Source organism: Pseudomonas brassicacearum (genome assembly GCF_003732175.1).
In the GTDB taxonomy this organism is placed as follows: domain Bacteria; phylum Pseudomonadota; class Gammaproteobacteria; order Pseudomonadales; family Pseudomonadaceae; genus Aquipseudomonas; species Aquipseudomonas brassicacearum_G.
Map to the genome: position 1 here is coordinate 295236 of NZ_MOBI01000009.1, position 43209 is coordinate 338444.

General features: G+C 53.8%; 46 protein-coding genes and 2 tRNA genes (1 of these 48 cut by a window edge). 32 read left to right on the forward strand and 16 right to left on the reverse strand.

The genetic code is table 11. From position 1 onward, the window contains the following. The 9 genes from BK658_RS09330 to BK658_RS09380 all read left to right on the forward strand — a co-directional run. Positions 1-1158: the 3' portion of an AsmA family protein gene (locus tag BK658_RS09330; RefSeq protein WP_123582060.1), read on the forward strand. The gene continues 1074 nt to the left of window position 1, outside the view; only the last 1158 of its 2232 coding nucleotides appear in the window; its start codon lies beyond the left edge, outside the window; its stop codon occupies positions 1156-1158. Then, positions 1155-2222 carry an A/G-specific adenine glycosylase gene (gene mutY, locus BK658_RS09335; RefSeq protein ID WP_103319677.1) on the forward strand — a complete coding sequence of 356 codons (1068 nt, stop codon included), beginning with the start codon at positions 1155-1157 and terminating at the stop codon, positions 2220-2222. Before BK658_RS09330 ends, mutY begins: the two co-directional genes overlap by 4 nt. Then, on the forward strand, positions 2219-2491 hold the full coding sequence (locus tag BK658_RS09340) for an oxidative damage protection protein (RefSeq protein WP_019691289.1): 273 nt from the start codon (positions 2219-2221) through the stop codon (positions 2489-2491). The genes mutY and BK658_RS09340 overlap by 4 nt, the downstream gene beginning before the upstream one ends. 103 nt (positions 2492-2594) lie before the next feature. Beyond that, positions 2595-2670: transfer RNA gene (locus tag BK658_RS09345), tRNA-Phe, on the forward strand. 706 nt (positions 2671-3376) lie between these two features. Then, positions 3377-4309: an LAPAL motif-containing putative phage structural protein gene (locus BK658_RS09350; protein WP_123582061.1), complete on the forward strand. Its 933-nt coding sequence runs from the start codon at positions 3377-3379 to the stop codon at positions 4307-4309. A 251-nt stretch (positions 4310-4560) separates the two neighbouring features. Further along, positions 4561-4953, forward strand: a complete 393-nt coding sequence (locus BK658_RS09360; protein WP_123582063.1) for a hypothetical protein — start codon at positions 4561-4563, stop codon at positions 4951-4953. A 116-nt stretch (positions 4954-5069) separates the two neighbouring features. Beyond that, on the forward strand, positions 5070-5579 hold the full coding sequence (locus tag BK658_RS09365; protein ID WP_148049708.1) for a hypothetical protein: 510 nt from the start codon (positions 5070-5072) through the stop codon (positions 5577-5579). 379 nt (positions 5580-5958) lie between these two features. Beyond that, positions 5959-6825 (forward strand): LysR family transcriptional regulator, encoded by an 867-nt coding sequence (locus BK658_RS09375; RefSeq protein WP_123582066.1) that lies wholly within the window; start codon positions 5959-5961, stop codon positions 6823-6825. Between the two features lie 105 nt (positions 6826-6930). Continuing rightward, positions 6931-8139, forward strand: a complete 1209-nt coding sequence (locus BK658_RS09380; protein ID WP_123582067.1) for an MFS transporter — start codon at positions 6931-6933, stop codon at positions 8137-8139. On the opposite strand, the gene tnpC is transcribed toward BK658_RS09380, so the two are convergent. The 3 genes from tnpC to tnpA form a co-directional block, all read right to left on the reverse strand. Further along, positions 8136-9680, reverse strand: a complete 1545-nt coding sequence (tnpC, locus tag BK658_RS09385; RefSeq protein ID WP_123582068.1) for an IS66 family transposase — start codon at positions 9678-9680, stop codon at positions 8136-8138. The two genes, BK658_RS09380 and tnpC, sit on opposite strands and share 4 nt — an antisense overlap. Before the next feature lie 61 nt (positions 9681-9741). Continuing rightward, positions 9742-10077, reverse strand: a complete 336-nt coding sequence (gene tnpB, locus BK658_RS30300) for an IS66 family insertion sequence element accessory protein TnpB (RefSeq protein ID WP_148049709.1) — start codon at positions 10075-10077, stop codon at positions 9742-9744. Further along, a complete protein-coding gene (tnpA, locus tag BK658_RS09395) occupies positions 10074-10391 on the reverse strand; it encodes an IS66-like element accessory protein TnpA (protein WP_123582069.1) in 318 nt (105 codons plus the stop codon). Before tnpA ends, tnpB begins: the two co-directional genes overlap by 4 nt. 413 nt (positions 10392-10804) lie before the next feature. Here tnpA and BK658_RS09400 point away from each other — a divergent pair, with 413 nt between their 5' ends. After that, the gene (locus BK658_RS09400; protein ID WP_123582070.1) at positions 10805-12310 is read left to right on the forward strand and encodes an Eco57I restriction-modification methylase domain-containing protein; all 1506 of its coding nucleotides are present in this window, start codon (positions 10805-10807) and stop codon (positions 12308-12310) included. 95 nt (positions 12311-12405) lie between these two features. Next, entirely contained in the window at positions 12406-13461 is a 1056-nt protein-coding gene (locus BK658_RS09405) for a BsuBI/PstI family type II restriction endonuclease (protein WP_185019805.1), read from the forward strand. A gap of 171 nt (positions 13462-13632) precedes the next feature. Here BK658_RS09405 and BK658_RS09410 read toward each other — a convergent pair whose 3' ends face one another. Beyond that, positions 13633-13986 (reverse strand): hypothetical protein, encoded by a 354-nt coding sequence (locus tag BK658_RS09410; protein ID WP_123582072.1) that lies wholly within the window; start codon positions 13984-13986, stop codon positions 13633-13635. A gap of 619 nt (positions 13987-14605) precedes the next feature. On the opposite strand from BK658_RS09410, the gene BK658_RS09415 reads away from it, so the two are divergent. The 5 genes from BK658_RS09415 to BK658_RS09435 all read left to right on the forward strand — a co-directional run bounded on the left by BK658_RS09415 (position 14606) and on the right by BK658_RS09435 (position 18407). After that, positions 14606-15160 (forward strand): hypothetical protein, encoded by a 555-nt coding sequence (locus BK658_RS09415; protein ID WP_123582073.1) that lies wholly within the window; start codon positions 14606-14608, stop codon positions 15158-15160. Then, entirely contained in the window at positions 15138-15506 is a 369-nt protein-coding gene (locus BK658_RS09420) for a hypothetical protein (RefSeq protein ID WP_123582074.1), read from the forward strand. Before BK658_RS09415 ends, BK658_RS09420 begins: the two co-directional genes overlap by 23 nt. Positions 15507-15676: 170 nt before the next feature. Continuing rightward, positions 15677-16831 carry a tyrosine-type recombinase/integrase gene (locus BK658_RS09425; RefSeq protein WP_123582075.1) on the forward strand — a complete coding sequence of 385 codons (1155 nt, stop codon included), beginning with the start codon at positions 15677-15679 and terminating at the stop codon, positions 16829-16831. A gap of 80 nt (positions 16832-16911) precedes the next feature. Next, complete coding sequence (locus BK658_RS09430) at positions 16912-17262, forward strand: hypothetical protein (RefSeq protein WP_123582076.1); 351 nt, start codon at positions 16912-16914, stop codon at positions 17260-17262. A gap of 263 nt (positions 17263-17525) precedes the next feature. Continuing rightward, positions 17526-18407, forward strand: coding sequence for a helix-turn-helix transcriptional regulator (locus BK658_RS09435; protein WP_123582077.1), 882 nt, complete (start codon positions 17526-17528; stop codon positions 18405-18407). 321 nt (positions 18408-18728) lie between these two features. Here the strand turns inward: BK658_RS09435 and BK658_RS09440 are convergent, their stop codons facing one another. Then, positions 18729-20930, reverse strand: a complete 2202-nt coding sequence (locus BK658_RS09440; RefSeq protein WP_123582078.1) for a DUF927 domain-containing protein — start codon at positions 20928-20930, stop codon at positions 18729-18731. Beyond that, complete coding sequence (locus tag BK658_RS09445; RefSeq protein WP_123582079.1) at positions 20927-22036, reverse strand: tyrosine-type recombinase/integrase; 1110 nt, start codon at positions 22034-22036, stop codon at positions 20927-20929. The genes BK658_RS09440 and BK658_RS09445 overlap by 4 nt, the downstream gene beginning before the upstream one ends. A gap of 603 nt (positions 22037-22639) precedes the next feature. On the opposite strand from BK658_RS09445, the gene BK658_RS09450 reads away from it, so the two are divergent. The 4 genes from BK658_RS09450 to BK658_RS09465 all read left to right on the forward strand — a co-directional run bounded on the left by BK658_RS09450 (position 22640) and on the right by BK658_RS09465 (position 26144). After that, positions 22640-23638 (forward strand): PD-(D/E)XK nuclease family protein, encoded by a 999-nt coding sequence (locus tag BK658_RS09450; RefSeq protein WP_148049711.1) that lies wholly within the window; start codon positions 22640-22642, stop codon positions 23636-23638. 437 nt (positions 23639-24075) lie between these two features. After that, entirely contained in the window at positions 24076-24909 is an 834-nt protein-coding gene (locus BK658_RS09455) for a ParA family protein (protein ID WP_123582081.1), read from the forward strand. After that, positions 24902-25432 (forward strand): hypothetical protein, encoded by a 531-nt coding sequence (locus tag BK658_RS09460; RefSeq protein WP_123582082.1) that lies wholly within the window; start codon positions 24902-24904, stop codon positions 25430-25432. The genes BK658_RS09455 and BK658_RS09460 overlap by 8 nt, the downstream gene beginning before the upstream one ends. Then, positions 25425-26144 (forward strand): hypothetical protein, encoded by a 720-nt coding sequence (locus tag BK658_RS09465; RefSeq protein WP_123582083.1) that lies wholly within the window; start codon positions 25425-25427, stop codon positions 26142-26144. Before BK658_RS09460 ends, BK658_RS09465 begins: the two co-directional genes overlap by 8 nt. A gap of 253 nt (positions 26145-26397) precedes the next feature. On the opposite strand, the gene BK658_RS09470 is transcribed toward BK658_RS09465, so the two are convergent. Together BK658_RS09470 and BK658_RS09475 are read right to left on the reverse strand one after the other, a co-directional pair. After that, a complete protein-coding gene (locus tag BK658_RS09470; protein WP_123582084.1) occupies positions 26398-26769 on the reverse strand; it encodes a hypothetical protein in 372 nt (123 codons plus the stop codon). A gap of 466 nt (positions 26770-27235) precedes the next feature. Next, positions 27236-27691, reverse strand: coding sequence for a carboxypeptidase regulatory-like domain-containing protein (locus BK658_RS09475; RefSeq protein WP_123582085.1), 456 nt, complete (start codon positions 27689-27691; stop codon positions 27236-27238). Between the two features lie 245 nt (positions 27692-27936). Between BK658_RS09475 and BK658_RS09480 the strand changes: the two genes are divergently transcribed. The 3 genes from BK658_RS09480 to BK658_RS09490 are packed head-to-tail and all read left to right on the forward strand — an operon-like array spanning position 27937 to position 29815. Continuing rightward, a complete protein-coding gene (locus tag BK658_RS09480; RefSeq protein WP_123582086.1) occupies positions 27937-28902 on the forward strand; it encodes an alpha/beta hydrolase family protein in 966 nt (321 codons plus the stop codon). A 37-nt stretch (positions 28903-28939) separates the two neighbouring features. Beyond that, positions 28940-29356, forward strand: a complete 417-nt coding sequence (locus tag BK658_RS09485) for a hypothetical protein (protein ID WP_123582087.1) — start codon at positions 28940-28942, stop codon at positions 29354-29356. A gap of 6 nt (positions 29357-29362) precedes the next feature. Next, a complete protein-coding gene (locus BK658_RS09490) occupies positions 29363-29815 on the forward strand; it encodes a hypothetical protein (RefSeq protein ID WP_123582088.1) in 453 nt (150 codons plus the stop codon). Between the two features lie 79 nt (positions 29816-29894). Here BK658_RS09490 and gabP read toward each other — a convergent pair whose 3' ends face one another. After that, complete coding sequence (gene gabP, locus BK658_RS09495; RefSeq protein ID WP_123582089.1) at positions 29895-31286, reverse strand: GABA permease; 1392 nt, start codon at positions 31284-31286, stop codon at positions 29895-29897. 554 nt (positions 31287-31840) lie between these two features. Between gabP and BK658_RS09500 the strand changes: the two genes are divergently transcribed. The 8 genes from BK658_RS09500 (at position 31841) to BK658_RS09535 (ending at position 37992) form a co-directional block, all read left to right on the forward strand. Then, positions 31841-32614 (forward strand): ABC transporter ATP-binding protein, encoded by a 774-nt coding sequence (locus BK658_RS09500; protein ID WP_123582090.1) that lies wholly within the window; start codon positions 31841-31843, stop codon positions 32612-32614. A 13-nt stretch (positions 32615-32627) separates the two neighbouring features. Beyond that, a complete protein-coding gene (locus tag BK658_RS09505; RefSeq protein WP_123582091.1) occupies positions 32628-33383 on the forward strand; it encodes an ABC transporter substrate-binding protein in 756 nt (251 codons plus the stop codon). A 78-nt stretch (positions 33384-33461) separates the two neighbouring features. Next, complete coding sequence (locus tag BK658_RS09510) at positions 33462-34157, forward strand: ABC transporter permease (protein WP_123582092.1); 696 nt, start codon at positions 33462-33464, stop codon at positions 34155-34157. After that, positions 34154-34843 (forward strand): ABC transporter permease, encoded by a 690-nt coding sequence (locus tag BK658_RS09515; protein ID WP_071552393.1) that lies wholly within the window; start codon positions 34154-34156, stop codon positions 34841-34843. The genes BK658_RS09510 and BK658_RS09515 overlap by 4 nt, the downstream gene beginning before the upstream one ends. After that, the gene (locus BK658_RS09520; RefSeq protein ID WP_123582093.1) at positions 34824-36053 is read left to right on the forward strand and encodes a methyltransferase; all 1230 of its coding nucleotides are present in this window, start codon (positions 34824-34826) and stop codon (positions 36051-36053) included. Before BK658_RS09515 ends, BK658_RS09520 begins: the two co-directional genes overlap by 20 nt. 342 nt (positions 36054-36395) lie before the next feature. Beyond that, positions 36396-37217: an FkbM family methyltransferase gene (locus BK658_RS09525; protein ID WP_123582094.1), complete on the forward strand. Its 822-nt coding sequence runs from the start codon at positions 36396-36398 to the stop codon at positions 37215-37217. A gap of 34 nt (positions 37218-37251) precedes the next feature. Continuing rightward, complete coding sequence (locus BK658_RS09530; RefSeq protein ID WP_123582095.1) at positions 37252-37779, forward strand: serine acetyltransferase; 528 nt, start codon at positions 37252-37254, stop codon at positions 37777-37779. A 137-nt stretch (positions 37780-37916) separates the two neighbouring features. Further along, positions 37917-37992, forward strand: a tRNA-Thr gene (locus BK658_RS09535). Between the two features lie 72 nt (positions 37993-38064). Here the strand turns inward: BK658_RS09535 and BK658_RS09540 are convergent. The 7 genes from BK658_RS09540 to BK658_RS09570 form a co-directional block, all read right to left on the reverse strand. Further along, positions 38065-38388 (reverse strand): hypothetical protein, encoded by a 324-nt coding sequence (locus BK658_RS09540; protein WP_259740072.1) that lies wholly within the window; start codon positions 38386-38388, stop codon positions 38065-38067. Continuing rightward, the gene (locus tag BK658_RS09545; protein WP_123582097.1) at positions 38354-38752 is read right to left on the reverse strand and encodes a carboxymuconolactone decarboxylase family protein; all 399 of its coding nucleotides are present in this window, start codon (positions 38750-38752) and stop codon (positions 38354-38356) included. The genes BK658_RS09540 and BK658_RS09545 overlap by 35 nt, the downstream gene beginning before the upstream one ends. A 247-nt stretch (positions 38753-38999) precedes the next feature. After that, a complete protein-coding gene (locus tag BK658_RS09550) occupies positions 39000-39710 on the reverse strand; it encodes an SDR family NAD(P)-dependent oxidoreductase (protein WP_123582098.1) in 711 nt (236 codons plus the stop codon). A 41-nt stretch (positions 39711-39751) separates the two neighbouring features. Next, on the reverse strand, positions 39752-40408 hold the full coding sequence (locus BK658_RS09555; protein ID WP_123582099.1) for a DsbA family oxidoreductase: 657 nt from the start codon (positions 40406-40408) through the stop codon (positions 39752-39754). Beyond that, positions 40405-40620, reverse strand: coding sequence for a tautomerase family protein (locus BK658_RS09560; RefSeq protein ID WP_123582100.1), 216 nt, complete (start codon positions 40618-40620; stop codon positions 40405-40407). The genes BK658_RS09555 and BK658_RS09560 overlap by 4 nt, the downstream gene beginning before the upstream one ends. Positions 40621-41036: 416 nt before the next feature. Further along, positions 41037-41321, reverse strand: a complete 285-nt coding sequence (locus BK658_RS09565) for a helix-turn-helix domain-containing protein (RefSeq protein ID WP_178098747.1) — start codon at positions 41319-41321, stop codon at positions 41037-41039. Further along, positions 41311-41628, reverse strand: a complete 318-nt coding sequence (locus BK658_RS09570; protein ID WP_123582101.1) for a transcriptional regulator — start codon at positions 41626-41628, stop codon at positions 41311-41313. Before BK658_RS09570 ends, BK658_RS09565 begins: the two co-directional genes overlap by 11 nt. A gap of 629 nt (positions 41629-42257) precedes the next feature. Between BK658_RS09570 and BK658_RS09575 the strand changes: the two genes are divergently transcribed. Continuing rightward, complete coding sequence (locus BK658_RS09575) at positions 42258-42539, forward strand: DUF3077 domain-containing protein (protein ID WP_123582102.1); 282 nt, start codon at positions 42258-42260, stop codon at positions 42537-42539. Positions 42540-43209: the final 670 nt, after the last annotated feature.

A 43209-nucleotide genomic window follows, 5' to 3' on the forward strand; every position in this document is an offset into this window, starting at 1 on the left:
CTGGACGATCTCAACCTGAAAGTCGACGACAGCAGCTTCAGCGGGCGTATCGCCGTCGAAGATTTCGCCAAGCAATCATTGCGCGTGCAGCTCAAGGGCGACACCTTCAACGCTGATCGCTACCTGCCGCCAAAATCCGCCGAAGCCAACAGCGCTGCAGTGGCTCGTCAGTCGGAAGTCAGCAGCACCGAGACCAACGCACTGGCCGGCGCTGGCAGCACACCACTGCCGAACGCTCCGACCAAAGGCGCCTGGAGCAGCGACAAACTGATTCCGTCGGAACGCCTGAGCAAGCTTGATCTGGACGCCGACCTGACCTTCGGCCAACTGACCCTCGACAAGCTGTCGATCCAGAACGCCGCGCTGAAAGCCACTGGCCAGGGCGGCCTGCTGACCCTGGAAAACCTGCATGGCGATCTCTACAACGGCAACTTCGCTGCCAAGGGCACGCTCGATGTTCGTCAGCCCGTGCCGTTGCTGAGCATGCAAACGCAGATCAGCAAAGTCCCGGTGGAGAACATTCTCGAAAGCCAAGGGAAAAAACCGCCAGTCAAAGGTCTGGTCACGCTCAACAGCAACCTGACCGCCAGCGGCAACAGCCAGAAAGCACTGATCGACAGCCTCAACGGCACGGCCAGTTTCGTGCTCAATAACGGCGTGTTGCTCAACGCCAACCTTGAACAACAGTTGTGCAAAGGCATCGCCACCCTGAACCACAAAACCCTCAGCGGCGAACCTCATGGCAAGGACACACCGTTCCAGGAACTCAAGGGCAACCTGACGTTGCGCAATGGCGTGGCCAGCAATCCAGACCTGAAAGTCCGCATCCCGGGCATGACCGTCAACGGCAACGGTGACGTCGACTTGCGGGTGCTGGGCATGGATTACCGCATCGGCATTACCGTCGAAGGTGACAAGAGCGACATGCCGGACCCGGCCTGCCAGGTCAACGAACGCTATGCAAATATCGAGTGGCCATTGCGCTGCCGTGGCCCGCTGGAGCTCGGCGCCAAGGCCTGCCGCCTGGACAGCGAGCGTCTCGGCCAGGTCGCGGGCAAGCTGGCGGGTGACAAGCTCGGCGACAAAATCGATGAGAAACTCGGCGACAAAGTCAGTCCAGAACTGAAAAACGCCCTCAAGGGGTTGTTCAAGCGATGAAAGCCGAGCAGTTTTCAACCGCGGTACTGGACTGGTACGACCGTCATGGTCGCCACGACCTGCCCTGGCAACAGGGCATCACCCCGTATCGGGTGTGGGTCTCGGAAATCATGTTGCAGCAGACCCAGGTCAGCACCGTGCTGAACTACTTCGACCGGTTCATGGCGTCGCTGCCAACGGTCGAAGCCCTGGCCGCCGCGCCGGAAGATGAAGTGCTGCACTTGTGGACCGGGCTGGGTTACTACACCCGTGCGCGCAACCTGCAAAAAACCGCGAAGATCGTCGTTGCCGAGTACGGCGGCGAGTTTCCTCGGGATGTCGAAAAACTCACTGACTTGCCGGGCATCGGCTTGTCCACTGCGGGCGCCATCGCCAGCCTGAGCATGGGCCTGCGCGCGCCGATCCTCGACGGCAACGTCAAACGGGTGCTGGCGCGCTTTACCGCGCAAGAGGGCTACCCCGGCGAACCGAAGGTTGCCAAACAGCTGTGGGCCAACGCTGAGCGCTTCACACCTTACGATCGGGTCAACGCCTACACCCAGGCGATGATGGACCTGGGCGCTACGCTCTGCACCCGCAGCAAGCCGAGTTGCCTGCTGTGCCCGCTGGAAAAGGGCTGCGAAGCGCACATGCTCGGCCTGGAGACCCGCTACCCGATCCCCAAACCGCGTAAAACCGTGCCACAGAAGCGCACGCTGATGCCGATGCTCGCCAACCGCGACGGCGCCATTCTGCTTTATCGGCGCCCTTCCACGGGCTTGTGGGGCGGTTTGTGGAGCCTGCCGGAACTCGACGACCTCGGCGACCTGGAACATCTGGCACTGCAACATTCGCTGGAACTGGGCAAGCACGTTGAACTGCCGAGCCTGGTCCATACCTTCAGCCATTTCCAACTGGCTATCGAACCCTGGCTGGTCCAGGTCCAGGAGGCCGGCCATCACGTGGCCGAGGCCGACTGGCTCTGGTATAACCTCGCCACCCCGCCGCGCCTGGGCCTTGCCGCCCCGGTGAAAAAACTGCTGAAGCGCGCGGCCGATGTATTGAACGCAGGAGAGTCGTCATGACCCGCACCATCATGTGCCGCAAGTACAAAGAACAATTGCCAGGCCTGGAGCGCGCCCCGTTCCCGGGTGCCAAAGGTCAGGACATTTTTGACCATGTCTCGGCCAAGGCCTGGGCCGACTGGCAAAAACACCAGACCCTGTTGATCAACGAAAAACGCCTGAACATGATGAACGCCGAAGACCGCAAATATCTTCAGGGCGAGATGGACAAGTACTTCTCCGGCGAGGAATACGCCAAGGCCGAAGGCTACGTTCCACCTGCCGAGTAATCCCGTGAAAATGGGGGTTGGATCGTAAGCGACGGTAATAATTAAATATTTTTTGAAAACTTGCTTGACGACCCCCTGAAAAACCCGTTTAATGCGCCCCGTTGCCCAGATAGCTCAGTCGGTAGAGCAGGGGATTGAAAATCCCCGTGTCGGCGGTTCGATTCCGTCTCTGGGCACCAAAATACCGAGAAACCCCAAGGAACAATGTGTCCTTGGGGTTTTTTATTGCCTGCGATTTAATAGCTGCTGGACCATTTCTGGACCAAGCCACTTCGCACCTTTCTTTGACTACCCCTCCAACCACGTCCTAGGCCATCTCCCCAAAAGTAAATGCTTTAAGGCAGTTTCGAAGATACAACAGAGGGCCCACCTAAGCTCGCCCGGGCGAGTGGCAACACAGTCCGCCCCAGCACCACCCTCTCGCCTCCCAAACCGCGCCACAGGGGCTCTCAGCACCTGCGCCAGAGCGCTCGTTTCGACACCAACAAAAGTCACGCGGTACGCGCGCCGTCACGGCAAAACGCTCCATCGCAGCCCTCCATGTGCAAGATGTAAAGAAAACGGGCCCCTATCCGAATCCAGGGGAAATACATAGGATGAAGTGGGCATGATTAGCTTTGTTGTGACATGAAACGACGGCTTGGAAACGCGCCCAGTAACAGACGGAAAAAATCCAAATACCTAGATCTAGACACACCGTTGCAAACCAAATTTTGCCCGTACCCAAGCCGTAGAAAAAATTGCGGAACGGCTTTCGCTGGTGATAGACCCTCGCAGGATTGTCAAGGAGGGGATTTGATAGCATTCTTGCCGGCGGGGAAATACCGTAAAGAATTTAAAGTCTGAAAACGGACATTAGATATTAGCTTTAAGAATGGAGCGGAAATGACAAACGAGCAAAATGGCAATCTGACCGAGAAAAATGAAGAAAAAAAACTTGCCGAGTATAAGTTTGTCATTTCTTATGACGCAAAAGACAAATCACTATCCCATCACGAAATAAATGCTAAGGAGTTGGGAGAGGCTATCCTTGGCATGAATAACTTGATTGAGGAAACAGCCAAGGCAATTGGCTCAAGTATCGAAAAGGTCCAGCTAAAGGTAACTACTCCTGTCAAGGAAGGCTCTGTCGAGGTAGTGTTCGCATTACTGGCAGACCCAGGCGTAGCTTTAAAGGTTTTAGCGACACTAGGATTTGCAGCACAAGGAGCGGCAATCGCCAAAGCCGCACTGGTTGAAATGGTGCAAAAAATCGGAAACAAAAAAATCACGAACATAGCGATTGATGGCGATAGCGAGGAAGCTAAAGTAACAACTGATGACGGTACATTTGTAATGGACAAAACCGTGGCTAAATTAATAGCCAACAAACGGGCACGAGAGTCTTTGCACAAAATCATTCAAGCACCGCTCATCGGAAAGCCCAATGCCGTTTTTAAAGTTTTAGATAAAAATGAACTACCAGTCTGGACTGCACAGGAAGAGGAAATTAACGACTACAAGCCTTTACCTGCTGGAACACTAGAAGAAATTTCGATAGATCGAGAAAAGATTAACGTTAGCTTTTCCCAGATAAATTTTGACTCAAGCAAAGGATGGCGAATCAAAAACAAAGACCATGAAGAATATCCAGTGACGATGAAGGATAAAACATTCCTGGAAAAAGTCAGACAAAACCAGCAAGCGTTCAAAAAAGATGACTTATACGAAATAGATCTAGAAGTAACAACGACCTCAAGGCCCACGAGATCTACAATTGATCGTGTAGTTGTTGAGGTGACACGCCACTGGGCAAGCGGTGACAGACGCCAGGTTTGACATTGATATGTGGACTGAAAAAGACATCGCATGGGCGGCTTTATACCTGAGCCTAATATTACTGGCACCAGCCACGTACAAATTCGCTCGTGTTTTTTTTAGATATATATTCAATCGTTTCATATCTGACGAAGACGTCATTGTGATCTACGCCCAGAATGGAGTAATGACATCCAAAATAAAAATCAGCAAATACTCTGATGGTAGAATTGTAAAAACTCTTTTGAGTTTAGATTCGGAGACACATAAGGATGAGTGAGCAAAGCAACTCTGGGCTGACTCAACCGGGGCTTACCGCAACCGTTAGTATCGCTCTCATATCTGTATTTACAATCTGCTCACCTGAAAGTATCTCTTCAGATATGCGGCAAGCAGCTTCCGCACTAATCGCGGTCATTAGCCCATTCATCGTTGTTCTACTTATGAGAGCATTCCATAAGTTGAATATCGACCCCGACCTTATCAGAACAGTGTCGTACCTTGAACGAGACCTTGAGTTCCAGAATGATCAACTCAAGGGCAAAAATCTCCCAGACGAAACTAGAAAAATAATTGAAGCGAACCAACGCTCAACTCTTGAGAAGCTATCGACAGCACATCAAGATTTTTATAGCGGAAAACTGAAAGCCAGAAAGGTACGCTAACATACTAAGAGCCCAGCCGATCGCTGGGCTCTCATATATGAAGCTTTTTGTTTTTGGGGGTTCGAAAACTAATGCCTAGCAGATTCCTGACTCGACAGATCAGCGAGATCAAATCTATGAAGCTTCCCAGAAGCCTTTATGGTTATATTTATCTCGTCGGCATGGATCGCCAAAATTTCTCCGACTACAGTGAGTGGCAGCAATTTTGTGTACTTTACAAGGCCATGCTAGGCCTCCAAGGACAGGAAGAGTTCGAAATATTAGCCGCCCGACTCATTGGCTTCATAGAGAGGTACAGGCCAAAATCTGGAGACACCACTCTAAATCCAAGCAAGGCACTGGCAAAAAAAGAGCGACGCCGTTTGAGCCGGGAAGGCCCCAGTAAAGCAGAACGCCACCTAGCAAAAGAGTTGCGTAAAGCGAAGCCATCATCAAGCAAAACGATTGAGGACTGGAACGCATCACCACGAATTGGTCTCGGTATCCAAAGCTCCCTACCCCCATCCCCCAAAACTAGACGCGACCAAGTGAAAATAGATGCGCACACCACCCCTTCCAATCAGACCGACACGTCTCATATCTTGTACGTCGCCGGATGGACAATGGCATTTGATGAGGAATGGTAAGCGTCCGTCCAATACACCTTGCGCAACGAAACTGACTTGCACCGGGCTAGAATCCTAACCGCAGCCGCGTCGGGGATGCTGGAAGCGATGCGTTAGGTGCAAATGGAAGTGCGCGTAGTGAGCAGTGGAGCCGAAGTCGGAGCGCCGATGGAAGGACAAGGGCCCCCTGATATCACCCGCGATTTTGCCCGTTACTCTACAGGCCCCGGGGGGACTGAATATTCCATGCCCGTCGTGATCGCTGTAATCGCCAAGCGGTTCTTGCGGGGCGGAGAACGTGGGGACGAAATTAAGTCCAAGCTTTATGCGGCAGCGCCACCTGATTTATCGGTAAGCTACGCTTTTAGCTCGCTGTAAATCCACTCCTAACCACACCCTGATGACCAATATGCTTGACTGGGACAGCCTCCGTTTTTTCTTTGCCTTTGTTCATGAGGGCTCCTTAGCCGCTGCGGCTCGCTCGCTGGGGGTGGAGCACGCGACTGTGGCTCGCCGAATAGCTGCCCTTGAAGCCTCTTTGGACATGAAGCTGGTAGATCGTAGGGGCCGTGTCTACCAACTGACCGAGGATGGTGTGAGGGTAGGTGAATATGCAGCGCAGATGGAGTCTGCGTCACTTGCGCTCAGGCGATTCGCTGACGGGGGAGAAAGCCGTATTGAGGGTGCGGTGATCTTGTCTGCACCTCCTGCATACCTCGGAACGTTGGTAGCTCGGCGACTTGGGGTATTGCGCGAGCGTTATCCCCGGTTGCAGCTGACGCTCGTCGGAGCCAAGTCCATTGCGTCGTTGGCAAGGAAAGAAACCGATATTGCCATTACCTTCAGCAGGCCGGATGAACAGAGTGTCGTCGCCAAAAGTCTCGGCTCCTTGCATTTTTACCCTCATGCTAGCGAGGACTACATTAGTCAACGTGAACCTGAAGAGTTCGAGTTCATAGGCTACGACCGTAGCATGGACGATTCGGTACAGCAGCAATGGCTCCTGGATCGGCTGGAAGGAAGACCGCTTTCCGTCACCAGCAACGACCTGCGCATCCAGGCATTAGCTGCCGTAGGCAATGCTGGCATAGTTTTCCTTCCGGATTTTTTAGGCAAAGAATATGGGCTGGCAAGGGTTGATATGGATCACACACCGCTGGAACTACCCATCTGGCTCGCGTTTCATGAAGATTTACGCAGCTCTCTAAAAATCCGGGCAGTGCTTGATTTCCTCATGGAGGGATTAGTGCAGGCACAGGAGCTGTGAATTTTTTCACATCCGGTTTGTGACTTTGATGAATGGGCCATCACGAAACATTTCTCTACTCTGGGCTCCGAATTGAATTCCTGCCCACTGAGAGGCCCTTCACCAATGAGCAGTTCCCATCCCATAAAAAGCTCAATGGCTGTGTACCGTACAGCGTGGGTCGTGACCGCGATTTTTATACTTTCAAATGCCGCTACGCCACTCTACAGCTTTTGGCAGCAGTCCCTCGGCTTCGCGTCGGGGGTGCTAACCGTAATTTTTGCCTGCTACATCATCGGTCTTCTTCTAACTCTCACCGTCGCTGGGCAGCTGTCCGACCACTACGGGCGCAAAGCCTTGCTTCTACCCTGTGTGGGGCTCGCTATCATTGCAGCGATTCTGTTCGACCAAGCGCACAGCATCGGCGTCTTGATGCTCGCACGCTTCCTCACCGGCGTTTCGGTGGGCCTCGTTGTATCTGGGGGTATGGCGAATGTCGTCGAGCATGCTCAGCCTCATCGCAAGCATTTTGCTTCGCTAATGGCATCTGTCGCGATGGTGGCCGGAGCGGGCACCGGGCCGCTATTGGCAGGGATCGTTGCGCAATATCTTCCGAACCCGATCCACACAGTCTTCCGAGTGGAAATCGCGATTTTGTGCGTGGCGCTCCTAGCGTTACTCAATCAAAAGAACCAGAAGCTTGGGGGCGGTACGTTTAAACCGCGCTTGCCCACCGTCGCTAAGGAAAACCTTGGCATCGTGCTATTGGGGATAGCGTTCTTCGGCCCTGGAATAACTTCGACATCATTCATCCTATCGCTCGGCCCCAAGCTGATAGCGACTTTTCTAGGCGTGAATAGTCCCCTTGTCACGGGTTGTATGGCCTTTTCAATGTTCCTCGTCGCCGTGGGCGTGCAGTTTGCGGCGAAGCGATACAGCAGCCGTACCGTGTTTTCGCTTAGCGGGATCGGTACTGTCTTCTCAATGATTTTCGTGTGGATCGCGCTGGAAACCGGTTCCGCTCCATGGCTGATCGTTTCCGCTCTGTTGGCAGGCGCCGGTCAAGGCTTGGGCCAGTTAGGTGGACTGACCCTTATTGCTGACCGCGTGCCTGCGCAGCGCAGAGCCGAAGCCAACGCAGTGTTCAACATGGGGGGGTATGTGCCCGCTGGGGCGATCCCGGTGTTAACAGGTTACTTGATCGACTTTTGGGGGCTGAGCATTGGAATAAGCTCACTTGCGCTCATTATTGCGAGTCTTGCTTCTTTGGCGCTCATGCAGCTTTGGAGGCACGTCCCTAAGCAAAGTCAAACTCGTACACACGGCGAGGCTTAACGAGCCCACTTATGTGGCAGCAGATCGATAATCTGACTGGCGCGCTGGGTTGGCAAGCGCGTGAGGACGTCTTTCAGATAGGCGTATGGATCGTGCCCGTTCATGCGCGCAGCCTGGATCAGGCTCATGATTGCCGCCGCCCGTTTACCGCTGCGTAGCGATCCGGCAAACAACCAGTTCGAGCGTCCAAGTGCCCACGGCCTTATCTGATTTTCGACCGCGTTATTATCGATGGGCACAGCGCCGTCCTCGAGATATCGCGTCAGTGCCGTCCAGCGCTTGAGGCTGTAATCCAGAGCTTTGGCGATAGCCGATCCTTCGGGCACAAGGTCACGCTGGGCCAACATCCAGATGTGTAATGCGTCGATAATGGGCGCCGCTTTTTCCTGGCGTATTCGCCAGCGATCTTCGCCGGTCATACCCCGCGCTTGCCGCTCGATCTCGTACAACCCGCCAATTGAGTGCAGCGCCTGTTCGGCCAGTTGGCTTTTGTTCGTCGCGTGCAGATCGAAGAACTTGCGGCGGGCGTGGGCCATGCAGCCGATTTCAGTGATGCCTTGCTGGAAGCTTGCTTTGTAGCCGGCAAAATCGTCGCAAACCAGCTTGCCATTCCACTGACCTAGGAAGTTGCGTGCATGCTCGCCCGCACGGCTCGGACTGAAGTCGTAAACCACTGCCTTGAGCGCTGAAAAAGGCGTGGTGCAGTAGGCCCAGACGTAAGCACGGTGGGTTTTCTTCTCTCCCGGCGCGAGCATCTGTACCGGCGTTTCGTCAGCGTGGATCACACCTTGAGCAAGCACTGTTTCGCGCAGCGCATCGACCAAGGGCTGGAGCTGCACACCGGTTTGGCCGACCCATTGCGCCAGGGTCGAGCGGGCGATAGTCAGGCCGGCGCGGCCAAAGATTTTCTCCTGTCGATACAGCGGCAAATGATCGGCGAATTTGGCCACCATCACGTGAGCCAGCAGCCCTGCGGTCGGGATGCCCTTGTCGATTACCTGGGACGGAACCGGTGCCTGAGTCAGTGTTTCGCACTCGCGACAGACCCACTTCCCGCGCACATGTTGCTCGACGGTGAACACGCCGGGGGTGTAATCCAGCTTCTCGCTGACGTCTTCTCCGATGCGCTGGAGCTGGCAGCCACAGGGGCACTGAGTGTGGTCGGGTTCGTGATAAATCACAGTACGCGGAAACTGCGCAGGCAAGTAAACACGCTTGGGCAGCTTGCGTGGTTCGGCCAGCGCAGCCGGCGGATTCAACGCCTTCAGCTCGGCTTCAATGGCCGCGATGTCGGTGTCGAGCAGGTCATCGAGCAGGCTGCCTTGGGCAGGGCTCAGTTGCTCACTGCGCTTGGCAAACTTATTACGTTTGAACCAGGCGATTTCGTGGGTGAGCTGCTCGATGATGGTTTGGTCGCGGTCGTTCTTCTTGCCCATCCGGTCGACTTGCTGCCCGAGAGAATCAACCTGAGACAGCAACTGCGCCGCTAGGGCACGCAGTTGGTCTGGGGTCATCTGGTCGAGATTGGGCGAGGAAGTCATGCGGCGAATTTTGCCAGAGCAGGCCGTTCGCGGCGATAGACCAATGGGCTAATGGCGGGCGTTAAAGCAGTGTGATTGCACCGCCAGCCCCAACGCGTTGCCACGGGAGGCCGAGCACCAACGCTTGAAGTTGCTCAGGATCCAGCTCCATCTCGGAGCCACGCTGAATGCCTGGCCAGTGAAACTTGCCTTGGTTCAATCGACGAGCAGCCAGCCAGACGCCAATCCCGTCATGCACCAGCACTTTCATACGAGTGGCGCGGCGATTGGCGAACAGATAAGCGCAGTGCGGCTGCGCCGCACCGAACACCGCGATCACCCTGGCCAGCGCAGTTTCAGTGCCGGCCCGCATGTCCATGGGCTCGGTGGCGAGCCAAATGGCGTCGATGCGAATCATTGAGTAAGTCCACGGACAAAGCGGGCGCAGCCTTCAGGATCGGACGCTGGCCATTTCACGGTGATCAATTGCTCGCCAAGCGGCAGCTCAATGGTCGCCAACGCTTCCGCCTGCCTTTTAGGTGTAGCTTTCAACGGAACGAAAGCCGGCAACGCCGCCGGTAGCTGATCTCGATAAAGGGGTAGCCACTTGCGGATAACGTTGGCATTGATGCCGTGGCTGATGGCAACGCTGGATAGGGTTGCGCCCGGTTGCAGACATTCCTGAACAACCTGGGCCTTGAAGGGTTTCGGGTAAGAGTTTCGTTGGCGCATGGAAATCCTGACGTTAAGGGTGATCGCGTCCGCTTAAATACGCGGACACCATCGCCCTTAATGCTGGAGTTCGGAAGGTGTGTTGGCTGGACGCTTACGAGGAATGACGCGATGTGGGTGTAAATACGTCATTGAATATCATCTCAACAATCACTTGATATCCTCCTGTTGCCGCTGACCGAAACTGAGCCAGCGCAGCTCTCTCGTCTCCCTTGGCACGCAACGGGACCTCTGAGCGCCCTCTACCACCTCGCACTCCAGACGCTTAGAAGTCACGCGGTGTGCGCGGATTGCCAGACGCCCGGTCTTAAAAATGCGAAAACTTTCCCTGAGAGAGGGTGAAAGAAGGCAAAATTCCGTTGCGACTTAGAAGCCGACTAGTAGCTGACCACTCTCTTTTTACGTAGAAACCGATGCCAATCACCCAGTTTGCACACCAAAATGGAAAAGCCTTTGTCTCGTCTCTTAGCAAAGATGAGCAGAAGAGCCTGGGGCAGTTCATGACCCCCCCTCCTATAGCTACGTTCATGGCGCAGCGGGCAACTACCGGGATATTCTCTGATGTCGTTAGCATCCTAGAGCCATCAGCAGGAGCGGGAATACTCGCTGCCGCCGTCGTGCAAGAGCTTCTAAGGCGCGAGGAACGCCCTTCTCGTATAGAGCTGACACTTTACGAGATAGATACACGACTCAAGCCTTATCTGAGGCGCTTGGCTGACCGTCTACGGCGAGCCGCAAAAGACTCGGGCGTGACGCTTTCGTGCCACATCGTAATTGGGGACTTTCTGCTATCTGCTTTAGCGCAATCCGCTAGGCCGGAGTTCGATGTCTGCATAGCTAACCCTCCCTATTTTAAGCTGAACAAGGCGGATCCCAGAGCCAAGGCTCATACCTACGCGGTCTATGGCCAACCAAATATCTACGGGTTGTTCCAAGCAGCTTGCGCCAGCCTAATCAAACCAACAGGGCGCTGGTGTTTCATTACCCCGCGATCCTGGCTCAACGGCTCCTATTTCGCTGCTGTGAGAAGGCATCTACTTCACTACCTTCACATCGATGCCTTGCATCTTTTTGAGAGCCGCCAAGCGCACTTCTACGAGGACACCATCCTACAAGAGGCCGTAATAGCTTGGGCTACGGCTCAACCGTTACGCGCTGGAGAAATTGCCTTCAGTACGAGCCAAGGAGTCTTGGACCTACGTGACGCCGAGCTCTTCGCGATTCCAACCACCGAGGTGATCGCCAACGATGACCAAATGACAATCGCTATTCCGGTGGCAGCGGGGGCAAATCATGCTGGAAATGATTTTGAGGAGTGGCACGACACCTTGGCCACACTCGGACTCAAGGTATCGACTGGTCCAGTAGTCCCATTTCGCTCCAAAGAATTCATTTTGGAATCCTTTGCCAGAGGAGCTGTTCCGTTGCTATGGATGCAGCACGTAAAACATACGGGCATAAGGTGGCCAATACAGAAAAAACGCGAGCACATACTCTCCAATGCGGCTAGCGCTTGGATGCTCCTAAGAAACACCAACTACGTGGTCATGCGACGCTTCAGCCCCAAAGAGGATATCAGGCGGGTGACAGCAGCTCCGTACCTTGCTGGAAGCTTGCCTGGCGAGTTCATTGGCCTAGAAAATCATCTGAATTACATCTACCGCCCCGGAGGAGAGCTCACTCGTTCGGAGACCATAGGACTCGCAGCCTTTCTCAACAGCACCGTAGTAGACGCCCATTTCCGAGCGGTTTCCGGTAGCACGCAAGTGAATGCAACCGAGCTTCGGAAGCTCCGTCTACCACCACTTGAATCGCTTATTGCTATCGGAAATCTGCTACCTGACACGCCGACGCTAGCTGAGGCAGATCACGCCGTTACGGTGACGCTACAGATAAGACACCTCCTAGCTGCGGTATAGAAAAAATAACTCCAGAACTGAAGTGGATTTATTTTAGTTGCAGCAATGAGAGCGCATTGATAGGATTCATCTCACCCCCAATGAGGAGAATCCGTATGTCCAGCCTACCGCCGTTTGCCCCCCTCAAATTTGTACAAGATCGCCTCGCCTTGGTTTTCCCTGAGACCTTTCCAGACCGCGCAATATTGGTCGGCGACATGGCAGCAAAAATGGTTTTTGTATGCTTGTATGGCGCCTTTACTGAAGGCATGGAGCGTTACTTTCGCCCCTCAACGGTGATTCGGTTTGGGTATCCCCAGTCAGAGAAGGACTCCGATGAGGAACGGCTCCTGTGGATCTCGACTTGCCACACACCAGGGTACAAAGCGGTAGATCAATGGTATGCCGACAACACCCGAGAGCCGCTTCGAGACGACTTAATCAGAAACAGGGCAATACCCATTGGCCTGATCGTAAAACGTGAAGGGGTACCAACGACCTCTCCTGCGCCGATTTACTGCTTAGCAGAGAGCTTTGCAGCACTTTTTGATCCGTCACTTGATGACGCAAGTCTGACCGAACTCATTGGGCGCTGGCAGGAACAGAACCTAGACCCCATGATTCTCAAAAGAATGCGCCTTCTCAGAAGAACTGGAGCCAAAGAAGGTCAAATAGCAGTCACGCTGCCGACCACCGGCACTACTTTACGTTTACCACCCGGTGAGGCTTCTGTAATCACACGCGACGTTTGCGAAGAGCTACTGAAGCAGATCATGATTGAACCTGTAGTTGTTCATATAAGTACATCGGAAAGGAAAACATTCCGGGAGCTTTCTGGTGAGGCGGAGGATATTGATTTGCATATTTCCTCGTCTGCGGAACTACCTGATATTGTGGCTGCTGATACTGGTCACAAAGATGGACTTCGGCTGATATTCATCGAAGTTGTGCACAGCGACGGCCCCATTACTGAGCTGCGCAAAGAGTCTCTACTAAAAATTGCTGCTGATGCAGGAATTCCGGAGAGCCATGTCCGAATGATCACTGCATTTGAAGACCGAAACGCCTCCCCCTTCAAAAAAAGGATCAGTGAAATTGCACGAGGTTCAGACATATGGTTCAGAAGTGAACCAGAACTTCTTGTGAGACTCGAAATCTTAAGCAAACCCTGAAATAAGTTAAAGTCAGCTCACCCAATCGTGACGCCTCATTATTTTTTGATGAAGCCCGCTAACGCTCGACTTTAATTCACTTTCGGGCTGCAACTTTAAAGCGCTAAAACTGCCGCAAAAGCTCAAAAGCTTTTGCGGCGGTTGTTCACTCAGCAGTAGGTATTAAAAATCTCAAACATCATCATAGTAGTTTTTACACACCTCCAACCTTTTCTTTCCCCTTACCCTGCGAAAAAGCTGACTGCTGGCTGCGCCTTCTTTTGATCCATAGTGCTTCATTGCCTCTTGGCATAAACCAGGCATTTTACTAGCCAATGCCCGACCAAGCCTTCTAAGCCTCGCAGAACGATCGTTCCCCACATCGGGCGGCAGGGAAATTGCGTAAAACCTCTTAAAAACCACTATTTCTTTCGATTCCGGGAAAGCGTAAGCGGCACATTGAGTAATATTAAGTTCTTGGGTTCTTAAATCGACTTCTTTCCTAGCCGAAGTGCTTACCAGTTCATAAAACAATACACAGTTCATTTGAATCTCCATAGCTCAGCATTAGCGGCCAAGCGGTTAATAATTTTAAAAACTCGATTCACCTTGAAACACAGCAAAAAACGCGCTCCTAGGGGAGCTCGGCGCCGATCATTCGAAGCGAGAGGATTTGTAAGTCCCCTATAGTATTGTTCAAAAAAAATCTCTCAAAACTGAAAGCCCTGAATATCCAGGACAAAATAGATCCATCCACTTTCGCCCTGTAAGTTCTGAGCAAACCGTATTTACGCAAATTTCACGCAGATATATTTCTATGATCCCAACACTCTGTCGGGTGAGTATTCAGGAGAGATCTATGTGCACATGTAAAAACCCTTGGATTTCCAGCGCCGTTGACACAGGCCGAAACATCCCGGACCCGCGCGTTCAAGTCGCCATCAGTATCTACGATCTGCTCTGCACGTTTTGCCGCGAAAAGTAGGCGTTTAAACCGTATTCACACTAAAGCCCATGTCGCACAGGCTTCATAGCTTTAGCCTCGTTAATACCCCCTTATCTAAGCGATTGGAGGGTATTCAAAATAGACTAATCAACGTGACCACGCCGTCAACCCGCCTGAGCGGACACTGAGCCCGTCACGTCGACACACTTCGGAAATAATATGAGCAGAACCAAAGCCGTCGAACCCAGCTTTATGGATCTCATCGCGGTAAAAGAAGCCCAAGCATCAAAACTGAGCTCCGGTGCCGAAGGAAAGATCACCTATCAACTCGCCCTTTCAACCGACAGAAAACAGGTGTTCATTGCGTTGATCGACAGTGGCAGTCAAGGCTACTTCAGCCGAGAGTGGATCAATACCGATGCCATCCTCGAAATACTGGAAAGCCTAGGTCAACGGGCAGAAGCGTTCCCCAGCAAAGTACTCCTACCAGTCTTTACAGGACGCTCCAGCAATAACGCTCCGTTCCTTGCTGCCGCCCTACTGGCTGAAAAGCTACTGGGCAGAGATGGGAAGCTTGAATCCAAATTGCGTGTGCTTGACGACGCTAGCAGCTGGAAAAAAGCTGTGCTGGCACTCAAAGGTAAGCTCATGCGGGTTCGGCTCGATGGTAAACCGATCCTGTCGACATCGCAGGCGAGCAACTCATCGTCGGAGCCAAACATCGAGCAAGGGAAAACCCAGGAGACAGAGCATGCTGCTGATTCGTCAGAGTGAAGCTGCTGCCCAAATCCTCGACACTGATATGCGCCAATGGGTGGAGAACCAGTTCCGGGTTTTACAAGGTTACGGCACACAGTGGCAACCCGATGAACTCGGCTGGTTTGCCGTCTGGGGTGAAGGCGATGATCCCTACGACAAAGGGCTATTCCTTGGCGTTAGAAGCTTCCTGCACAGTCCCTACGATCCGGCAGCCTCATTTGAAATCGTCGAGGACCACGGTCACTTCTATACCGCCGTCATCCTCCTGTCTGACCTGCTCTCGGTGGAAGTACTGATTCCGAAAGGACTCAATCTCCAATCAGAGATGAACACACAACTTACACAATGGAGTTCGCATTGACCGGCCCCACCACCGAAAGCACCGGAAATGGACCGGAGCGACGGGAGCAATCAACAGTCTCTCGTTAACCACCTCATCAACCCAACCATACCGACCACTGATGACTGCCCTGGCTCAGCTTTCTGAGCTGACTCAGGGATAGTCCAAACGCGTGTCAAAAAAGGTGCCCTATGAGCAAGCTCATCCGCCTTTCCAAGCGTGTGATTGACGCACTTCCCCCACAACCAAGCGATGCCAAAGCCAGAGAGAGCGAGTATTCCGACACCGAGGTTTCAGGACTAAAACTGCTGATCAACAAGCAAGGACGTAAATTCTTCTATCTGCGTTACCGACATGCCGGGCGACAGCGAAGCATGAAGCTGGGGAATTATGGAGAGCTAGAAATTGGCGATGCCCGGTTACTAGCGCTCAAACACAGGGCTCAACTTTCAAATGGCATTGATCCACAAGAAACGCTCGTCGTATCAGGGATGACCTTTCGCCGCTTCATCGATGACCACTACCTACCCCACGCCTACGCCAGCAAGCGCAGTGCGAACAGCGATGATTCAAAGTTCAAAACCCACCTCTTCGAGATGTTCGGTGCTCGACCGCTCGCCTCCATCAACCGACAGGAGATCCAACGCTACCACGACGAACTCATCAGCCGCAGAGCTCCCGCTACCGCCAATCGACATCTGGCCCTGCTGAAGCGGAGCTTCAACCTCGCCATCCTATGGGGCTACCTCGATACCAACCCGGCGACTGGTATTCGCATGCACACCGAGAATAATCAATCTCAGCGCTTCCTTAGCATCGACGAGGCCAAGCGGTTGTGGACGGTCCTTAGCACGGAACAAAACCAGATCGCCGCCAAAGCCATCAAGCTGATGCTGCTCACCGGTGTAAGGCGCGAAGAAGCGTTACAGGCCCGATGGGAAGACATCGATCAAGAGCGGTTGCTTTGGAACCTGCCGATCACCAAGAGCGGGCGCCAACGCTTTGTGATGCTCAGCGAACCGGCATTGGCCGTCATCAACGAATTGCCGGGCAAAGCTAGCGGTCATTATCTTTTCCCCGGCGCCAAACCCGGCAAGCCACTCAACAACGCTCGTAAATGCTTTCAGCGCGCTTTAAAAGTCGCCGGACTCGTTCACCTACGAATTCACGACCTACGCCACACCTTCGCCTCATTGGCCATCAACAACGGGGCCAGCCTGTACGAAGTCCAGCACCTACTGGGTCATGCCAGTAACAAAACCACCCAGCGCTATGCCCACCTCGCTTCCGAGAACCTGCGGGTGGCCTCCAATCGCGTCAGCGACCTCGTGACAGCAACCTCTTAGCCAATGCCCGACACCCCCTGTCGGGCAGCCTTGGCATCCTTTCAAGACCGCGACACTCAACATTCCATCAGGAGTTCACCATGCGAAAAATCGTCCTTGCTGCCGCCGTCACCACCTCGCTGCTGTCGATCAGCGTTCAGTCCCACGCCAGTAGCCTGGTGTCACTTTCAGGCATGCAGTACTTCGCCAAGAATTGTGAAAAGCGAGGTGGCACAAGCTACGTCAGCAACGACCAAGGCCGATCGATGCAGCCTTATAGTTACCGAGATATCGCCTCCACCTTGAAACACTCAAAAACCACCGCACTATTGGAAGCGAGCATGAGTGGGCAACGTGCAACCGAAGCGGACTTGGATAAATACTTGGCGAAAAACGAGCTAGCGGAAGCCAACAAAATGGAAAGCACCGGCACGCTGCGATGCCAGCGCTAAAGTCTTCAAGAACATGACGTCATAGGAGGTACTAAAGGCTCAGCGATTGGCTGGGCTTTTTATTTTTGATTCAGAAGTCACGCAGTGCACGCGGTATTGCCCTCCATTGGAAAACTATCTTTTTTTCGCCGCAATGTCAGTACCGCACTCGCAATAACAACAGTGCTTACCTCGTCCGTTCGATGTCTTGAAAATCGGGCTCGACACGCCCTGTCGGGTACTGGCGGGACAATGATTCTCCGACGACAATGACCCGTTCCTAAATGGCCGAGCACGATACGTTAGCCCAGCGCTTGGGCATCATCCTGACCAAGTTCAACAACGGACAGCGCTTATCCATCAGCAGCTTGGCGGAAGAATTCAACGTCTCCGAGCGCACCATTCAACGGGATTTAAACGTCCGATTGGCTTATCTGCCGTTGCAGCGAGAAGGGCAACATTACTCACTTGACCCGACCTATTTTGGTCGCTCGAACACCTTGGCATTATTTCGCCTGTGTGAGCAGGTAGGTGCCACGGCGTTGTTCCCTGACAATCACCCAGCGCTGCTCAGTCAATGGCTGGCTCCATCAGGCTCGCCGGTATTCCTTCTCTCAGGTTTTAACCTGGACAGTGAAAACCTGCACCATCAACACTTAAAACCGCTGTCCAAAGCGATCACCAATCGTTGCCTCACCAGCATTCAACGACAAGGAAGCCTCGCGACGGTAGTCATTGCGCCCTACCTGCTCATCAATCACAAAGGTCATTGGCACCTTGCCGGGATCAGCAACGACGCACTGATCATTGAGCCGATTGCCAATGTGACTCACGTCGAACAATTGGCAGTGACGTTCACGCAGCAAGAAGGCGTTATCGCACAGCTAAAACGCATGGTCGCGGATGAGTCGATGCCGTTGACCGAGGTGATTCTCAAGGCGGCCGCCTGCATCGCCCACAACTTCCTGCACCGCGTCGTTCTACCCCAACAGGTCATGCTTAAGGAACTCGATGACGGCAGTTTATTGCTTTCAAGCCATGTGATTGATGTGGTTCAGTTACTTCCTACGATAAAAGCCTACCTGCCCCACCTGATGGTGATCAGCCCCCCCACGTTGCAAGCTCAACTAAAGCGCGATGTAAAAAACTTGCTCAGCCAGCTATGAACAACAGATGCACGCGCGATCACACCCCACGCATTAATGATCAAATCGCCACGAAGCGTTCGTTTTTTCTGGCGACCGTCGATCTCAAAAAAGGGGGGATGAAGTGCGATGCGGTATCCTAAGCGCCGTTTGCCCGGTGCCGATACACAACCAGCGCAGGGGCGGGTCAGTACCGGGCGAACACTTCATTTAGCAACGAGCCTTTAAAAACACAAAAGCCCCACGCCTTCCTAGAGGACGTAGGGCTTATTGCGTAGAAAGTTAACGCTCACAGGAAGCAGGGTGACGATTCAGATCGAAACAATAAGCCCAGGAAGACACTCACATCTCAGGTAATTCAATAGCCTCGAAGCGCTCCCGCTCCTCAGACCATTCGATCTGATGTTCCAGCAACCATTCGGTTTTGAGGTGGTAGTACGGCTCCTTGCCTACCGTATGACGCCCAGGATCAGAACGAACAATAAGATTATCTTCCTTGAACCGCTTACTGATCGTTTCAACTTGATTGCGCCCCGGAAAAATTTCTTCCATAAAATCTTTGGCAATCATTAACGTGGGCATGCCGCCGCTCTGAGCTTTGTGACGATAAAGCACTAGCCCGGACTTTGGTGTGGAGTACGGAATGCGCTTTTGCGAACATAGAGCATCGGCCAGAACATACAGATGATTCCAGCGAGTGGTGACCCAGCGATGAGCACACACCAGCACCCCGTTAAAGAGGTCATCCGAATCCACATACTGTTCGCTGAATACGCCATTTCGCAAAGCCACCTCCCCCGCCAGCGCTGCCAACGCAAATCGCCATAAAACCCGATCTGGGCCAACCTGGCTGACGTAGCGAGGCAATGCGTCAGCTAGTTCCCAGTGCCTGTTGGCAAGCTCAAGCTCCCAGCTTTGGCTTTTCATTTCAGCTAAAAGAGCTCGGACAAACGCCGGGGCCACCGTACCGTACTGATGCGGAATAGCTGCAGAAAGCGCTTTTTTGATGTCGTCCTGCAGGAAAGCGAAGTCGTCGGTATCTTCCCCTTCAAAGCTGACATCGCCACCCCCCACATTGATATCCACACCACGATCAAAAATGCCCTGCTTGGCGTTACGGCTGACCAACGACATGATGGATACTTCACCGGTCGTCAGGACGAACAACGTTTTGGATGGCGACTCTAGTACATCCCCGTTGCCGCTAAGCTTCGTACGGCCACTGCCGTTACCCGTGTCATAGACGTAATTGTCGAGGTCGCCGTAGGTGTTGCTACCAATTTCATCAATCAAAAATGGGCCGACCGACGTTTGTTGGCCTTTTGCCTGAAGTGCTCGTTGTGTTGAACCAAAAGTCTCAATCATAGGCTTGCCCACCTGACCGGGTTTACTTTGCCCCGGTGCACCGGTATTGCCATACAGGCTAGCCACTGTAGATAACAACAAGGTCTTGCCCCGACCTGCTCCGCCGAAGAAGTTGATTACGGAGGATGACACTCCGGGCACCAGATCGACCATCAGCCCTGCCATTCCGAGTTGTATCGCCCCAAGGAGCGTAAAGTTCCGACTGACAGGGGCCAGAACAGCATCATTCCAGCCACCGAGTGTTCCGATCTGCGCAAGCCTCGGTGCGACGATATCCATGTGAAACCGATCAGGGTCAACCCCCGGAGCCAGCAGCAGCTCCTGACCACAAGCACAGCCTTCGATTGCCCCGTCCTCACCTCGAATCCATCCCTCAGTTCGTATCCAAACCTGAGCGTCTAGTTGAGTAAAAGCGTGTCGAAGGAGTTCTTTAACGAAAGCTCCCAATAACTTACGGTCAACGACACTCGGAGTCCTGGATAGCACCCATTCCGTTAGCTTCTTGGAATCTTGAAGGTCGGTATTGGGGATAACGGACGATATCACTCCATATTTCATCCCCGAGCGACTCAGAATGTTGATCCGCATAAAGTAGATCTCAGTAGCTGGATCCAATAATACCCTATCGATCCAAATACATGGCGCAACATCCTCGACGTCTTGTTTCTTACGTAACCGAACCATTTCTAACGAGAACTCAAAGCCCTTTAGCTGACTATGCCCGTACATCGACTCAATCAAACCCATGTCGCAAGATTCGATGAGTCTCAGAAAATCAAAGGGATGAGCATGCGGTTCTACGCCGCTCTCAGGCACTGACCACTGACCATGCAGCGAATCTTTATCAAACCGTCCGGTGTCAATATTTAAACCGATCCCCGACAAAGACTGCTCTAAAAATGACAGCAATTTATTATCGGCAATGTCGTTTTTACTAAATGGTAAAAAGGCCCCAACACTTGATATAAAAACCAAACAGTACTTCTTCAACTTCGGCAGGAGCTTTATATAATCCTGATGATTACTTGATATTGAAAATATCACTGTATTTTCGTTAAACTCGACGCTATGAATATACGAGAGTGTGAGCATTTCACCGTCAAGGGGGTATCCGTCAGCCAATAGCACCGCATCAGCAACTTCATAACTCAATTCATCACTTGAAAAAAACTTCCTCATTTCGCACCCCCTGCACGGAAGGCAAGGGCACTTGAAACACGACAACTGGCCTTCAACAAATCTGAAGACGCCAAGGCGGAATAACGCTCCGTCATTCTGATGGAGGAATGCCCCAACAGCCCTTGTACCGTGTACAGCGGGATACCATCCTTGACGCAGGCTGAGGCAAAAATATGACGCAAATCATGAAAGCGTAATGACGAGGGGAGTCCTGCTGCCCGACACGCTTTTTTCCACGGGCGCACTGGCCGGGTCATGTGCGACGAACCAAATGACGAAGGAAACAGCCAGCCACCTGCGGGAAAGTCAGCGGTAACCTCAGCAAGCCTATCAAGCACCTCTACGCATTCTTCGCTGATGGGCACGTGCCTGACCCGACCGCTTTTGGTTGTCCTCAAGGTGATCTGCTGTAGCGTGAAATCGACATCCGACCACGTCAAGGGTAGTGCCTCCCCCAAGCGCATCCCCGTTAGTAAGAGAAACTCCACGAGGCAGGAGGTCCGAGGAAAACGGTCTTCCAGCCAGTTAACCGCTACGCCGAGGCGATCAATGAGCTCATTGTTGACCTCATACAGCTTAACCGGCACCTCGCGCTTCAGTTTTATGCTGCGGGTGGGATCTTTCTCGCAATAGTCGTGATCTACCGCAAACCGAAAGATGGAGCGCACCATGGCCAAATAGCGGTTCTTCGTCGCATCACTTAGTGATGGGCGTAGCGATGCCAAAACGGTTTGAATATCAGCCAAGCTGATGGCTTTGATTTCTTTTCTACCAAGAATTGGTTCAACAGCAGAATCGTAGCGTTTACGCTCACGCCCCATACTGCGCTTGCCGCTGTACTCGCCGGACTGTTCGTACTGCTCGAAGACCTGGGAAAGCGTCAAAGAAGCATTATTGTGACCAGCTCCTTGAACTTCCAATGCCTTGATTCGGGCCTGCGTTAAAGTCAGGTCCTTGGACGTCCCTAATGTTGATCGCCGACGCCCTTTAGTCGTTCCACGCACGCAATAAGTAATACTATCAGTACCTGGATAGTTAATCACAATCAGGCTTTTTACAACGGGATCTCTTCTTTCGTGTTGTTTTACTGTCTTTGGAACGGGCATATGGATTCTCCACACAATGTTTTGTGTTGTAAATATTCATTTTGGTGTCCATCTAGTAAGTAAATTAGTGAAGCTATTAGTATTCGGCAGTATGGCAAGTGCCCGAAAGACCCTGGCCGAACTGACTAAAACGAATCTAATGAGATCAACGTGCTTTGGCCAGGTGTTTATTTTTGGGGTATTTGGCTTTTATCTATTTTTTTACAAGGGCGACTCTGCTCAAAAACCGTTTTAAGAAGGACATCCTTGCCAAAACGGTTGAGCAAATATCGTTCCAGGTGCAAATTTAGCCGATCGGCAGAGCCGACGAACGGTAGCAACATTGCAGTTTCCACGCTCGATTCAGAGATGCTGAAATTTTCAGTGTTTCAGTCACGCGGTGCCCGTGGCATGAAACCATGGCGCTTTCTGGACAGGCAGCACCACCACGAATGCACTGGATTACCAGGCACTTCGTTTGCTCGTACGCTATGAATCAGCAGCCCGAAAAAGGGTAAAGCCGGGAACCCGAGTGACGCAGACAGTAACCCTACGAGAAGGCGAGTTCAGCGGATAATGGTCGTCGCGGTCCTTGCCTCAAACCACCTACTCAAGGAAGAAACGTTGAATAATCTCTTCATGTACGCACCTAAGGAACTCAGTACCGATGCTTTCTTAGCTTGGTTTTTTACAGAGTTGGAGGTCAACCCAAGTATCGCGGATTATCGTTCTCAGGTTTTTAACGCTCTGGGGCTCACCGCTGAAGGCGAAATACCGGATAAAATCGAACCACAGCTTCAATCTGGGAATGTCGATCTACTGCTGCATTTTAAGGTCAACAACACGCCCCGCTGTATATTGTTTGAGAACAAGACCTCGTCAACCTTTCATTCTGATCAACTAAATCGTTATCGGGAGCGCTTCCCGAATTGCGACAAGTACATCTACTTTAAAATCGGCTATGTCGACACCTGGGAGCGGCAGAATCTACAGGGTTATCAGCTCATATCCGCCCATGATTTCTATCAAGCGATTAGCTTTCTAGCTCCATACCACCCAATCATCGATCAGTACTGCGCGTTCCTGAAAGACGTCTGGATTTCCGAGGAAGAAAAGGTTTTCGCGAGCTTAGCTAGCTCCTGTCCGACAGCGTTTCAAAGCGCCATAGGCCAGCGCCACCTCATCGGCGAGCTCTATGACCAGCTCAAGAACAGTGACCTTTTTTTGAAATTCAAGAAAGGCGTCAACATGAACGGCACCCCTTGGACTCAGCTAGATATTTGTCGGCGTGAGAATTACTACGAGGGTAAAAACGAAACGTTATTTTGGAGAGTGGACTCCCGCGCAGGGAGAACCTATCTACGAATCAACCAATACGCGGCAATTTCTAAGGACCGGCCTGAGATTGCCGCCCATAAAAAGCAGCGCTTACAGGCTTTGCGCAAGTTAGCATCAGACATTATTGCGCCTTACGATTTGAAGCCCGGCAAGCTTTCGAACAAAGGTGTGAGAGAAAGTGAAGTCATCATTTTTTTCTTTGACGAAAATCCATATACCAAAATCAAAGAGTTACTAGCAGAATTCACTACCAAATTTCAATCTCGCTACTACTCACTCGAATAATGATTTCGTGTTTGTCCAGATGCAGGTGTAGTCACCTTTAACTACGTAGACATTCCTCTGACCGCTTCTTTTGGAGGAGGCCTAGAATTGGATACATTGAATCGTAAATGGCTAAGCCGTCTAGCGGCGCATGAAATCGTATGCCCCCAGGTAAGCCGCCCCCCCTTTGGGTAGACTAGTCAGAGTGCGAGGTTTTGACGCATGAAAAGGCCATCGGCACCGCGAATGCAGAGGAATCTTCGCCTCACCTGAGAGTTGGTTGTTCTACCAACGTGTTCTCAGCATGGTTTACTCATAAAAGGTAGACATTTTCGAACTGATTCAGTAGCGTACAAGGCGTTGCGCGGCATTAAAAATAAGCCAAGCAAAATAACGTGTTTAAAAAATAATATCCATTTGAAGGCAGCCATGCCTCAACATTAAACAAGGAAGGCATCTTGAAAGTTGTTAGTTTAATAAACATGAAAGGAGGCGTAGCCAAAACAACGCTCGCTATCAACTTAGCAGACTGCTTAGCAGCACGACATAATAGTCGAGTTTTGGTAATAGACGTTGACCCTCAGTTCAACGCAACTCAGTGCCTGATGACTCCAACTCAATATGTTCAGCATGTAAGCGATAATAAAGATACGGTATTCAAAATATTTGATCGCAAACGAATAATCCCAAGCAGTGTAAAAGCCACTAAAACTTCCCCACTCAAGAACCTTGATGAAGTGGAAGTTATAAAAATCAAAAAAAATCTAGACCTTTTACCTGGCAACCTTGAGCTTTATCGTCTCGAGATGGCCCCTGGAGACGGTCGTGAGAATCGCTTAAAAAATTACGTAAAAACACTTGAAGACAAGTATGACTACGTTGTAATCGACACACCACCCACCCCATCTATCTGGATGACTAGTGCATTAATTGCATCAGACTATTATTTGATTCCCGTTAAAGCCGACCCTATTTCACTAACGGGAATAGATCTTCTCAGAAGCATTATCGAAGAAAAGAAAGACAACTTCAACTTAAACATTCGTTGTGCAGGACTTGTTCTTACCATAGCAGAAACCCAAACGACCGTATTTCAAAACGCAAAAAACTACCTCACCAATGAAAAAACATGGGGGGAGTACCTTTATTCTAACTATATGGTTAAGCGCACAGCCATTGCCAAAAATCAACTTGAGCAGTCACAAATACTTGACGGTGACGATTACGACGCAAAGATGGCACTAACACTGATCACAACTGAATTCACCAATCGAGTCTCAGACGATGCGTGACACAAAGAAATCAAAATCAAAAGACGTTACTGACGACACAAAGGTAAGATATGCGATAGATTTCATTGAGGAGCTATCGTGGTTGTTAGATTCGAAAAAGAACTTAAAGTTAAGCGAAGTACCAACAATCCTACGCACCAAGCTATTATCACCTGAACCAAAAAGCGGTTCTGCTGACAATTACATCTCTCCAAACCCAAACATCCACTATCTCATTGGCGTTTTACCAAGACTTTTCCAAGACATTAAACTTTTTTCGCGCAACGAGGATATAGCAGAATTTGCCAATGAAGTATTAGGCATTGATATATCCAGAGTAGAAAAACGTTCAAAATATGAGCTTATCGGACTAATCGTTTGCGAAGCTAATGACTTAGATGACGCCAAACTAGAAAATTTAGTTCTTGCACTATCCTCTATCACCGGAAGTTCAGAGAAGCTTAGCTTCATGATAAACGAGAAGAGCTCAATCGGTTTTTCCTGGAATGAAACCATAATAAAACTTGGGCTTCAGAATGACTAGAGAATGCACTCACGACTTCACGGCGCTTCAAGACTATATCAGCAATTACTCAATCGCTGAAAACTTAAGCGATCGCTCTTATGTTGACGCTATGAAGTCCATGCACAAGTGTTATTTTTCGGCAATTACATGGCACGCTGAAATCTCATCTCGCAAGGAAGAAATTAACGCAGAGATACAAACTTTTACCTCAGATGTCTGGCTAAGAATTTCCGAAACCGTTTCGGACTTAGGCGCATCACTATTTAACTGGATTAATGGCAGCTATAAAACTTCTAGAATAATGCTGCGTGCCGGCATCGAGAACTTTATTCGAGCAGTTGGTGCTATCGAGGACCCTACACAACTAAAAGAAAAAAATGTTTTCAAACTATTTGAATCTTCTGCATCATTAGAAATTTTCAACAAACACGCCGCAATCAAAGGCTCCTTCTCTCAACTTCACGCAGATTATAAAATACTTTGCGGCGATACGCATACCGCATCTTTTGAAAACATGGACCAACTTAGCTCTTTAGATGGGCTACCTGTATATCGGAAAAAGAAGGCTGGCGAGACAAAAGATATTTTTGTTCGCACAACAAAGAACCTCACTCTCATGATTTGCCTTCTATTTAATAAATTTTTCCATACTATGCACCATCGAAACCAAGAAAACATTCTTAACACAGTTACCAAATCGATGAAGCCTTTAATAGCAGATTTCAACTAATTGCTCTTGGATCAAGGCGGGCTATAATTGGCATAGCATGACATCGTCACTAAACCACTAGCAGCTATTGACAGCCATTTATCAAAGGCAAACTAAACATCAAGCAGGCACCTAAAACTTTACCTCAATAGCTATCGACGGCTTACTAGAGGTAGTGTTGAACGAGCCACTTAAAATTAACTTCTAAGTTACATTTCTTAGCAACAGAAGCCGACGCCAATAGCCTGGCGTCAAACCTAACACTCATTGAAGACTATTGGTCTTCGTTACTTTCACCGAGCTTTTGAGAAATCCAAGGCTGGGAATGGCCTGAAAAGGCTCCTAAGGTCTTTTGAGTTGCAATTTCTCTGACCTCTGCCAAAGCTTCTAACTGATTGCTTGCATCATTCCTCAGTACTATTGTAGTAGTGTGCTGCCGTTGTTCCAAAATTATTCCATCCGCCGCGAGTGTTGTTGTAGCAGTGGATGAGTTGTGGTTAAAGTAAGCACCATTATCAAAAGTTGCTTCGCGGACTCCTTTAGATTTCAGGTCTTCAATCATTGATTGACCTTGCAGAATAGCATCACTCAGATTGATTCCATTCACTTGAAGCTCGGAAATCGGAACTATTTCTTGATCACTCATACGGTACACCATTTCCTGTTTTCGATGGTCTCGCCTGCTCTTCCCAAATGTTAGCTCAGCATCGCAGTCAATTGATGCTAACCAATAGCTATCATTCAGTCTAGATCGATAGACAGCACTCTATGTTCATTTGCGTTTCGTGCTTGCACAAATGTTACGCGGTGCGCGCAGTGCGTCGAAAACCAGCGGCAATCCGCCCTTCTCGCTCCGGTGCTCCTCCGGTACGTCCGGAAGCTTTTGAAGCCATCTGGCCCGTTTCTGGCCGGGCACGACGCTGGCGAATTTGAGATAGGGCAAGGATTACCAGCCGTTCCTCAAATGCGGAAGGAAGTTCACAGGTTTTGAAAATCCCCGTGTCGGCGGTTCGATTCCGTCTCTGGCACCAAATACCGAAAACCCTGAATCGCAAGATTCAGGGTTTTTTTATGCCTGCGATTTAATGGCATCGCGCAAAAGCCCGTCTTCCCTAACTATTACTATTGCCCTTCCAGTGGAAGACCAGATTGCGTGCAGCACCGTTGCCGACGTCGGCGGTATCACGCAGCACTTCACCATTACGCGTCGCGACAACGGTGTACTTGCCAGCGGGTAGCTGAACGTAAACCAGAGGACCGGCTTGACTCAGGGTCAGCACGGTTTTCCCTGGGGCGCTCTGAATGACCAGATCTACATCGGGAACATATTTATTCTCCGACCCGGTGGAGAAGGTCATGTGCAGGTTGTAGCCCTTGGTTTGCTGAATGGCCTTTGACTCATCCTCACCGATACCACCGGACAGGTAGGTGATCCCGTTTTGCTGTTGCTGCTGGACTTGCACGGCTGAACTGTCGATCGGCTCGACACTGGCAGCCCGCGACATGACGGGAAGCATCAGTAAGCCGGCAGCCGCAAGGGGCAGCATAAGTGAATGAACGTACCTCATGATGACGACTCCCGGGCTCCACAGAACCCTATCTGTTACACCTTTTTTGATTGCTGACCGAGGATCAGGGTTTTATATCGATTCGGACTTGAGCTCAGTGCAAAACGGACCAAACACTCAGCACACCCGAACCAGATCCTCCTGTACGTGATGCACGGCATCGCACGTGACCGTCGACGCCAAAACGTTGCAAAACGCCAACGTTGAAGTTCATTCTTGGGCTCGTCATCGTCAGGGCTCAGCCGATGAATCTACAAAGCGTACCTTCCACGCTCAGGCCAGAATCGTCAGCCACAGAAACGCAAAGCAAGTCCTTCAGGGAGCCTGCCGCCGATGGTTTCATCCTTGGCGGCCTCACCTGGCGACACGCCCTCGTGGACGCAATGCGTCCGGTCGTCATCATCAACGCCGCCACCTCAGTCCGCTGCCGGCACTACTCGCGCTTCGCCGATTACCTGTTCGCCAATGGCTTCGATGTCATCACCTATGACTACCGCGGCATCGGCGAGTCTCGGCCGGCATCGCTGAAAGGGCTTCAGGCTTCATGGACCGACTGGGGCGCGCTGGATTTCGAAGCGATCCTCAAACGCGCCCAGCGGGAGTTTCCCGGCCAGCCCATCGATGTGGTCGGCCACAGTTTCGGCGGCTGTGCAGCGGGGTTGGGCGCTTCAGGGCACATGATCCGCCGTCTGGTGACCGTCGGCGCGCAGTTCGCCTACTGGCGCGACTATGCGCCAGCCCATCGCTGGCGGATGTTCAGCAAGTGGCACCTGCTGATGCCGCTGGTGACGCGGGTCTGCGGCTACTTCCCCGGCAAGCGCCTCGGCTGGCTGGAGGACACACCCGCCGGTGTGGTTCGCGACTGGAGCGCGCCCACCGCCCGCTACGAGAAGCGCCCCAGCGGTCGCGCGATCCACGCCAGAAACGGCCGGCTGCCCTTCGCCAGCGTCACCGCACAAACCCTGGCCATCAGCCTCAGCGACGATCCCTACGGCACAATTGCTGCCATCGAACGCCTGCTCAGCTACTTCACCAGCAGCACAAACACCCACCTGCGAATCGCCCCAGAAGACATCGGCGAAGAAGAAGTCGGACATTTCGCCTTTTTTCGCAGCCCATACCAAGCCACACTATGGCCCATTGCATTGTCATGGCTGCAAAACGGCGAGCTGACACCCGACACCCCCGGGCGGCGAGTGCCACGCAGCTGAGTGGCCTGCCCTCTCAACGAAATACGGAACGACGCCCATGGCATCCGCGAACAAACAACACAAACGCGCTACCCGCGCTAAAGCGAAGGCCAAGCAGAACCGCACTCAACGGGCCGCCGCACCGGTCGAGCTGGATCCGAACGACGATCGCATCGACTTCGAATCGGTGGACCTGACTGAACTGTTCAAAAAAATGATCGACGCCGAAAAAACCAGCCAGCAAGCGATGTGCGCGGCCTTCCTGGAAGACCCGTTGCTGGAGCTGGTGTACGAACAGGAAGGCGAGGAAGGCGCGATGGACTTCATCCTCGCCGCGCTGATCGAGTATCGCCAGTGGTCCACCGAGACGGACGAAGCCGGCGCCCTGGCGTGGATCGAATCACCAGCCTTCCAGGCAGACTACGTGGCGGCGTCCGACGCCATCGCGGCCCAAACCCAACAGAAACCGAACTGAGTTCCCATGGCATCCCTGAACAAGCAACAGAAACGCGCCAAACGCGCCAAGCTCAAAGCCAGGCAAATCAATATTCACGGCAGAAAGCCCGCTGCGCTCGACGATGACCTGGGCGAACTCGGCGCACCGATTCCTGAGTACACCCTGGCGATGTTCAGCAAAATGCGTGACGCCGAAGCCATCGGCCGCAACGACATGCTGCTGACCCTGCTGTCGAACCTCGCCGAGATCATCAGCGACCATCCAGAGTTGCTGGACATGGAAAACGCCGAGAACGACGCCATGGCCGCCACTCACCTGGCCGCCGACATGCTGATCGACTATCGCATGTGGACCGACGGTGTGGACCGCGAGGCCGCCCAGGCCTGGCTCACAGAGCCGCAGTTCATCACCGACTTCGGCAATGCACTGGACAGCTACCGCGAGTCGCTGGAAGAGCCTGAGGCAAAAGCCGAATAACCCGCCCCTGAAGCTTGCGAAAACAAAAACGGCCGCTTGTCATTCCTGACAGCGGCCGTTTTGCATTACGCGGGGCGAATCAGCTCAACGCTACCGCGCCACGCTGTTCCAGTTTGCGACGGCGAGCCACAAACAAACCGGCAGCCACCACCAAAAGGCTCAACAGCCCCGTGGCAAGGATTTCCACACGATGGGCATCCTGAAACAGCATGATGGTCAGGGCCGCCACGATGAATATGATCACCGCATAGGTCAGGCCCGGGAACAGCCACATGCTGAAGGCGATTTTTTCACCGCGTGCCATGCGCTGTTTGCGCATGCGCAGTTGCGAAATCGCGATCACCAGGTACACCAACAGCGCAATAGCGCCGGAGCTGGCCAGCAGGAACTCGAACACCGCAGCCGGGGCCATGTAGTTGGCGAACACCGCGAGGAACGCCGCGCAGGTAGACAACATGACGGCCCAGTACGGCGTGCCGCTCTTGTTGGTACGCTGGGAAACGGCCGGTGCATCGCCACGCTTGCCCAGGGAGAACATCATGCGGGATGCGGTGTACAGCGCCGAGTTCAGGCAACTGGTCACAGCAACCAGCACCACGAGGTCGACGATCAGCTTGGCATTCGGGATGCCCATGCGCTCAAGCACGGTCTGATAGGAACCAACGCTGGCCAGAACCGGGTCGTTCCATGGCACCAGGGCCACAACGATGAAGATCGATACGAGGTAGAACAAGCCAATCCGCCAGATCACCGAATTCGTGGCCTTGGAGATTTGCCGGCCAGGGTTCTTCGACTCCGCGGCCGCGATGGTCACGATCTCGGTGCCCATGAAGGAAAACATGGTAGTCAGGATCGCGCCCAGTACAGCGCCCATGCCGTTTGGCAAGAAGCCCTGGGTGTCGAACAGGTGCGAAACGCCGCTGACCTGGCTGCCTGGCAGGAAGCCGAAGATCGCCATAACACCAAGGACAATGAAACCGATGATCGCCAGGACCTTGATCAGAGCGAACCAGAATTCGAACTCACCGTAGTTCTTCACGCTGAACAGGTTGGTCACTGTCAGCAGCAACGTGATGATCAGGGTAAATGCCCAGATGGCCACGTCAGGGAACCAGGCATGCAGGATAGTCGCGGCGGCGTTGGCCTCCAGCGGGATTACCAGAACCCAGAACCACCAGTAGAGCCAGCCGATGGTGAAACCGGCCCAGTGACCGATGGCGCGATCGGCATAGGTCGAGAAAGAGCCCGTGTCCGGAGAAGCAACGGCCATTTCGCCAAGCATGCGCATGACCAGCACTACCAGCATACCGGCGGCAGCGTAGGCCAACAGCACGGCCGGGCCGGCGGCGGCGATGGCGTGACCCGAGCCAACGAACAGACCGGCGCCGATAACACCGGCAATCGACAACATGGTCACATGGCGCGGTTTAAGCCCCTGTTCGAGGCCATTAGAGCTTTGCGTACTGCTCATTGAATCTACCTTTGTGAGGAATGCGTGCGTGCACGTCCGTCTGATGTTCCTTCTCGTAAAAAGAATCCAACGGGGCGTTCCTTATTCTGCACGCAATAATTGCGCCAAAATGTTTCACTCCGCCGGTTTACGCGGGCTGTACGGCGACTGAGCAGTCATCGCAAGCCATTGAAATTAATGGCACTTCGCCAGAGCGTTACCCTGCCACACACTTCATGGACGAATTCATGCACCAGAAACACACCTGAAAAACGGCTCTCGCACAATAAAAGTGCGGATCGGGAACGTTTGTCCGGTTAGCGCTTCCAACACCCGGCCAAAGCTGGCACCATCGCGCCTTTTTTTACGCGACACCCGCGCAGACATGGCTTCAAACGGGGGATGGGTTGTTGATGGCGCGACAGACTGCTGCGCTGAGGCGACAACCGGTCACGCACTGCCCGTCTACGCCCCGTGGGGCTGTTGGCCGCCATTCGACCGCCATGCTAGCTTGGCGCCTCACCAGGAATGCCCGGCCAACAGCAGGAGCACAACAGACACAATGAGGACCGCACATGGCTGAGGCCGCGCCCGCGCTTGAAATCCGCAACTTGCACAAACGCTACGGGACGCTTGAGGTGCTCAAAGGCGTCTCGCTGACCGCACGCGACGGCGATGTGATCTCGATCCTGGGTTCCTCCGGTTCCGGCAAGTCCACTTTCCTGCGCTGTATCAACCTGCTCGAAAACCCGCACCAGGGCCAGATTCTGGTGGCCGGCGAAGAGCTCAAGCTCAAGCCTGCGAAAAACGGCGAACTGGTCGCCGCCGACGGCAAGCAGATCAACCGCCTGCGCAGCGAAATCGGTTTTGTATTTCAAAACTTTAACCTGTGGCCGCACATGAGCGTGCTCGACAACATCATCGAAGCCCCGCGCCGCGTCCTCGGGCAAAGCAAGGCCGAAGCCATCGAAGTGGCAGAAGCCTTGCTGGCCAAGGTCGGTATCGCCGACAAACGTCACGCCTACCCGGCAGAACTTTCCGGTGGCCAGCAACAACGCGCCGCCATCGCCCGCACTCTGGCGATGCAACCCAAAGTCATTCTGTTTGATGAGCCGACTTCCGCGCTTGACCCGGAAATGGTTCAGGAAGTACTAAACGTGATCCGCGCCCTGGCCGAAGAAGGTCGCACCATGCTGTTGGTCACCCACGAAATGGGCTTCGCCCGTCAGGTGTCCAGCGAAGTGGTGTTCCTTCACCAGGGGCTCATCGAAGAGCAAGGATCGCCCCAGCAGGTGTTCGAAAACCCGCTTTCGGCGCGCTGCAAACAATTCATGTCCAGCAACCGCTAACGGAGCTACCTACATGCAGACTTACAAGAAACTCCTCCTGGCCGCGGCCGCCACACTGGTGTTTTCGGCCAATGCAATGGCTGCCGAAAAACTGAAGATGGGCATCGAAGCGGCTTACCCACCGTTCAACAATAAAGATGCCAGCGGCCAGGTGGTCGGTTTCGACAAAGACATCGGCGACGCCCTGTGCGCCAAGATGCGGGTCGAATGCGAAGTCGTCACCTCTGACTGGGACGGCATCATTCCAGCACTGAACGCCAAGAAGTTCGATTTCCTGGTTTCTTCGCTGTCGATCACCGAGGAACGCAAGCAGGCCGTTGATTTCACCGACCCGTACTACTCGAACAAACTGCAGTTCATCGCACCGAAAAACGTCGACCTCAAAACCGACAAGGCCTCGCTCAAAGGCAAGATCATCGGCACCCAGCGCGCCACCCTGGCCGGCACCTGGCTTGAGGACAATTACGGCAACGACGTCACCATCAAGCTGTATGACACTCAGGAAAACGCCTACCTGGACCTGACCTCCGGTCGCGTCGATGCGATCCTCGCCGACAAATATGCCAACTACGACTGGCTGAAAAGCGACGCCGGCAAAGACTATGAGTTCAAAGGCGAGCCGGTTGTCGCCAGCGACAAAATCGGCATTGCCGTGCGCAAGGGGCAGGACGAACTGCGTAACAAGCTGAATGCCGCATTGAAAGAAATCGTCTCTGACGGCACCTACAAAAAGATCAACGACAAGTACTTCCCGCTCAGCATCTATTGATTCTGACTGGCCTGACCGGCGCCGCTCTCTGACGGTGCCGGTCCTTGGCAATGCCTGCGGCAACCTGAATAGAAATCCATGACTATCGACCTCTACGGATTCGGCCCGGCGCTCGCCGCTGGTGCGCTGATGACCGTCAAACTGGCCCTCTCGGCGTTATGCCTGGGACTGGTGCTCGGCCTGCTCGGCGCCTTGGCCAAGACTTCCCCGTACAAGCCGTTGCAATGGCTTGGCGGCACTTACTCGACCCTGGTTCGCGGTATCCCGGAATTGCTCTGGGTGCTGTTGATCTACTTTGGCACGGTCAACCTGATGCGTGCCTTGGGCGAGTTTTTCGGCAACCCCAATCTCGCGCTCAATGCCTTCGCCGCTGGCGTGATCGCCTTGGGCCTGTGCTTCGGCGCCTATGCCACCGAAGTCTTTCGCGGGGCGATTCTGGCGATCCCCAAGGGTCACCGTGAAGCCGGCGTAGCACTGGGCTTGTCGAAATTGCGGATTTTCACCCGGCTGATCATGCCGCAAATGTGGCGCATCGCCCTGCCGGGTCTGGGCAACCTGTTCATGATCCTGATGAAGGACACCGCACTGGTGTCGGTGATCGGCCTGGAAGAAATCATGCGTCACGCGCAAAACGGCGTGACCATGACCAAGCAGCCGTTCACCTTCTACATGGTCGCGGCCTTCATGTACCTGGGCCTGACGATTCTGGCCATGACCGGCATGCACCTGCTGGAAAAACGCGCCGCTCGCGGCTTCGCGAGGAGCACGCAATGAACTGGGAAGTCATCATCAAGTGGCTGCCGAAACTGGCACAGGGCGCGACCCTGACCCTGGAACTGGTGGCCATCGCCGTCGTCCTCGGCTTGCTGCTGGCGATTCCGCTGGGCATCGCCCGCTCGTCACGCCTGTGGTACGTGCGCGCACTGCCTTACGCGTACATTTTCTTCTTCCGTGGCACGCCGTTGCTGGTGCAGCTGTTTCTGGTCTATTACGGCCTGGCGCAGTTCGATGCGGTCCGCGCGAGCGCGATGTGGCCGTACCTGCGCGATCCGTTCTGGTGCGCAACCGCCACCATGACCCTGCACACTGCGGCCTACATCGCCGAGATCCTGCGCGGGGCGATCCAGGCCATCCCGAAGGGCGAGATCGAAGCCGCACGGGCGTTGGGCATGTCGCGCCCCACGGCGCTGTTCTACATCATCCTGCCGCGTGCCGCGCGTATCGGCCTACCGGCCTACAGCAACGAAGTGATCCTGATGCTCAAGGCCAGCGCCCTGGCCAGCACCGTGACCTTGCTGGAACTGACCGGCATGGCCCGCACCATCATTGCCCGGACCTACCTGCCCGTGGAGATCTTCTTCGCGGCGGGCATGTTCTACCTGTTGATGGCCTACATCCTGGTGCGTGGCTTCAAGCTGCTGGAGCGCTGGTTGCGCGTCGATGCCTGCCAGGGGCGCTGATCGGCCAGTGCTTGCGGGCGAGCAGTTGCTCGCCCGCTTCAAGGCGCTGGACGAGTTCCTGACTGAACACCAGACGCTCTGGCGACCGAGGCCGTTTACCCATCGGCAACTGCCGTGGGAAACGGCCTATCCCGAATTGGCAGATTGGCTACGCCAGCGTTCGCTGGAAGACGCGGATACCAGCCATAACCATCCTGAGCATCTTCTGGCGCCCGCGCCTTTTCCAGGACTGGCCGCGCGGTCCATTGCCCTCAGCGCTGTAGGTGACCTTCCCGTTCATACGACCGAGCCTGCGACCCGACGGCTGAACGTCGACGTGCCCGGCCGTAAATGGCAGCAGATCGAAGCGTTCGCCGGTTGCCTGCAATTTGCCGAAAAAACCCGGCACTGGCTGGACTGGTGCTCGGGCAAGGGTCATTTGGGCCGACGCCTGCTGCAAGCCGGTCAACAACTGACCTGCCTGGAATATGATCCGGCGCTGATCGCCAGCGGTCAGGCGCTGAGCCAACACCATCACCTCGCGGTCAATCATCTTCAACAAGACGTGATGGTGGCCGATGCGGCGATGCGTCTGAGCGCCGATCAGACACCGGTCGCCCTGCACGCCTGCGGCGATCTGCATGTACGGCTGATACAACTGGCCAGCGCGGCCGGCTGCAAACAACTGGCCATTGCGCCCTGCTGTTATAACCGCATCAGCGCTCGCCAGTACCAGCCACTGTCCGTCGCAGCGAAAGGCTCCGGCCTACAGCTTTCCCTCGACGATCTCGCGCTGCCACTGAGCGAAACCGTTACCGCCGGTGCCCGCGTCCGACGTCAACGCGACATATCCATGGCCCGCCGACTGGCATTCGACCTGCTGCAACGGCAACTGCGCGGCTGTGACGACTACCTGCCAACACCGTCGCTGCCCAACGCCTGGCTGGATAAACCCTTCGCCGATTACTGCCGCGACCTGGCTGCGCTGAAAGACTTATCCACAGTCGGCGAGCAGGATTGGCCAGCACTCGAAGCCGCCGGCTGGCAGCGGCTGGCCGAAGTACGCAATCTGGAGCTGCTGCGTGGCCTGTTCCGGCGCCCGCTGGAGCTGTGGCTGGTACTCGATCAGGCACTCTTCCTCTTTGAACGTGGCTACGCCGTTCGCCTTGGAACCTTCTGCGAAACCCCACTCACACCGCGCAATTTACTGCTCCTGGCGGAACGCTCTTAAACAGCGACAGCCTGTGGATAACTCTGTTGATGGAATATTCATGGATCCAACAAATACGCTGTTTCGAGACTGAAACACTGTTGGTCATCTTTTGTTCATCAGAATAAAAAACCCGTAAAACAATCATTTGCAAGAAAATGAGAACGGATCCACAAAAACCGCTGTGCTTGCCTCCCTCGCCCGTCCCGTTGTGCATAAGCATTCAGCCAAAAGGACATAACCGCCGAAACCCGGATGCCACGAGCGGGAAATTGCGCCTGACAACCACCCTTGTTATACAGGCAGGCAAGGGAGCCGATGGCGCGCCCACGAACAAGATTTTCTGACCGACAGGAAGCCACAGTGACGTTCATTTCTTACGCACAGAATTTCGAAGACATACGACTGTGGCGCACCCTCAAAAACGTCGAAAACGGCCTCTACATCGACATCGGGGCCAACCACCCCGTCCATGACTCGGTCACCAAGGCGTTCTACGACCACGGCTGGGGTGGCATCAACGTCGAACCGGTGCAGGTTTATTACGACGCGCTGTGCCAGCAACGCCCCAAAGACATCAACCTGCAATGCGTCGCTGGCGAAACCGCTGAAGCCCTGACGTTCTACGGCATCGCCGACACCGGCCTGTCGACCCTCGACCCGGCCATCGCCCGGCAGCACAAAGACGCGGGCATGCACGTACAGACCCAGACCGTCACCTCACGCACCCTGGCGTCGATTTGCGAAGAACACGTCAAAGGCCCGATCCACTTCCTGAAAATCGACGTCGAAGGCCACGAAGAAACTGTTCTGCGCGGCATGGACTTCGTCCAATGGCGGCCGTGGATCATGCTTATTGAAACCCCATGGAACCGCGACCAGACCTGGGAAAAAATCGTCACCGAGGCCGGTTACCACCCCGTACTGTTCGACGGTATCAACACCTTCTACCTGGCCGAAGAACACCTGAACCTCAAGCCTGCATTCGAGATCCCGCCGTGCAATCTGGACGACTTCCAGTTCTGCAAAGGCCACAAGTTCAGCCACCCGGTTGCAGACCTCGAAACCGCACTGAACGCCGAACGCCAACGCGCCGACCGCGCAGAGGCCGAGCTGCACGCACTGCGCAACAGCCGCTCGTGGCGGGCGATTCAGACACTCAAGAACGTGCTGGCTCGCACCTGACGCTTCAGACCTCACATCAGGCGGAAAAAACGTTATGACTCTCGACACCTTGATCCTGCACTGGCGCTCAGAAGTCTCGAACAAGAAAAAACCCGGAAGCCGCATCGGGTTGATCAGCAACATCCTCAGAAGAATCAGAAGGAACAACACCCTCCGGTATTTATTCTGGTTCAGGCTTGCCCAGTACCTGAATAGCGGAAATGCGTTCGCGCGGCTCTACGCCAAGCGCATGGAGAGGAAAATCAACCTCAAGTACGGGGTCGACATCAGCATTGATGCCGAGATAGGACCGGGTTTTCGCATCGGCCACCTGCCTGGAGTCGTCATCACCGGCTACGTCAAAATCGGTCGGAATTTCTTCATTCGCCAAAACACAACGATCGGCATCAAAACCATGGGCCTGGACGAGTACGACCTGGTAATTGGCGACAACGTCAGCGTCGGGGCGAACAGCTGCATCATCGCCGACAGCCTCTCAATCGGTGACAACGTCACGATCGGGGCCATGTCATTCGTCAACAAAAGCATCCCGGCGGACAGCACTTTTTACAACGCGCGATAACCGCAGATTGATCGAAACCAGCCACGGAGCGCCCAAGCACACACAAGGGCGCGAGCCTTGTCAGAGTCCTGCTGAAAAATAGTCAGTAATCAGGGGTTTACAGAACCCCGCCAATCGCTATAATCGTCGCCCAACACGCCGGTATAGCTCAGTTGGTAGAGCAACTGACTTGTAATCAGTAGGTCCCGGGTTCGACTCCTGGTGCCGGCACCATACAAAACGAAGCCCTCGCAGCAATGCGAGGGCTTTGTTGTTTCCAGGGTTTGGAAAAACCCGTGCTCCCGCCTAGAACTCTTTGCCAAGAAAAGGAGCGGTTTCCACTTCCAGCATCAGCAACACCATTTCCGTCAATTCGGCGTCGGACTTCTGTCCCGCATAGAGGTCATGGAGTGCTTTGGCGAAGGGAATACGCAGGTCCTGGTTTTCTTCGCGGGCGCTATCGCTGTATTGCATGAGTTCGCTGATGGCTCGCATCACAGCCGCTTGCCACCGAGCGGTGGTCCTCGGACCATCGCCGGTGATTGCAATCAATTTATCCTTCGTCAGTTGGCGAAGGGCGGGTTCCCGCAACGGCTTATGCGGCTTTGGGTTGCGAGTGTTCTTTGACATACCGGACGATACTCAGCGTTTCCTGCCGGAACTGCTCGTAGTCGATCTGCTGGGCGTTAATAAAGGTGCTGCCCATCATGGTCAGCGACCCCATAAAGCTGGCTTCGGAAATTTCCTCGTCGCTCGCGCCAAACAAGCGCGCGGCTTCGGTATGGAACAGGGCGCAATACTTACAACGGGTCGCCCCGGACACTGCCAGTCCTATCAACTCCTTGTACTTGTTAGGAATCCTGGTTTCCGCCAGCCAGAAGTCCCGGGCTACGCCCCAGAATCCGTTCGCTGCACCTTCCGGCATCTGCTTGATCCACTCCGGTACCTGACCCAGGGTCTGTTCAATTTCCCGATAGGTATCACGAATGGCCATTTGGCACCTCCTTACCTCTCTGGAGACATCTATACCAGAGGTACAACTTAGTTTAGTTCGCTGGCGGCCATGCCAGAGCCGGCAGCAGGACAACTCCAGCAACGAATCCTTAAATATCGTAGAAACAACAGGATGGATTTAGACTTTTTTGGCGCAATGACGAACCACTAAATGCTTGGAGTTATCAAACAAAGCCCCCGCAGCGATGCGAGGGCTTTGTCGTTTCCGGGGTTTGGAAAAGCAGGTCTTAGTGACCGGCGCTCTGACCGCCATCGACGTGCAGGATTTCGCCGGTGACGAATCCGGCGGAGTCCAGATACACAACGGCTTGGGCGATGTCGCTGATCTCGCCCATGTGCCCGACCGGGTGCAAATTGCCCAGCGCTTCGTGGGTTTCTTCGGCGTGCATCGGCGTTTTGATGATGCCGGGGCTGACCGCGTTCACGCGAATGCCGCGCTTGGCGTATTCGATGGCCAGGGATTTGGTTGCGGCGTTGAGGCCACCTTTGGTCAACGATGCCAGTACCGATGGCACGCCGTCGACCGCGTGGTCTGTCAGGCTGGTGGTGATGTTGACGACGTGGCCGCGGCCTTGTTTTTCCATCTCGGTGATGGCGAGTTGGGTGATGTAGAAGAAGCCATTCAGGTTCACCGACAGCACAGCAGCGTAGTCTTCGTGGGTATACGCGGTGAACGGCTTGGCAACGAAGATCCCGGCATTGTTGACCAGGGTGTCGATACGGCCAAAACGTGCGATCGCTTCACGAATCACGCGCTCGGCGATCGCCGGGTCGCCGATGTCACCCGCCACGGTGAGGATCTCCGGATCCGTGGACGGTTTGATCGAACGCGAGGTGGCAACCACCCGGTAATCGAGATCACGGAAGGCCTTGACCATACCCGCGCCAAGACCTTGAGATGCGCCGGTAATAACAATGACTTTTTTCGAATTGCTCATGATGAACCTCTACAAAATAATGGAGTTTTAAAAGGGATCAATCAGGCTTCGGCGGGGGCCTGCGCCATTTGCCTCAGCATCTGTTCGTAGTACTCGACCGATTGCGAACCGGACACCAGGTGACGACCGTTGAGGATCATGGCTGGCACCGAGTTGATGCCGTGCTCGCTGTAAAACGCTTCAAGCTCACGCACCTCCTTGGCAAACACTCCGGACGCCAACACCCCACGCGCACGCGCCGCATCCAGACCCGCTTCGGCCGCCAGACGTACCAGCGTCTCTCGATCGCTCGGGTTTTGGCCGTCGCTGAAATAAGCGCGCAGCAAGCCTTTCTTCAGTTCGATCTGCCGCCCTTCCTGCAATGCCCAGAACAACAGACGGTGAGCATCAAAGGTGTTGTAGAAGTGACTGCGTTTCTCCAGATCGAACGTGAAACCGATGGCTTGACCACGGGCGATCTGCATCGCTTTGCCGGCCGCGATGTCCTCGGCGCTGCGCCCGTATTTGCGCATCAGGTGCTGGACCGCGTTCTCACCTTCGGCCGGCATGTCCGGGTTCAACTCGAAGGGTTTGAAGGTCAGCTCGACCGGAACTTCCCCAGCTAGGTTCTCGATGGCTTGCTCCAATGCCGTCACACCCAAGGCGCACCACGGGCACACCACGTCGGAGATGAAATCGATGGTGACGGGCCGATTCATGACTGCCCCTCTGCCAGTTGTTTTCGGTACTGGGTGGTGGTGATCCCGGCATAACCCCAGTTATCGGTGTCGACTTCTTCGATCACGATGTGGGTCAGCTCCGGGCGTTTGTTGAGGACCCGCTCCAGGGTTTCAGTGATTTCGGCGATCACCTGAGCTTTCTGCTCTGAGGTAACGCCATCGCGGGTAATGCGTACGCTGACGAAAGGCATGACGACTCTCCAGTGACCTTCCCTTCGGGATGATGGGCAGGTGGTGGAGATGACTGTATGACGTTGCTTTGGCGGGATAAATATGGGTTCAAGCACATCATTAGTAACGTGATGTAATGAATATGGGCAGGATATTGATCTATCTAAACCAGCTCGCCTCCCCTGAAAAGTCCTAGAGGAGCGCTGATTTTGGAGCCCTGAACTGGCTGTACAGATGGCGAACCCAAATAGTGCCGGCACCATACAAAACAAAGGCCTCGCAGAAATGCGAGGCCTTTGTTGTTACTGGGGGAAGGTTTATAGAGACGCGGAGATTATCGCTCGCGTCTAAGCGAAGACTGAGGGGGAGTTGTTTGTCCTCCCACCACCGACCTCACTCCGCACAACAGGCAGCACCCACCACAGTACTTGACGGGTCAAACCGCCTGCAGATCACGCAGAGCTTCGGGATGCTGACTTGCAACACGCAACAGCGTTTGTGCCGCTCCCGTGGGCTGCCGCCGCCCCTGCTCCCAGTCCTGCAACGTTCGCAAACTGACACCGAGCAGCTTGGCGAACGCATTTTGAGAAATACCCACTTTGGCCCGTGCTTCGGCAGCCGCTGACAGCGGCACCTCTGTCAGGCGAGCAACTTTGCCGGCTTTCATTTGACGCACAGAGTCCAGCAAGTCCTTTTGGAACTGTTCCAGTTCATTGTCCATTGCTGATTTCCTCCTTCAGCTGCTTGAGGAAGGCTGCGGGTAAATTGTCGAACTTCGCCTTGGTGTAGGCGATCAGCAACCAGATAGAGCCTTCGGAAAGCGTGTTGTAGTAAATGACACGTGTACCACCTCGTTTGCCCATCCCGCTACGGGACCAACGAACCTTGCGCAAGCCGCCGCTGCCAGGAACCACATCACCGGCCAACGGATTAGCTGCCAGCCAAGTAATGAACTCATAACGTTCGCCATCGTCCCAGATGGACTCAGCATAGCGCTTGAAAATTTCCGTTTCGATAATGGTGTACATGAGCCCGACTATACGGCGTAGCCGTATAGCCAAGCAATGCACGTTTGTCTGATTGGATCTTGCCCATGAGCACCAAGCCGAAATCATCCCATCGTCGAAAAGAGGGTGGTCAGCTATAGCCCTTGCTCTAGAGCCTTTGGCACTTGATCGTCGAAATTATGAAAATTATGGCTGGGCAATAATTATTGCCCAGCCATAATTCTCACTAAAACTCTCTCGGCCATAATCTCCAATTCGCCACGCTTGCAGCCCCTCCCCTCACACGCTAACCTTCAGTCGTCGCTGCCAAATCAGCGAACGGGCGTAGGAACCCGAGTTAATCAAGGCGCAACAGCGCCCCATCAGCTATTGCAGGCGCTTTTTTTGTGTCCGCGATATCGTGCAATGGTGGCTGTGCGCGGGACACCTTCGGGTGTGCCGGGTGCCTTGATTCCCGGTATTCCTACCCCGCGTACGGCCGCCACCCAATCCCGTAGGAAGGACGGTTGCGGCTCCCAACAGTCAAGGAGCTAGACAATGCACACCATAAATCCGTCCAAAGCCTGCATTTGCAATCACCGCGCTAATCCCTCGAACACCTTTCAAGCACATACCATCACAAGCGACCTCCCAACCCTCGGAGGTGTCCAATGACCAACCCCCAAGACCTGACAACCGCCGGCCTCACGCCCTTCTCCATCCATTCCGACCAACCCCTCTTCCGCGTCAACAGCGGCGTGCCGATCCGCGAAGCCTTGTCCCACGTTTCCGACTTGCTCCACCTCTCCAAACTGCTGGCCGAAGACGCGGCGATGGAGCGCAATACGGACCGCTATGCCTGGGCATCGCACTATTTGCAGGAGATGAGTAAGGCGGTGATCGATGATGTGGTGAAGGTGCTGGGCGCGCCGGGTAATAACCACAGTCAGTAACGTCGTGACCTGAACCTGATCCGCACGCAAGAAAAAGCCCCGAATCATTCGGCAATGCTGTTCACTGAAGGAAGTCTGGAGGCCTGAGAAGTATCTGTGGCGAGGGAGCTTGCTCCCGCTGGACTGCGTAGCAGGCCCAATTCAGGGCCGCTTCGCGCCCCAGCGGGAGCAAGCTCCCTCGCCACAACTGCGGTTGTGCCTGAAACATCGGCTTAAGTGAACAGCATTGCCGAATGATTCGGGGCTTTTCGTACGTGTGTCTCAGACCTCGCTGACTTCAAACACGAACGAGATCTTGCGGCTGCTGGCGCTCTAGACGTAGCGGATGGGCGTACGCACGCCAGTGGTTGTCATCACATCGTTAAATATCGGATACCGCTGCACGGATTCTCCTGATTCTGATGACCACCGACGCATGACTTGCGTTCAGGTTGACACATGCGTCATCTGTGGCAGAAAATCGACCCGAGAGCGCGAAACCGACTGCCTTCAGGTGGCGATAGTCGGCGTTAGGAACCCCGTTGATGGCCTGAAAATCAGCGCCCGGGTGAGACCTCTCCTCCCCTGCTTGAGGGAGCACAATATCAAGCAACCTCATCAAGAAAAGCAGCCTAATCAGGCTAATGCCGATCAGTTAAGCCCTATTGCTTGACCTTTGGCCGCAAGAAAT

Bases quoted from the DNA above. Each gene is read 5' to 3' on its own strand.
- BK658_RS09570 (WP_123582101.1), bottom strand. From the start codon at position 41,628: ATGTACACCATTATCGAAACGGAAATTTTCAAGCGCTATGCTGAGTCC.
- BK658_RS09550 (WP_123582098.1), bottom strand. From the start codon at position 39,710: ATGAGCAATTCGAAAAAAGTCATTGTTATTACCGGCGCATCTCAAGGT.
- BK658_RS09460 (WP_123582082.1), top strand. From the start codon at position 24,902: ATGCGTGACACAAAGAAATCAAAATCAAAAGACGTTACTGACGACACA.
- BK658_RS09340 (WP_019691289.1), top strand. From the start codon at position 2,219: ATGACCCGCACCATCATGTGCCGCAAGTACAAAGAACAATTGCCAGGC.
- BK658_RS09540 (WP_259740072.1), bottom strand. From the start codon at position 38,388: ATGTCAAAGAACACTCGCAACCCAAAGCCGCATAAGCCGTTGCGGGAA.
- BK658_RS09430 (WP_123582076.1), top strand. From the start codon at position 16,912: ATGCGAAAAATCGTCCTTGCTGCCGCCGTCACCACCTCGCTGCTGTCG.
- BK658_RS09465 (WP_123582083.1), top strand. From the start codon at position 25,425: ATGACTAGAGAATGCACTCACGACTTCACGGCGCTTCAAGACTATATC.
- BK658_RS09435 (WP_123582077.1), top strand. From the start codon at position 17,526: ATGGCCGAGCACGATACGTTAGCCCAGCGCTTGGGCATCATCCTGACC.
- BK658_RS09405 (WP_185019805.1), top strand. From the start codon at position 12,406: ATGTCCAGCCTACCGCCGTTTGCCCCCCTCAAATTTGTACAAGATCGC.
- BK658_RS09380 (WP_123582067.1), top strand. From the start codon at position 6,931: ATGAGCAGTTCCCATCCCATAAAAAGCTCAATGGCTGTGTACCGTACA.
- BK658_RS09470 (WP_123582084.1), bottom strand. From the start codon at position 26,769: ATGAGTGATCAAGAAATAGTTCCGATTTCCGAGCTTCAAGTGAATGGA.
- BK658_RS09555 (WP_123582099.1), bottom strand. From the start codon at position 40,408: ATGAATCGGCCCGTCACCATCGATTTCATCTCCGACGTGGTGTGCCCG.
- BK658_RS09360 (WP_123582063.1), top strand. From the start codon at position 4,561: ATGAGTGAGCAAAGCAACTCTGGGCTGACTCAACCGGGGCTTACCGCA.
- BK658_RS09565 (WP_178098747.1), bottom strand. From the start codon at position 41,321: ATGGACAATGAACTGGAACAGTTCCAAAAGGACTTGCTGGACTCTGTG.
- BK658_RS09510 (WP_123582092.1), top strand. From the start codon at position 33,462: ATGACTATCGACCTCTACGGATTCGGCCCGGCGCTCGCCGCTGGTGCG.
- tnpB (WP_148049709.1), bottom strand. From the start codon at position 10,077: ATGATTCGCATCGACGCCATTTGGCTCGCCACCGAGCCCATGGACATG.
- tnpC (WP_123582068.1), bottom strand. From the start codon at position 9,680: ATGACTTCCTCGCCCAATCTCGACCAGATGACCCCAGACCAACTGCGT.
- BK658_RS09365 (WP_148049708.1), top strand. From the start codon at position 5,070: ATGAAGCTTCCCAGAAGCCTTTATGGTTATATTTATCTCGTCGGCATG.
- BK658_RS09545 (WP_123582097.1), bottom strand. From the start codon at position 38,752: ATGGCCATTCGTGATACCTATCGGGAAATTGAACAGACCCTGGGTCAG.
- BK658_RS09515 (WP_071552393.1), top strand. From the start codon at position 34,154: ATGAACTGGGAAGTCATCATCAAGTGGCTGCCGAAACTGGCACAGGGC.
- BK658_RS09485 (WP_123582087.1), top strand. From the start codon at position 28,940: ATGGCATCCGCGAACAAACAACACAAACGCGCTACCCGCGCTAAAGCG.
- mutY (WP_103319677.1), top strand. From the start codon at position 1,155: ATGAAAGCCGAGCAGTTTTCAACCGCGGTACTGGACTGGTACGACCGT.
- BK658_RS09410 (WP_123582072.1), bottom strand. From the start codon at position 13,986: ATGAACTGTGTATTGTTTTATGAACTGGTAAGCACTTCGGCTAGGAAA.
- BK658_RS09375 (WP_123582066.1), top strand. From the start codon at position 5,959: ATGACCAATATGCTTGACTGGGACAGCCTCCGTTTTTTCTTTGCCTTT.
- BK658_RS09520 (WP_123582093.1), top strand. From the start codon at position 34,824: ATGCCTGCCAGGGGCGCTGATCGGCCAGTGCTTGCGGGCGAGCAGTTG.
- BK658_RS09415 (WP_123582073.1), top strand. From the start codon at position 14,606: ATGAGCAGAACCAAAGCCGTCGAACCCAGCTTTATGGATCTCATCGCG.
- BK658_RS09505 (WP_123582091.1), top strand. From the start codon at position 32,628: ATGCAGACTTACAAGAAACTCCTCCTGGCCGCGGCCGCCACACTGGTG.
- BK658_RS09575 (WP_123582102.1), top strand. From the start codon at position 42,258: ATGACCAACCCCCAAGACCTGACAACCGCCGGCCTCACGCCCTTCTCC.
- gabP (WP_123582089.1), bottom strand. From the start codon at position 31,286: ATGAGCAGTACGCAAAGCTCTAATGGCCTCGAACAGGGGCTTAAACCG.
- BK658_RS09445 (WP_123582079.1), bottom strand. From the start codon at position 22,036: ATGCCCGTTCCAAAGACAGTAAAACAACACGAAAGAAGAGATCCCGTT.
- BK658_RS09350 (WP_123582061.1), top strand. From the start codon at position 3,377: ATGACAAACGAGCAAAATGGCAATCTGACCGAGAAAAATGAAGAAAAA.
- BK658_RS09420 (WP_123582074.1), top strand. From the start codon at position 15,138: ATGCTGCTGATTCGTCAGAGTGAAGCTGCTGCCCAAATCCTCGACACT.
- tnpA (WP_123582069.1), bottom strand. From the start codon at position 10,391: ATGCGCCAACGAAACTCTTACCCGAAACCCTTCAAGGCCCAGGTTGTT.
- BK658_RS09530 (WP_123582095.1), top strand. From the start codon at position 37,252: ATGACTCTCGACACCTTGATCCTGCACTGGCGCTCAGAAGTCTCGAAC.
- BK658_RS09480 (WP_123582086.1), top strand. From the start codon at position 27,937: ATGAATCTACAAAGCGTACCTTCCACGCTCAGGCCAGAATCGTCAGCC.
- BK658_RS09440 (WP_123582078.1), bottom strand. From the start codon at position 20,930: ATGAGGAAGTTTTTTTCAAGTGATGAATTGAGTTATGAAGTTGCTGAT.
- BK658_RS09425 (WP_123582075.1), top strand. From the start codon at position 15,677: ATGAGCAAGCTCATCCGCCTTTCCAAGCGTGTGATTGACGCACTTCCC.
- BK658_RS09475 (WP_123582085.1), bottom strand. From the start codon at position 27,691: ATGAGGTACGTTCATTCACTTATGCTGCCCCTTGCGGCTGCCGGCTTA.
- BK658_RS09400 (WP_123582070.1), top strand. From the start codon at position 10,805: ATGCCAATCACCCAGTTTGCACACCAAAATGGAAAAGCCTTTGTCTCG.
- BK658_RS09490 (WP_123582088.1), top strand. From the start codon at position 29,363: ATGGCATCCCTGAACAAGCAACAGAAACGCGCCAAACGCGCCAAGCTC.
- BK658_RS09500 (WP_123582090.1), top strand. From the start codon at position 31,841: ATGGCTGAGGCCGCGCCCGCGCTTGAAATCCGCAACTTGCACAAACGC.
- BK658_RS09560 (WP_123582100.1), bottom strand. From the start codon at position 40,620: ATGCCTTTCGTCAGCGTACGCATTACCCGCGATGGCGTTACCTCAGAG.